Annotated in this window: 25 protein-coding genes, 2 tRNA genes and 1 pseudogene (1 of these 28 only partly in view); 24 read left to right on the forward strand and 4 right to left on the reverse strand. The window is 65.6% G+C overall.

The features are described from left to right. Positions 1 to 29, reverse strand: the 5' portion of a protein-coding gene (locus AC1AYX_RS08390) for a nicotinate phosphoribosyltransferase (RefSeq protein WP_476503049.1). 1,291 nt of this gene lie to the left of the window's left edge; the window shows 29 of its 1,320 coding nt (coding positions 1-29); it begins with the start codon at positions 27 to 29; its stop codon lies beyond the left edge, outside the window. Between the two features lie 303 nt (positions 30 to 332). On the opposite strand from AC1AYX_RS08390, the gene AC1AYX_RS08395 reads away from it, so the two are divergent. The 21 genes from AC1AYX_RS08395 (at position 333) to AC1AYX_RS08495 (ending at position 26,248) form a co-directional block, all read left to right on the forward strand. Further along, positions 333 to 959, forward strand: coding sequence for a Pr6Pr family membrane protein (locus tag AC1AYX_RS08395; protein WP_476503050.1), 627 nt, complete (start codon positions 333 to 335; stop codon positions 957 to 959). A 58-nt stretch (positions 960 to 1,017) separates the two neighbouring features. Continuing rightward, positions 1,018 to 1,782, forward strand: a complete 765-nt coding sequence (gene rph, locus AC1AYX_RS08400) for a ribonuclease PH (protein ID WP_476503051.1) — start codon at positions 1,018 to 1,020, stop codon at positions 1,780 to 1,782. Positions 1,783 to 1,827: 45 nt separating this feature from the next. After that, positions 1,828 to 2,550 carry a non-canonical purine NTP pyrophosphatase gene (locus AC1AYX_RS08405; protein ID WP_476503052.1) on the forward strand — a complete coding sequence of 241 codons (723 nt, stop codon included), beginning with the start codon at positions 1,828 to 1,830 and terminating at the stop codon, positions 2,548 to 2,550. A gap of 99 nt (positions 2,551 to 2,649) precedes the next feature. Continuing rightward, positions 2,650 to 2,725, forward strand: a tRNA-Thr gene (locus AC1AYX_RS08410). Positions 2,726 to 2,825: 100 nt separating this feature from the next. Beyond that, positions 2,826 to 2,906: transfer RNA gene (locus tag AC1AYX_RS08415), tRNA-Leu, on the forward strand. Positions 2,907 to 2,966: 60 nt separating this feature from the next. Beyond that, complete coding sequence (locus AC1AYX_RS08420; RefSeq protein ID WP_476503053.1) at positions 2,967 to 3,968, forward strand: AEC family transporter; 1,002 nt, start codon at positions 2,967 to 2,969, stop codon at positions 3,966 to 3,968. Positions 3,969 to 4,168: 200 nt separating this feature from the next. Further along, positions 4,169 to 5,869 carry a glucose-6-phosphate isomerase gene (gene pgi / locus AC1AYX_RS08425; protein WP_476503054.1) on the forward strand — a complete coding sequence of 567 codons (1,701 nt, stop codon included), beginning with the start codon at positions 4,169 to 4,171 and terminating at the stop codon, positions 5,867 to 5,869. Positions 5,870 to 6,027: 158 nt separating this feature from the next. Continuing rightward, positions 6,028 to 6,870 (forward strand): hypothetical protein, encoded by an 843-nt coding sequence (locus AC1AYX_RS08430; RefSeq protein WP_476503055.1) that lies wholly within the window; start codon positions 6,028 to 6,030, stop codon positions 6,868 to 6,870. A gap of 164 nt (positions 6,871 to 7,034) precedes the next feature. Further along, positions 7,035 to 9,221 (forward strand): S8 family serine peptidase, encoded by a 2,187-nt coding sequence (locus AC1AYX_RS08435; RefSeq protein WP_476503056.1) that lies wholly within the window; start codon positions 7,035 to 7,037, stop codon positions 9,219 to 9,221. Positions 9,222 to 9,396: 175 nt separating this feature from the next. Next, entirely contained in the window at positions 9,397 to 10,320 is a 924-nt protein-coding gene (locus AC1AYX_RS08440) for a DUF362 domain-containing protein (protein ID WP_476503057.1), read from the forward strand. An 18-nt stretch (positions 10,321 to 10,338) separates the two neighbouring features. Beyond that, a complete protein-coding gene (locus AC1AYX_RS08445; protein ID WP_476503058.1) occupies positions 10,339 to 10,926 on the forward strand; it encodes an ECF transporter S component in 588 nt (195 codons plus the stop codon). Continuing rightward, entirely contained in the window at positions 10,919 to 11,362 is a 444-nt protein-coding gene (locus AC1AYX_RS08450; protein ID WP_476503059.1) for a DUF1893 domain-containing protein, read from the forward strand. Before AC1AYX_RS08445 ends, AC1AYX_RS08450 begins: the two co-directional genes overlap by 8 nt. 879 nt (positions 11,363 to 12,241) lie before the next feature. Beyond that, entirely contained in the window at positions 12,242 to 12,598 is a 357-nt protein-coding gene (rplS, locus tag AC1AYX_RS08455; protein ID WP_476503060.1) for a 50S ribosomal protein L19, read from the forward strand. Positions 12,599 to 12,781: 183 nt separating this feature from the next. Continuing rightward, positions 12,782 to 13,660: a signal peptidase I gene (lepB, locus tag AC1AYX_RS08460; RefSeq protein WP_476503061.1), complete on the forward strand. Its 879-nt coding sequence runs from the start codon at positions 12,782 to 12,784 to the stop codon at positions 13,658 to 13,660. Then, positions 13,660 to 14,430: a ribonuclease HII gene (locus AC1AYX_RS08465; RefSeq protein ID WP_476503062.1), complete on the forward strand. Its 771-nt coding sequence runs from the start codon at positions 13,660 to 13,662 to the stop codon at positions 14,428 to 14,430. Before lepB ends, AC1AYX_RS08465 begins: the two co-directional genes overlap by 1 nt. A 125-nt stretch (positions 14,431 to 14,555) precedes the next feature. Continuing rightward, positions 14,556 to 15,668 carry a LacI family DNA-binding transcriptional regulator gene (locus AC1AYX_RS08470; RefSeq protein ID WP_476503063.1) on the forward strand — a complete coding sequence of 371 codons (1,113 nt, stop codon included), beginning with the start codon at positions 14,556 to 14,558 and terminating at the stop codon, positions 15,666 to 15,668. Between the two features lie 198 nt (positions 15,669 to 15,866). Next, positions 15,867 to 17,510 carry a xylulokinase gene (locus AC1AYX_RS08475; RefSeq protein WP_476503064.1) on the forward strand — a complete coding sequence of 548 codons (1,644 nt, stop codon included), beginning with the start codon at positions 15,867 to 15,869 and terminating at the stop codon, positions 17,508 to 17,510. A gap of 87 nt (positions 17,511 to 17,597) precedes the next feature. Continuing rightward, on the forward strand, positions 17,598 to 18,290 hold the full coding sequence (locus AC1AYX_RS08480; RefSeq protein ID WP_163196825.1) for an L-ribulose-5-phosphate 4-epimerase: 693 nt from the start codon (positions 17,598 to 17,600) through the stop codon (positions 18,288 to 18,290). A 168-nt stretch (positions 18,291 to 18,458) separates the two neighbouring features. Continuing rightward, positions 18,459 to 19,976, forward strand: coding sequence for an L-arabinose isomerase (gene araA, locus AC1AYX_RS08485; RefSeq protein WP_476503065.1), 1,518 nt, complete (start codon positions 18,459 to 18,461; stop codon positions 19,974 to 19,976). A gap of 636 nt (positions 19,977 to 20,612) precedes the next feature. Continuing rightward, complete coding sequence (locus AC1AYX_RS08490; RefSeq protein ID WP_476503066.1) at positions 20,613 to 21,167, forward strand: hypothetical protein; 555 nt, start codon at positions 20,613 to 20,615, stop codon at positions 21,165 to 21,167. Positions 21,168 to 21,544: 377 nt separating this feature from the next. Beyond that, positions 21,545 to 26,248 carry a beta-L-arabinofuranosidase domain-containing protein gene (locus AC1AYX_RS08495; protein WP_476503067.1) on the forward strand — a complete coding sequence of 1,568 codons (4,704 nt, stop codon included), beginning with the start codon at positions 21,545 to 21,547 and terminating at the stop codon, positions 26,246 to 26,248. Positions 26,249 to 26,326: 78 nt separating this feature from the next. Here AC1AYX_RS08495 and AC1AYX_RS08500 read toward each other — a convergent pair whose 3' ends face one another. Together AC1AYX_RS08500 and AC1AYX_RS08505 are read right to left on the reverse strand one after the other, a co-directional pair. Further along, positions 26,327 to 29,761: a DEAD/DEAH box helicase gene (locus AC1AYX_RS08500; protein WP_476503068.1), complete on the reverse strand. Its 3,435-nt coding sequence runs from the start codon at positions 29,759 to 29,761 to the stop codon at positions 26,327 to 26,329. A gap of 619 nt (positions 29,762 to 30,380) precedes the next feature. Next, positions 30,381 to 32,204 carry an AMP-dependent synthetase/ligase gene (locus AC1AYX_RS08505; RefSeq protein ID WP_476503069.1) on the reverse strand — a complete coding sequence of 608 codons (1,824 nt, stop codon included), beginning with the start codon at positions 32,202 to 32,204 and terminating at the stop codon, positions 30,381 to 30,383. Between the two features lie 239 nt (positions 32,205 to 32,443). Between AC1AYX_RS08505 and AC1AYX_RS08510 the strand changes: the two genes are divergently transcribed. Next, positions 32,444 to 36,343, forward strand: a complete 3,900-nt coding sequence (locus AC1AYX_RS08510) for an ATP-binding cassette domain-containing protein (protein WP_476503070.1) — start codon at positions 32,444 to 32,446, stop codon at positions 36,341 to 36,343. Between the two features lie 91 nt (positions 36,344 to 36,434). Here the strand turns inward: AC1AYX_RS08510 and AC1AYX_RS08515 are convergent, their stop codons facing one another. After that, positions 36,435 to 38,729 (reverse strand): sugar porter family MFS transporter, encoded by a 2,295-nt coding sequence (locus AC1AYX_RS08515; RefSeq protein ID WP_476503071.1) that lies wholly within the window; start codon positions 38,727 to 38,729, stop codon positions 36,435 to 36,437. A 362-nt stretch (positions 38,730 to 39,091) separates the two neighbouring features. Here AC1AYX_RS08515 and AC1AYX_RS08520 point away from each other — a divergent pair, with 362 nt between their 5' ends. Further along, positions 39,092 to 40,426, forward strand: coding sequence for an ABC transporter substrate-binding protein (locus AC1AYX_RS08520; protein ID WP_476503072.1), 1,335 nt, complete (start codon positions 39,092 to 39,094; stop codon positions 40,424 to 40,426). Positions 40,427 to 40,700: 274 nt separating this feature from the next. After that, positions 40,701 to 40,855, forward strand: a pseudogene (locus AC1AYX_RS08525) (carbohydrate ABC transporter permease); the annotation flags it as partial.

A 40,855-nucleotide genomic window follows, 5' to 3' on the forward strand; every position in this document is an offset into this window, starting at 1 on the left:
TCGGTCATCAACGCCGGTGAATAATCCATGTTCTCTCCTTTGCCCGTTGGGGTACCGCTGTTCTCGTTGTTTTCGTTGCCAACCAGCCTACTCGCCGTCGCCCACGGTGCGCCAGTCCCCGCCCAGGTCCCGCCCAGGTCCCCGCCTAGGGCCGCCAACCTCCCATGGTGCGGTAAACGCTCATGGTGCGGTAGGCGATTTTCGTTGGAAAATGGCGGATTCGTGAAACCGCACCATGGGAGATTTACCGCACCATGGGAGTGGGCGGGGTAGGGGTGAAGGAGGCGGGGTGAGGGATGGGCGGGAAAGGACGGCCGCGTACACTGGGGGATATGAGATTCTTCGCGGGATTGTGGCGGCTGGCGATCGCCGGCATGTGCTTCGTCGGCACCTACGAGGCGTGGCATAGGCCCGAATACTGGACATACTTCACGTTCCAGACCGGATTCGCGCTCGGATTCGTGATGCTGTGGGCCGGCGCGGCCACGATCCTGAAGGGCATCCAGCCGCCCGCCTGGCTGAAGGGGTGCCTCACCCTGTACGCGATCGTCACCGCCGTGGTCGCGTTCCTGCTCATGCCGCCCGACGACCCCGCCTACGTGCCGCAGGTGCTCGGATTGATGACGAACACGTGGCTGCACCGCGTCGCGCCGATCATGGCGGTCGTCGACTTCGTGCTCTTCGACCCGCATCGCCGGTTCCAGTGGCACTACATGTTCTCGTGGCTCATCTACTTTCCCGCGTACCTCGCGTTCGTGCTCGTGCGCGCCGCCATGTTCCCCACATCGGGCCCGGCGGCCGGCGGCAGCCCGTACCCGTACGCGTTCATCGACCCGACCGCGCTCGGATGGCCGCAGTTCGGCGTCAACTGCGGCAAACTCGCCCTAGGGTTCCTTGCGTTGAGCCTCATCGTGTTCGTCGTCGACCGCATCCTGCCTGAGCGGCAGCTGCTCGGCTGAAAGCGGACGGTCCTCGGGAGACGAGCCCGTTCCGGCCAAGTGGGGTAGGCTGGGCATCATGGTTGAAATCACAGACATGCTGGGCAATCGCTCCATCACCCGTCAGGACGGACGCAAGGTCGACGAACTGCGTCCCGTGCGCATCACCCGCCACTTCACCGACGCGCCGGAGGGCTCCGTGCTCATCGAATGCGGCAACACGCGCGTCATGTGCACCGCCACGTTCACCCCGGGCGTGCCCCGCTGGCGCAAGGACTCCGGACTCGGCTGGGTGACCGCCGAATACGCGATGCTGCCGCGCGCCACCAAGGAGCGCACCGACCGCGAGTCCGTCAAAGGCAAGATCGGCGGCCGCACGCACGAGATCAGCCGCCTCATCGGCCGTTGCCTGAGGGGCGTCATCGACATGAAGGCGCTCGGCGAGAACCAGATCCAGCTCGACTGCGACGTGCTCCAGGCCGACGGCGGCACGCGCACCGCATCCGTGACCGGCGCGTACGTCGCGCTCGTCGACGCCCTGAACTGGGCGGAACGCAACCACCACATCAAGTCCGCCGACAAGGCGATCAGGGACGTCGTCTCCGCCGTCTCCGTCGGCGTCATCAACGGCACGCCGATGCTCGACCTGCCGTACGTGGAGGACAGCCAGGCCATGACCGACATGAACGTCGCCATGACCGGCCACGGCGAGTTCATCGAGCTGCAGGGCACCGCCGAACACCGCCCGTTCACGCGCGCCGAACTCGGCACGCTGCTCGATCTCGCCGAAAAGGGCAATAAGGAGCTGCAGGCCGCCCAGCGCGCCGCGCTCGCCCTCGACTGAGACGATCCGACGAACCGACCAGACCCACCGAACGAAGGAACCAGCATGAAACTCGTGGTAGCCACGCACAACGAAGGCAAACTCGTGGAGATCCGCCGCATCCTCGCCGAGGATCTGGGCGACGACGCGGCGCAGGTGGAGCTCGTCTCCGCTGGCTCGCTGCACCTGCCCGACCCGGTCGAGACCGGCGTCACCTTCCAGGAGAACGCGCTGCTCAAGGCCCGCGACGTGGCCCGCCGCACCGGACTGCCCGCCATCGCCGACGACTCCGGCCTCATCGTCGACGTGATGGGCGCCGCCCCCGGCATCCTCTCCGCGCGCTGGGCCGGCGCGCACGGCCACGACAAGGCCAACAACGCGCTCCTGCTCGCCCAGATCGAGGACGTCCCGGACGACAAGCGCACCGCGCGCTTCCGTTGCGCCGCCGCGCTCGTCGTGCCCGGCGACGCGGTGGACGCGACCGGCGGCGACGCCGTGGCCGCCGGGGACGCGGCCGCGCTCGCCGCCCATCACGAGATCGTCTCCGAGACGGTCGAGGTGGGGGAGATGCCCGGACGCATCATCCGCAAGGCCCGCGGCGAGCATGGCTTCGGCTACGACCCGATCTTCGTGCCCGACGACCAGCCGGGACGCACCAGCGACGACCCCGACCATGAGGGCGAGCCGCTGACCAGTGCCGAGATGACGCCGGCCGAGAAGAACGCGATTTCCCACCGCGGCAAGGCGTTGAAGGCGCTCGTGCCGGCCATCGAGGCGCTGCTGCGGTAGCGCGGGGATGCGGCGCGCGACACGCCGGGTTGCGTTTTGCGCGACGGCCCCTATACTTTTTCTCTTGTGCATGGGTAGCGAATGCTTCCCAAGCGCAAAGCCACTTTAGCTCAGTCGGTAGAGCGGCTCACTCGTAATGAGCAGGTCGTCAGTTCGATTCTGACAAGTGGCTCCACCACCCGGATTCGGTTCGCCGAATCCGGGTTTTTCGTTTCCCCGTCGTCTTCCGGCACCGTGCTCCGTTTTCCCAGCCGACTGATAGATTGTCTTCTTGCGCGCGAGTGGCGTAATGGTAGCCGCGCAGGATTTAGGTTCCTGTGTCTTCGGACGTGTGGGTTCGAGTCCCATCTCGCGCACGAAATCCCCGGGCCCCGTCCAATCCGTCGCTCGCACGGCCTCGGGGTGGGGAGGGAACCATGACGGCGATACTCGGCCCGGCCTCGCTGCTGCTCATCATCTTGGCCGGATACCTGTTCAAGCGCTTCGGGCTGTTCGGCGCGAAGGACTACCGCGTCATCCAGACGGCCGAGTTCAACGTCGTGCTGCCGGGCGCCATCGTCTACTCGTTCGCCACGAACCCGCACGACGTGAGCTACCTGTGGATCAGCGTGTTCGCGTTCTTCTGCGCGCTCATCCCGCCCGTCCTCATCTACCTGACCACGCGCCGGCGCAACGTGACCGACCGCGCGTTCCTCATGCTCAACGGCGCCGGCTTCAACCTCGGCTGCTTCTGCTTCCCGGTCGTCACCTCGTTCTGGGGTGCGGGCGCGGTGGTGCCGGCCGCCATGTTCGACATCGGCAACTGCATCATGGTCGCGGCCGGCACGAACGTGATGACCCAGCAGCTGCTGCACATCCAGCCGGGCAAGACGCTCGCCGAACAGCATGCGGGCAGCGCGCCCACCCTGCCGTACGAGAAGCCGAAGGACCGGGACGCGAGGCGACTCGCCCGGCGTGCCTTCGCCAAGAACGTGTTCAAGAGCTTCTTCGGCTCCGTGCCGTTCGACACCTACATGCTGATGATCGTGCTCATGGTCGCGCACGTCCAGATCCCCGGCTGGATCGCGACCGTCATGCAGCCGTTGAGCGGCGCGAACGCGTTCTGCTCGATGTTCATGGTCGGCATGCTCATGGACCTGCCGCGTGACCGGCATGACGTCAAGGAGGTGCTGGCCGTGGTCGCCTGGCGCCTGCCGTTCGCCGTCGCGTTCGCGGCGGTCGCCTGGTTCCTGCTGCCGTTCACCGCGGAGATCCGCGCGGTGCTGGTGATCTGCGTGCTCGCGCCGATCGCGATCTTCTCCACGCTGTTCACTGACAAGGTGCTCGGCAACGCGAAGCTCGCCGGCTTCTCGCTCGCGTTCACCGCGATCATCGCCCTCGTGATGATGGCCGTCGCCCACGCGCTGATGGGCGTGTGACGTCCCGCCGCGCGTTCCGCCGCGTCCCGTCTCCACCGTTCCGTTCACCGCTACGTCGCCGGCGCGTAGCCGCGTGTTCTTTTTGTGTTCTTGTGTCCGCTTTTGTGAGTATTCTGTTGCGTGATACGGAACGGTAGGCGGACCGAGATGCAAGCGGCCCGCACGCCGTCTCCAATCAATGATGAAAGGAATGGAATCCTATGGCCATCAATCCGCCCGTTGACGCCACCACCACCCCGGCGTGGGTCGCCCTGCAGAAGCACTACGACGAGCTTCAGGCCGAGGGCATCAGCCTCAAGAAGTGGTTCGCCGAAGACTCCGACCGTGTCAAGGAGCTGAGCTTCGACGCCGGCGACCTGCACTTCGACCTGTCCAAGAACCTCATCAAGCCGGAGACCCTCCAGCTGTTCGTCCACCTCGCCAAGGAAGTCAAGCTCGGCGAGCGCATCAAGGCCATGTACAGCGGCGTCCACATCAACAACACCGAGGACCGCGCCGTCCTGCACACCGCGCTGCGCCGCCCGGTCGAGGACGAGGGCAAGTACATCGTCGACGGCCAGGACACCGTCAAGGACGTGCGCGAGACCCTCGACAAGATCTACGCCTTCGCCGACGACGTGCGTTCCGGCAAGTGGACCGGCGTGACCGGCCGCAAGATCGAGACCGTCGTCAACATCGGCATCGGCGGCTCCGACCTGGGCCCCGTCATGGCGTACGAGGCGCTCAAGCCGTACGCGGACGCCGGCATCTCCGCCCGCTACATCTCCAACATCGACCCGAACGACCTGGCCGAGAAGACCAAGGGCCTCGATCCGGAGACCACCCTGTTCATCATCGTCTCCAAGACCTTCACCACGCTGGAGACCCTGACCAACGCCCGCGAGGCCCGCACCTGGCTGCTCGAGGAGCTGGTCGCCAACGGCGCCATCTCCGACAACGACGAGGCCCAGAAGGCCGAGGCCATCAAGAAGCACTTCGTCGCCGTCTCCACCAACCTGGAGAAGGTCGAGGAGTTCGGCATCGACCCGGCCAACGCGTTCGGCTTCTGGAACTGGGTCGGCGGCCGCTACTCCGTCGACTCCGCCGTCGGCACCTCCCTGGCCGTCGTCTTCGGCCCGGCCCGCTTCGAGGAGTTCCTGCACGGCTTCCACGAGATCGACGAGTACTTCGCCAACACGCCGTTCGAGAAGAACGTCGTCGTGCTGCTCGGCATGCTCAACGTCTGGTACCGCAACTTCTTCAAGGCCGCCTCCCACGCCGTGCTGCCGTACGACCAGTACCTGCACCGCTTCCCGGCCTACCTGCAGCAGCTCACCATGGAGTCCAACGGCAAGTCCGTGCGCTGGGACGGCACCCCCGTCACCACCGAGACCGGCGAGATCTTCTGGGGTGAGCCGGGCACCAACGGCCAGCACGCCTTCTACCAGCTGATCCACCAGGGCACCCAGCTCATCCCGGCCGACTTCATCGCGTTCGTCAACACGCCGAACCCGACCAAGGACGGCGACCAGGACGTGCACGAGCTGTTCCTCGGCAACTACTTCGCGCAGACCAAGGCGCTCGCGTTCGGCAAGACCGCCGACGAGGTGCGCGCCGAGGGCACGCCGGAGGAGATCGTCCCGGCCCGCGTGTTCACCGGCAACCGTCCGACCACCTCCATCTTCGGCGTGGCCCTGACCCCGTTCGCGCTCGGCGAGCTCATCGCCCTGTACGAGCACATCACCTTCGTCGAGGGCACCGTGTGGGGCCTCGACTCCTACGACCAGTGGGGCGTCGAGCTCGGCAAGCAGCTCGCCAAGCAGATCACCCCGGCGATCTCCAAGGACGACGAGGCCCTCGCCGCCCAGGACGCCTCCACGAAGTCCCTGATCGAGTTCTACCGCAAGAACCGCGAGTTCTGATTCCGTGAACCCGATTCCGGCGAAGCCGGGCGGGGACGGGGCCGATGAGACATCGGTCCCGAATCGGAACGCATGATGATGCCCGGCGTCGAAGAGGCGCCGGGCATCATCCGTATACGACGAAAGCGCCATCGGCGCCAAGGAGAGACAGGAGATACATGGTGGCAAGCAATTCGCAGAGGAAACGCAAGGCCGCACGCCGCAATGCGCGGGGCGGCCGCGCCGACGCATCGCAGACGCGCGAACGCCGCGAACGGCCGCGCTCCGGCGCGCCGGAACCGGCACGGCGCGCCGGTGGCGGCCGGGACGGGCGTAACGGTCGGCCCGGCTTCGGCATGACCGTGCACGGCGAGTTCACCGTCGTCATCACCCAGCTCGTCGCCTATGCGCTGTTCTTCGGCATCGTCTATACGCTCGGCGTGCTGACTCCCGGCGGCATCATGGGTTCCGGCATGCTCGCCATGTCCGCCACGATGCTGCTCATCGTCGGCTGGCCGTTCGGCGGCGACGATTCGCAGGCCGTGTTCGGGCGCGCCGTGGCCGCCGCCACGTTCGTGGTCTCCGCGATCGTCGTGCTTCCCAGCGAGTTCTACACGGACGTGACCTACATCCGTTGGGCCGCGTATCTGGCGATCGCAGCCGCGCTCGTCGTCGCCGCGTCGTTCCTGTGGAACAACCTCCAGCGGGGCAAGGGCAGGGACGACGGCTACACGCGCGTCGGCATCACCGCCGGGTTCACCACGCTGTGCGGTGCCTCGTGGATTTTCCTGCCCGCCATGTACTCGGACATGTCGAAGCCCGAGGCCGCGTCCTCCGTCGGATGGACGGTGTTCATCGTGCTCGTCGTGGCGGCCGTCGTGCTGCTGCGCGTCTCCACGAAACGCTGGAACGCGCTGGAGAAGCCGGGTGCGTACTCGTGGCTCGGCATGGGCATGGTGCCGGTCATGTGGTTCGGACTGGCCGTGTTCCTCGCCTCCTGCGCCACCAACTGGCTGCTGTGAGCGCCGGGCGTCCGGCCGGTCGGAGCCTTCCGATTCCACGATGCGGTCGTTCCGCCGCATCGTAACACGACTTTCATAGAGTGCCTCTTGTCATCGCGGATCGCGTCCACATACGTGGGGCGGTCCGCTTGTGCGTTATGCACGGATTGGAAGAGAGGAAAGTCATGCAGCACTTTGCGCTGACCAGGAAGTTCGCGACCGCATGCGCCGCGTTCGCCATGGCGCTGTCGTGCGGCGCCATGGGCGTCGCCTCCACGGCGCACGCCGCCGACGCGACCCCGGTGTACTCGCCGGTCGAGCAGTCCGATGCGGCCCGCAACTACGCGGTGAACCTGCCCGAAGGCTCCGGCGAGGCCCAGATCAAGGCCGCCGTCGCCGAGGCGGAGGGTATGGGCGACGTCGTGGCGCTGGCCCAGTACCCGCAGTTCGGCACGTTCTTCGTGCAGGCCAAGTCGAAGAGCTTCGCCAAGGATTATGCCGAGAAGGCCACCGCCGACGGCATCGCCATCGACTCGGTCGGCACCACCCGCCAGGCGCGGGTGACCGGCAACGAGGACGTGGTCGACAAGGGCGCCGCCAAGGATGGCGCGAGCACGTTCTCGCTGAACCGCATGGACGCGAACAGCCAGTTCGCCAAGGAGGAGTCGCTGCAGAACGACCCGTACACCACCGCCGACAAGGCATGGGGCGTGCTTGCGCTCGGCGCGGACAAGGCCAACGAGACGCTGAAGGCCAAGGGCGTCTCGCTCGCGCCCGTGACCGTCGGCGTCATCGACTCCGGCGTCGACTACCGCCATGCCGACTTCAAGAACACCGACGGCACCAGCCAGATCGATGATTCGCTCTCCGTGGACTGCTCCACGAACGGCATCGCCACGCAGGCGACCAAGGCGAACGGCGACAAGCCGTGGATGCCGACCGCCAGCTCGCACGGCACGCACGTGGCCGGCACCATCGCGGCCGCCTCCAACGGCATCGGCGTCGACGGCGTCGTCCCGACCGTCAAGATCGCGGCCATCAAGGCCATGAACGACGGCGGCTTCCTGTACCCGGAGTACGTGACCTGCGGCTTCGCCTGGTCCGCGGACAAGGGCATCGACGTGACGAACAACAGCTACTACTCCGATCCGTGGGAGTACTGGGTGCCGTCCGATCCGACGCAGACCGCCGGCTACGAGGCCGTGCGCCGCGCCGTCGCCTACGCCACGTCCAAGGGTGTGACCAACGTCGCCGCCGCCGGCAACTCCGACCAGAACCTCGACGACCCGTCCCCCGACAACGGCAGCCCGAACGACGTCGAAGGCGATCCGGACGGCAAGACCATCATCAAGAACCGTGACGTGAAGAACGGCGTCGACATCCCGGCGTCCCTGCCCGGCGTCGTGACCGTCTCCGCGGTCGGCGAGACCGATTGGGGCAAGCTCGGCAGCTACTCGCGCGCCTCCTTCTCCAACTACGGCAAGAACAGCATCGACGTGGCCGCTCCGGGCGTGAATATTGCCTCGACCGTCGACCCCGATCTCGACAAGGCCAACTACGCCTACTACAGCGGCACCTCGATGGCGTCCCCGCACGCGGCCGGCGTCGCCGCCCTCATCAAGGGCGTCCACCCCGACTACACGCCCGCCCAGGTGCTCGACCTCATGAAGAAGCAGGCCAAGGAGAACTACGGCCAGCTCGCCGACCCGTCCGCGGACGCCGGCAAGGAGTACCGCGGCGCCGGACTGGTGAACGCGCTCTCCGTCGTCACCGAGGACCAGCCGGAGCCGAACGTCTCCGACTCCTCCGTGGAATACTCCACCGACGGCGGCACGACGTGGAACCCGCTCGAGAACGCGACCGTCAAGGGCAAGGCCACCATCCGCGCCACCGCCACCGGCGCCGTGCAGGCCTTGAAGATCGAGACCGCCGGACAGTCCAAGACTGTGACCGCCGAGAAGAAGACCTACGGCAACACGCTGACCGCCAGCGTGGACGTCGACTTCGGCACCGTGGCCGCGAAGGCCAGGTCCGCTTCGACGGACGGACAGGCCGTCACCGTCACGGTGACCGATCTCGACGGCAAGACCACATCGCCGCTGTCCGTGTCCTACTCCTCCGCCCCGGCGGATGCCGAACCGGAACCCGAGCCGACCCCGAACCCCGGCACCGGCAGTGGTTCCGACATCACCGGACAGTCCGGAGCGACGTCCGGGAACGGCGCGGCCGACTCCGGCAAGGGCGAGACGAACGCCTCCGCCGCCAAGCCGACGCTGTCGAGCACCGGCAGCACGGTCGCCGGCATCGCCGGCGTCGCGCTCCTGCTCGCGGCCGTCGCGACCGCGCTCGCCGTGCGCCGCAAGCGCGCGTGAGATGCGTATGACCGCGGACCGGTCATACGCGACAAGGCGTAGGCCATGAACCCGATGCCCGACATCCCCACGGATGCCGGGCATCGTTCTTTTGCCGGGGTGAGGGAACGAGTTCACGCGGACGAAGTATCCTTGGAAACGGGAAACCGACCGTCCGGCAGCAAGGAGGCACCACATGACGGAGACGACGCCCAGAACACCCGGAACCTACGAGACCGACTATCCGATGGCGGCCAAAGTCTACTTCACGCGCGACATCAGCCCGGCCGGGCTGATGCGCGTCTACGAGGCGCTCGGCGCGAAACCGCAGGGCAAGGTGGCCGTCAAACTCAGCTCCGGCGAAGGAGGCAACACGCACTACCTGCAGCCGGCGCTCATCAAGGACCTCGTGCAGCGGCTCGACGGCACCATCGTCGAATGCAACACCGCGTACGCGGGCACCCGCGACACCACCGAACACCATTGGAAGACCATCAAAGAGCACGGATTCCTCGACATCGCCCCCTGCGACATCCAGGACGAGGACGGCGAGATCGAAATCCCCGTGGAAGGCGGCAGGCGCATCACCGCCGACATCGTCGGCTCCCACTTCCCGAACTACGACTACTACGCCGTGCTCTCGCACTTCAAAGGCCACATGATGGGCGGCTTCGGCGGCGCGCTCAAGAACATCTCCATCGGCATGGCCTCCTCGCGAGGCAAGAAACGCCTCCACTCCGGGCAGGACGAGATTCTCGCCAACCCGTTCAGCGGCGACCAGGACGCGTTCCTCGAGGCGATGGCCGAAGCCGCCACCGCCGTGTTCAACACGCTCAAAGGCGAGATGTGCTTCATCAACGTGATGAACAACCTGTCCGTCGACTGCGACTGCGACGGCAATCCGCACGCGCCCGTCATGGCGGACATCGGCATCTGCGCCTCGCTCGACCCGGTCGCCGTCGACCAGGCGTGCGTCGACATGGTGTACGTCTCGCACGACAACAAGGAGCCGCTGATCGAGCGCATCGAATCGCGCCACGGCATCCACACCATCGAACACGCCGTCGAAATGGGCCTCGGCAGCCGCGAATACCAGCTCATCGACCTCGATTTGCGCTGAATCGAAAGGAAATCCATCATGCGACCACAATCCACCGCTTCGGCCCGCGCCGCCGCGCTGCCATCCATCAAGTTTCAATCCGTCGCCACATTGCTCGCCGTCGTGGCCGCCGTCGCCCTGCCGCAGGTCTTCCACCTCGCTGGTGCGGCGATGGGGCTCGGCGCGATGATCGGCCAGACCCTGCTGCCGATGCACCTGCCTGTGCTGCTCGTGGGGCTGCTCGCCGGTCCGTTCGCCGGCCTCGTCACCGGAGCGCTCGCCCCGATCGTGAGCTTCCTCCTTACCGGCATGCCGATGGCTCCGATGGTGCCGTTCATGGTCATCGAACTCGCCTCCTACGGCCTGATCGCCGGTCTTCTGCGCGGCGTGCGCGTCCCCGAAGCCGTCCCCTTGCCGCTCGGCTGGCTGGCGAAGCTCGTCGCCGCCCAGATCGGCGGACGACTGGTCGACGCGCTCGCAATCGCCGTGGCCGTCTTCCTGCTCGGCAACGCGCAGATGTCGGTCGCGAGCATATGGGCCGCCGTCGGCACGGGCCTGCCCGGCCTCGTGCTCCAATGGGTGCTCATCCCGCTGGTCATGTTCGCCGTGGATCGTCATCGTGACTGACGATCGTCTTCGCGCCCGCGCCGATCTGCTCGCCGATGGCGCGCTCGGCTGTGTGGCCTGCCGCACGGACGCCGCCGGCCGCACCGAAACGCTGACCGGCACGGGCCGTGGCGTGCGCCCGTTGCTCATATGGCTCGACGAAGGCCGCAGCCTCGCAGGCTTCTGCGCCGCCGACCGTGTGGTGGGCAAGGGCGCCGCCCTGCTCTACGCTCGCCTTGGAGTCAAAGCCGTATGGGCGTGCACGATGAGCGAAGCCGGACTCGCCGCCCTGCGCGCCCACGGCATCGAAGCCGCCTACGGCGCGCTGGTCCCCGTCATCCTCAACCGCGGGCGAGACGGCATGTGCCCCATCGAGCAATCGGTCGAGCACATCGACGACCCGACCGCCGCCGAACCCGCCATCCGAGCCGCCGTTGCCCGCCTCATGCGCAAGTGATGTATGCCAGTTGGTATACACTGATCATTGAAGTTGTGAAAGTCGTCGCATCACGATAGAGTATTTGCTGCTGGCAGTCGGCTCGACCAAAGTAAACCGCCAGCAGCAAACAATAAATATCCAATTATAGATTTTGGAGAAAGGAGTGGAATAATGGAACAACAGTTCATTATCTCACTCATTCTGCTCCTCATCTTGTTTTGCCTTAGCGGCGTGAAAACAAGGTGCGAAGCAACAATATCATACAGGGGTGCGCGTAAGGCGAAATGCTATCACGTTCATATGAAGCTCGCTGTTGATGTGGAATGTGCCGGAATCTCCGACCGTCGTATCTCTGCAGTTGCTCGCTGCATCTCTGCATTGTCGCTCCTCATGGGGCGTGGATTGAAATAATGATCAGATCTATGGGGTCTGTAATATAAAATAAAAGGGCATGTGTCTCCTTATCCGGAGATGCATGCCCTCTCGTTCTGCCTTTCTCCTTATCGGTATGTGCCGTGCTTTGTGTTATGGCTTGACTGGGACCCTGTTCTGGCAGCGCTGCGTCGTGTGCTGATCATGCGATGTTCGTATGCGTCGTGTCGGGTTCTCGGGTCTCGCGATGTGCAGCAGTGTCCGTAGTCTGCAGTAGATTTAAAGATTGCTGTGTCGTGGCGGGGGTCGCCGCATAAACCCCTGTCGCATGAGGTCCAGCCGGGCCGCCCTCGGGCGCGATTTCCGGCGGATCGGCACCCCTCGCAGGCAGACCTGCGGGGAAGGAACATCGGTGCGTGCACCGAAGCCGGGAGACGGATACGTCCCCGGAGCCCGCGAGAGAACCGCGGGTCGTGCGCGCGCCCCGTCCGGTGGCCGATATGCGGCGGCACCTAAGGAACAATCATGGTCAACGCCATCGAGGCTTTCGACGCCAAGCACATGAAGCCGGCCGAGGAGATCCCGACCTTCCGTCCCGGCGACACCGTCGACGTGAACGTGAAGATCAAGGAAGGCAACAACTCCCGTATCCAGACCTTCACCGGCGTGGTGATCGCCCGCCAGGGCGCCGGCGTGCGCGAGACCTTCGTGGTCCGCAAGATCAGCTTCGGCACCGGTGTGGAGCGTCGCTTCCCGCTGCACTCCCCGTCCATCGACTCCATCAAGGTCGTGCGTCTGGGCCGCGTCCGTCGCGCCAAGCTGTACTACCTGCGCGCGCTGCGCGGCAAGGCCGCTCGTATCGTCGAGCGTCGCGCCAAGTGAGCAGCCTGAGTCGCTGACTCGCTCGAAGCGTAGAACGGTCCGGAACCTCCGCGGTTCCGGACCGTTTCGTATTTCCGGCTCCCGCATCCCCGTGCGTGTTCGGTGCACGTCACGCCCGCGGCGTGCGTGTGGGCATGCGCCCGATTACGATGAGTGGAGTTTTCGCGGGGAACAGGAGGGCACATGCCATACGACAACGATGAGCGCGACCGTCACACCGTCCTGGTGGCCGACCACGGCGTCGATCCGGCCGTCATGCCGGAGACGCCGGAATCGTCGGCATCGCCCGCACGGGCCACGGCCGCGACGCCGGCGGACCCGAAGCGGACCCGTCGCGACGACCGCTTCTCCTGGCGCGACACACTCATCTGGTGCGGCATCCCGATCCTCGTCGTGATCCTCATCCGCGTGTTCCTCGTCGGCTTCTACGAGATCCCCACCCGGTCGATGGAAAGCACCATCGAACCCGGCGACCGCGTCATCACCTTCAAGCCCGCACCGAAGACGGTCGGCCTGAAGCGCGGCGACGTGGTCGTCTTCCACGATCCGGCCGGCTGGCTCGCCAACGAGCAGACCACGAGCCCGCTCGCCGGCGACTATCTCATCAAGCGCGTCATCGGTCTTCCCGGCGACACCGTCACCTGCGAGGGCGCCGGCCAGCCGATCAAGGTGAACGGCGTCGCCATCACCGAGACCGCGTATCTCAAGGACGGCGTGCAGCCGAGCGCCTTCCCGTTCAGCGTGACCGTCACCGCCGGACATGTCTTCGTCATGGGCGACAACCGCGCCAACTCCGCCGACTCCCGCTACCATCAGGACGACGGCGACCACGGTCTCGTCCCCATCGCCGACGTGGTCGGCGTGGGCCTGTGCCGCTATTGGCCGCTGAGCCGTCTCGGCTCGCTCGACGCGCACCACGAGGTGTTCGCCGACGTGCCGGACGCGAGCGTCTCGGCCACGTCGGATACGTCCGGCACGACCGCCGGTACGTCCGGCGTCACGTCCGAGTCGAGCGTGACGACCATCGACCCGAAGCACGCGAATGACGGTCTGGGCAACTGATGATCACGCCGACGCTCGACCTCGAACGTGAGCTCGCCTCCCGCGGATTCGACCTCATCGCCGGCTTCGACGAGGTGGGACGCGGTGCGCTCGCCGGCCCGGCGATGGTCGGCTGCGCCATCATCCGCGCGCGCGATCTGATGGGGAAGACGGCGGACGGCGGCGATGTCGCCGGAACCGGCGATGTCTCCGGCGACGGCTCCAGCGACGGCTCCGGCCTCGCCGTGCCCGCCGGCGTCGCCGACTCCAAGCTGCTCACCGAACGCCGCCGCGAGGCCATCTACGACGAGCTCACCGGCTGGGCCGCCGCGTGGGCGGTCGGCGCGGCGAGCAACGCGGAGATCGACGAGTGGGGCATCGGCCACGCACTCGGCATAGCCGCGTTGCGCGCGCTCGCCGAGGCGGAATCGAAGCTGGGACTCGGCGCGCCGGGCGCCGCGGGGGAGCGGCGCGTGCGCGTCGGCGCGATCCTCGACGGTCCGTACGACTACATCACCAAGGCGCTCGACACGTTCGACGCGCCCGACGTGCCCGTGCCCGCCGACGTGACGACCAAGGTGAAGGGCGATCGTTCCTGCGCGACCGTTGCGACGGCCGCCGTCATCGCGAAGGTGACGCGAGACCGGCTCATGGAGCGTCTCGCCGAACGCCCGGAATACGCGGCGTACCAGTGGGGGAGCAATAAGGGCTACGGCACGGCGGCGCACAAGGCCGCCATCGCCGCGCAGGGCCCGTGCGACCTGCACCGCGTCTCCTGGAAGCTCGTGTGACCGGCGTGCGACACATGCGACACGCGCGACACGGGAAAACCGGCGTGTGAACGTTCACGTGTCGCGGTGGTTTTCGCGCTACACTGCGTAAGTCAGTGCAGTGCCGCGCGAAAGGAGAAGAGGTTATGTCTGCTCGCCGCGCCAACAAAAGGCCATCGATGTTCGAGGTGGCGAAACTCGCGGGAGTGAGTCACCAGACCGTCTCCCGCGTCATCAACAACTCCCCGGACGTCTCCGACGCCACGCGTGCGCGCGTCAAGGCGGCGATCCGCGAGCTCGGGTACCGTCCCTCCAACTCGGCGCGCGCCCTGGCCTCCAGCCGGTCGCGCACCATCGGCCTCATCGCCGGCGGCCTTAAGTTCTTCGGTCCGATCTCCGCGATCTCGTCCATTGAGTCGATCGCGCGCGGGCACGGCCTGTTCATGAGCGTGATGATGGTGCACGAGGCGCTGTGCACGCAGGCCGAGTTCGACGACCTCATCGACACGTTCAACGAGCAGAACGTCGACGCGTTCATCTTCCTGACCCCCACCGACGTGATGCTTGACGTCGCCTGCCGCGCGCGCGTCAGCCAGCCGCGCGTCATCGTCACCTCGACGCACGGCGGCATGAGCATGCGCGAGGCGCGTTCGCTGATCCCCGCCGAGGATCTGGAGCGCACGTCGTTCGTCGGCATCGACCAGTGGGGCGCGATGGCCGACGTGATGCGCCTGGTCAAGTCCGCGGGGCATCGTCGCGTCCTCTATCTCGCGGGTCCCCACGACTGGCGTGACGCGGCGACGCGACTGGCCGCGTGGGAGACGCTGTCCGGCGCGGAGTCGATCCAGACTCAGGTGATGCGTTGCGAGACGTGGGATTCCGGCGAGGCGTACGCGAAGATGAACCGTCTCATCGACACGGCCGGCGTGACCGGCGCGAAGCTGCCGACCGTGGTCGTCGCCGCGAACGACGCGCAGGCGGTGGGCGTGGCGCGCGCGATCCAGGAGCATGGCCTGCGCATCCCGCAGGACGTGAGCCTCGTCGGCTTCGACGATATGACCGGCATGGACAACCTCTTCCCGCCGCTGACGACCGTGCGCCCCGACTTCGAGGGACTCGGCACGGCCGCCATGCGCGAGGTGCTGCGTCTGCTCGGCGAAGGCCAGGAGCCCTCGCTGCCGAACTCGCAGCATGGCGTGGGCCTGGTGCCGGCCGCGGTGCGCGACCGCATCTCGCTCGGACCGGTGCCTCGCGTGTAGGGGGTATCAGACGTGTCGATGACCTGTTATCAAACCGTTATCTTTCATGGCACGTCGGGGTTGTGATACGGCCTGAAGGCCGTTACAATGAATACGGAAATTGTGAGCGTTAACGGCCACCCAAGGAAGGGGTGCGGTAAGCGCCCAAGGAACGACGATCGGGCGGTGCTGGCCGGCCGGTCAGAAGGAGTCCACAGAATGGCAGCAACGAACGCCTCCGAGCAGGTCGCCACGATCGCGGAGAAGATTCGCGCCGGCAAGACCTCGCTGGGCATCGAATTCGGTTCCACGCGCATCAAGGCGGTCCTGATCGACGACGAATACAAGACCATCGCCTCCGGTGACTACGGCTGGGCCTCCCATCTGGAGGACGGCCTGTGGAGCTACTCCAAGGAGGAGATCTGGAAGGGCCTGCAGACCGCCTACGCCTCGATGGCCAACGACGTGAAGACCGCCTACGGCGAGACCCTCACCCACATCGGCCACATCGGCTTCTCCGCCATGATGCACGGCTACCTCGCCTTCGACAAGGACGGCGAACTGCTCGTGCCGTTCCGCACCTGGCAGAACACCAACACCTCCGAGGCCCACAAGAAGCTCTCCGAGCTGTTCCAGTACAACATCCCCGAGCGCTGGTCCATCGCCCACCTCTACCAGGCCGTGCTCAACAAGGAGGAGCACGTCTCCAAGGTCGCGTACTTCACCACGCTCGCCGGCTACGTCCACTGGAAGCTCACCGGCAAGAAGGTCCTCGGTGTCGGCGACGCCTCCGGCATGTTCCCGATCGACCCGACCACCCACGACTACGAGACCGAGTTCATCGAGAAGTTCAACGCGCTGCCCGAAGTCGCCGCCCAGCCGTGGAAGCTCACCGACCTCCTGCCGAAGCCGCTCGTCGCCGGTACCCCGGCCGGCGAGCTCACCGCCGAAGGCGCCAAGCTGCTCGACCCGTCCGGCGCCCTCGAGCCCGGCGTCGTGCTCGCCCCGCCGGAAGGCGACGCCGGCACCGGCATGGTCGCCACCAACTCCGTGCGCGTGCGCACCGGCAACGTCTCCGCCGGCACCTCCATCTTCGCGATGGTCGTGCTCGAACACAAGCTCAAGGCCCTCCACCCGGAAGTCGACCTCGTCACCACCCCGGCCGGCGACCTCGCGGGCATGAGCCACGCCAACAACTTCACCTCCGACCTCAACGCGTGGGTCGGCCTGTTCGGCCAGTTCGCCAAGGCCATCGGCAACCCGGTCGACGCCGGCACCCTGTACGGCACGCTGTTCCGCGCCGCCATCGCCGACGACGTCGACGCCAACTGTGGAGGCCTGCTCAACTACCCGTTCCGCTCCGGCGAATTCCTCGCCGGCCTGCCGGAAGGCCGCCCGCTGTTCGCCCGCAGCCCCGAGGCCAACATGACCCTCGGCAACTTCATGCGCGCCCAGCTGTTCTCCGCGTTCTCCCCGGTCAAGATCGGCATGGACGTCATGACCAAGCAGGAGCACGTCCAGATCGACTCCCTCGTCGGCCACGGCGGCATCTTCACCACCCCGAAGGTGGCCCAGAAGATCCTCGCCGCCGCGTTCAACACGCCGATCAAGGTCATGTCCACCGCGGCCGAAGGCGGCGCTTGGGGTATGGCCGTGCTCGCCGACTACCTGTGGCACACCGACGAGGCGCACGACAACCTCGCCGACTACCTCGACGGCTGCGTCTTCAAGGACGCCCAGTCCACCACCGAGGCGCCCTATGCGGGCGACGTCGTCGGCTTCGAGGACTTCTTCGAGCGCTTCAGCAAGGGCCTGCCCATCGAGCACACCGCCATCGAGAGCATCGACCTCGAGGACAAGTAACCCCATAACCCCCATATATCCATGAGACTTCGGCTCCCTCTCCGGAGGGAGCCCATAGACGTCAGAACAAACGAAAGGAAACCAACAATGGCAACTCTGGCTGATTACGGTCCCGAGGTCCGCGCCGAAGTCAAGCAGGTGCGCGAGGTCGTGTCCAACCTGCACCAGCAGCTGATCAAGTGGAACCTGGTCGTGTGGACCGCCGGCAACGTGTCCCAGCGCCTGCACACCGCCGACCTCATGGTCATCAAGCCGTCCGGCGTGCGCTACGAGAACCTGACCCCGAACTCGATGGTCGTGTGCGACCTCGAAGGCAACGTGGTCGACGGCTCCGAAGCCCCGTCCTCCGACACCGCCTCCCACGCCTACATCTACCGCAACATGCCCGACGTCTACGGCGTCGTGCACACGCACTCCACCTACGCCACCGCCTGGGCGGCCACCGGCCAGAACATCCCGTGCGGCCTGACCATGATGGGCGACGAGTTCGGCGGCCCCGTGCCGGTCGGCCCGTTCCGCCTCATCGGCTCCGAGGCCATCGGCAAGGGCGTCGTCGAGACCCTCAAGAAGTACCCGAAGTCCCCGGCCGTCCTCATGCAGAACCACGGCCCGTTCACGATCGGCAAGGATGCTGAGGGCGCCGTCAAGGCCGCCGCCATGACCGAGGAGGTCGCGCACACCATGTGGGCCGCCCGTCAGCTCGGCGACATCATCGAGATCGACCAGGCCGACATCGACAAGCTGAACGATCGCTACCAGAACGTCTACGGTCAGCACTGAGGCTTTCCCTTGGCCCCCTCTGACGAGGGGGCTCCCGGCGAAGCCGGGTGGGGGAGAGACCCCACAAGAGACCCCGACAACACAACAGCAAAAGACTTTGGGCCCCGTCCTGGAGGCGGGACCCGAGATGTGATTCCATCCATCACAACGAAGTAAAGGAAGTAACCCATGGTTATGGAGAACCCCTTCGAGGGCAAGGAAATCTGGTTCGGCGTCGGCTCGCAGGACCTGTACGGCGAGGAGGCGCTGCGCCAGGTCGCCGCGCACTCCGCCGAAATGGTCGACTACCTGAACAAGACCGGCAAGATTCCGGCCAAGATCGTCCTCAAGCCGACCCTGAAGTCCTCCGACGGCGTCAAGCAGTTCATGGTCGAAGCCTCCGCCAACCCGAACGTCATCGGCGTCATCACCTGGTGCCACACCTTCTCCCCGGCCAAGATGTGGATCCGCGGCCTCGAAGTGCTGACCAAGCCGCTGCTGCAGCTGGCCACCCAGCACCACAAGGAGATTCCGTGGGAGACCATCGACATGGACTTCATGAACCTGAACCAGGCCGCCCACGGCGACCGTGAGTTCGGTTACATCGTCTCCCGCCTCGGCATCCCGCGCAAGATCGTCGTCGGCCACTACACCGACCCGGAGGTCGCCGAGAAGGTCGGCACCTGGGCCCGCGCCTGCGCCGGCTGGGACGCCTCCAACAACATGAAGGTCATGCGCTGGGGCGACAATATGCGTAACGTCGCCGTCACCGAAGGCGACAAGACCGAGGCCGAGCGCGTCTTCGGCGCCTCCATCAACACTTGGGCCGTCAACGAGCTCGTCGCCGCGTACGACGCCGTCAAGGACGACCAGGTCAAGGAGATCATCGAGGACTACAAGGCCAAGTACGACGTCGATCCGGCCCTGCTGGACGCCAAGTACGACTCCCTGTTCATCGCCGCCAAGGAAGAGGCCGCGATGGTCAACATGATGCGCGCCAACGGCTGCACCGCCGGCGTCGACAACTTCGAGGACCTCGGTGCCCTGCCGCAGCTGCCGGGTGTCGGCCCGCAGCGCTTCCCGTCCGAGTACGGCTGGGGCTTCTCCGCCGAAGGCGACTGGAAGACCGCCGTCCTCGTGCGCATCGGCGCCGTCATGGGCTACGGCCTCGAGGGTGGCGCCTCCCTCATGGAGGACTACTCCTACAACTTCACCGAGGGCAACGAGCTCGACATGGGCTCCCACATGCTCGAGGTCTCCCCGGCCATCGGCACCATCGCCAAGCCGAAGCTGGAGATCCACCCGCTCGGCATCGGCGGCAAGGCCGACCCGGTCCGCCTGGTCTTCTCCGGCAAGCCGAAGAAGGACGCCGTCGTCGTCTCCATGGCCGACGAGCGCGAGCGCTTCCGCCTGCTCATGGACGTCGTCGACGTCGTCGAGCCGCAGGGCTCCCTCAAGGAGCTTCCGTGCGCCCGCGCCGTCTGGAAGCCGCAGCCGGATCTGAAGACCGCCGTCCAGTGCTGGATCACCGCCGGCGGCTCCCACCACACCTGCATGACCACCTCCGTCGGTCGTGAGGCCTGGGAGGACTTCGCCCGCATCGCCGGCGTCGAGCTCGCCGTCATCGACGACAAGACGACCGCCCGCCAGTTCGAGAAGGAACTGCAGCTGTCCGAGATGTACCACCGTCTCGACAACCGTCACTGATTAGAGGTGGGACGTTCGTTCCCGCTGACTGATCGGTAGATCAGGGCCCATCCCACCCGGGATGGGCCCTTGTCGTTCCCCCTCCTTCTTCCCTCCCTGTACCAAACCCCCGTTATCCCCGATTCACAGCGTCAAATGCCCGGAACAACCCCATCAAAACGGGTGTTTGGTGCTGTAAATCTCGGATAACGGGGGTTTCGTCCCTGAGATTCGCGATGCCAGGCCCTTCTACAATGGGGACATGGTAAGGCATCATGCGGTTGATGCGCTGTTCGCCGAAGCGCGTCGGGAGAAGCGTTGCGTCGTGGCTCCCACGGACACCGAATTCAAGGCGATTCAGCGTCGCATGCGTTCCGGCACCATCGTGAAGCCTTTCCGCGGACTATATGCGCAGGTCGATTATTGGAATTCCCTCGACCGTTACGAACGAATCCGGCACATCGTCCGGGCATTGGCCAAACGGCATCCTGATTGGGTGTTCGGCGGACCCACCGCAGCCGTCATGCATCGGGCTCCTATCGTCTGGCGTGGCCGTTGTATGTCGTGGGCGCTCCTGGCACGCACTACCGCAATACCAATCGGTTGGAACGGCACGTCATCTCCGATCCCGAGGTCGTGGAGGTGGAAGGAGTGAAGGTGACGGGCTTGCTGCGTACCCTGTTCGACTGCGCCGCCACCTTGAGCCTGAGATATTCGTTGGCCCCCATCGACTCGTCGGTGCGTTCCGGCTCCGTCGACAAGGATGTCCTGCTCGCCTATCCGTCGTCGGTGAAGTATTCCCGCCATCGCCAAACCGTCATGCGGGCGTTCGATCTGGCGGACGCGCGCAGCGAGAACGGCGGTGAATCGTCGGCGCGGGGCATGCTGCATGACATGGGCTGTCCTCCGGACGATATCCAGGTCGAATTTCCCTGTCTGGACCGCCCGAATCGCTGCCATCGCGTCGATTTTCTCTGGAGGACGTCGGGCGATGGGCAGGTGGCATTGGAATTCGATGGAACGCGGAAGTACGTCGATCCGGACATGACCTCCGGCAGGGCGATTCGCGAGGTCGTCGACGATGAGCGTCGTCGGCAGTATTGCCTGGAGCGGCAGGGACTATCGGTCATCCGCATGCATGCCAACGAATTGGATGCCCCATGGCGCGTCATCCACGAACTGGAGGAACAGGGCATACGGAGGACGAGGTGATGGTGACGGTTGCCGATGCAATGGCGACGGACGATGACGACCTCTACCTGCTGCCGCAGGAGCGGGCGTGAAACGTGTGCGTCATCCGCACAAAAACGCGCGTGGGAGATGTGCGAATCAACGTGGGCGAACACTTGTGAACATGAGCCGTGCCGTTGTCAATGGCGACACGCGGTGAAAGCCTTTTCCTCAAGTGGTATCGCTCTTATCGTTATAAACTTGAGACCAATCGGTTCGAGAGCGTTCACAGTCAATGTTCACAGTCAATGGAGACAAGCCCTGTAAACGCTCACGAGGAAGAAGCCGACGGCACGGCGGACAGCAGACCCACACGGCGTTCGGGCCCGTACCGTGCAGTCACCATGTAAGGAGAGAATGTGCTCGATCACATCCGAAACCATACGCTGAAGAGCCGTGCGTTCCGCGCGGCGATCGGCGTATTGGCGGCCCTCGCCATGCTCGTCACCGCGCTGCCCGCGCAGGCGGCGGTCGGCTGGGCCGGCAAGAGGCTCGTCAATCTCGCCCTCTACGCCAAGGCAGGCGCGGACAAGGAGAACACGCCCGTATCCAACGTGAACAACGGCTACCTGGCCGGCTCGGCCTCGACCTCGTGGAACACGTGGTCGCAGGGCGGCGTCGAATACCCGACCAAGGTGTGGCTCAAATGGGACACTCCGCAGCAGCTGTCCGGATCACGCGTCATCTGGTGGGCCGACAACAACGACATCACGGCCACCGACAACGTCACCTTCCCGAAATCCGCGACCATCGAATACCTCGACGACACCACCGGCGAATGGAAGCAGCTCACCGGCATGACCGACGAGGACGGCAAGGCCACCGACCAGATGGGCGTCAAATACGACACTTCCGACGGCAACGGCCTCAACGGCGCCAACAAGTACTGGAACGAGGTGCTGTTCGCCGCCGACGTGACCACCACGCAGATCCGCATGAAGGTCGAACGCAACGGCAGCGGCAAGAACGGCGTGGGCATCAGCGAATGGGAGGTGTACGGCGCGCAGGGCGAGGACTTCCAGCCCGGTATCGCCCAAGGCAAGAACATCGCGCCCGAGGGCGTCGTCTCCGCCGACTACACGAACTCCGGCACCAATACGGCCAACGTCAACGACATGAACCTCGCCGGCAAGAGCGACACCTCGTGGAACACGTGGAAGAGCGAGGGCGACCTCGAATACCCGCAGCCCATCGAACTCACGTGGAGCGAACCGAGGAACATCCGCAGCATGCAGGTCATGTGGTGGGCCGACGGCGGCGGCGTCAAGTATCCGAAGAGCGCCAGGCTCCAGTACTGGAACCACGCCACCGGCAAGTGGGCGGACGTCACCGGCATGCTCGACAAGGACGGCAAGACCGTCGACACGGTCGGAGTCGACCACGCCGACGGCAAGTACAACGGCGACAACCGCACGTGGAACGGCGTCGCCATCGACGCGAAGCACCCGATCAAGACCACGAGGATCCGCATGCTCGTCGACCGTGACGGCAGCGGCCAGACCGGCGTCGGCATCGGCGAATGGCAGGTGTACGGCGAGACCGTCACCGACGAGTTCGTCACCGCGAAGGTGACCGGCAAGGCGAAGATCGTCAACGGCGAGAACGCCACCTACACCGCCTCCCCGCTGCCCACCGGCTACGCGGGCGACTTCACCTACCAGTGGAGCACGGAAGGCGACGCCCTCTCGATCGTCGGCGACAGGACCGGGGCCACCGTGACCGTCGCCGGCGCGAAGAAGGGCGAGGGGACCGTCAAGGTCGCCATGACCGACAAGACCAGCGGCGAGACGCGCACGGCGACCGCCTCCGTCGCCGTCGAGGAGGTCACCGGCGTCGACACGTACAAGACGTCCACCGTGGCCGGCACTGCGCCGATCCTGCCGAACAGCGTCGTCGTCAACGGCATCCAGTTCGACGATCCGACACCCTCCACGCACAACACCGGACAGAAGACCGTCTCCTACGACTTCGGCGAGACCTTCGACTCGAAGCTCATGCCCGTCACCTGGGACAAGGTCGATCCGGCCAAGTACGCGGCCGACCAGGTCGGCAAGACGTTCACCGTGACCGGCACCGTGTCCGTCAACGGCGTCGCATTCCCCGCCGAGGCGGAGATCGCCGTGAACAGCAAGGTCGCCGCCTCCACGGCGAACAAGTCCGTCACCTTCGAGAACGTGACCCTCACCGACGACTTCTGGTCACCGAAGCAGAAGGTCAACATGATGAAGTCCCTCGAGGTGTCCATCGGGCACATCGAGGAGGCGTCCGGCGGCGAGCCGAACTTCGAGAACGCCGTCAAGAAGCTCAACGGCGAGGAGTACTCGGCGTTCCAGGGCTTCGTGTTCCAGGACTCCGACATCTACAAGTCCCTCGAGGCGATCAGCTACACGCTCGCCGCGATGAAGGACGAGACCGACCCGACCGTGCTCGAGCACAAGGCGCGCCTCGAGAAGAAGCTCGCCGAATGGGTGGACCTCATCCAGAAGGTGCAGTACGCGGACGGCTACATCAACACGCACTTCACGCTGCGCTCCTCCAGCTACTCCGGCGGCCGCGCCCCCGGCACCCACCGCTGGCGCAACTTCAACAACCACGAGATGTACAACGCCGGCCACTTCATCGAGTCGGCCGTCGCATACACCCGCTACCGCGAGGGCATCGGCGACCCCGACTACAGCCTGTACGTGGCCGCCAAGCGATACGCGGACGAGATCGTGAACCTGTTCGGGCCGAACGGCACCCGCCACGAGGTCCCCGGACACGAGGAGATCGAGCTCGCGCTCGCCAAGTTCTCCGAACTCGTCGAACAGCATGAGGGCGAGGTCTCCGGCGACAAGTACGTCCAGACCGCCAAGACGCTCATCGACCGCCGCGGCGAGGATCCGAAGCTGCGCGACAGCCAGTACGACGGCTACGAATACTCGCAGGATGCGCTGCCGTTCACCGAGGAGACCAACGCCGTCGGACACGCCGTGCGCGCCAACTACCTGTACGCGGGCGCGACCGACGTGGCCAGGCTCGTCGGCGGCGAGACCGAGACCTCGTACCTCCACGCGCTCGACGAGGTGTGGGATTCGGTCGTCAACCGCAAGATGTACGTCACCGGATCGATCGGCGTGGCCAGTCACGGCGAGGACTTCGGCACCGACTACGAGCTGCCCAGCAACGACTCCTACGCGGAGATCTGCGCCTCCATCGCCCTGGCGAACTGGAACCTGCGCATGAACCTCGTGCACGAGGACGCCAAGTACGCGGACGTCATCGAACGCGCCATGTACAACGCGATCCTCGACGGCGTGAACCTCGAAGGCGACCGCTTCTACTACGCGAACAGGCTCGAACTGCCCACCAAGAACGGCGGCACGCTCGGCCGCTCCAGCTGGTTCGCCTGCGCCTGCTGCCCGCCGAACCTGATGCGCACGCTCGCACGCCTCTCCGAATACATGTACACGACGCACGGCGACAACGTGTTCGTCAACATGTACATCGGCAGCGAGGCCACCATCAGCGTGTCCGGCGTGAAGGTCGGCGTCACCCAGAAGACCGCCTATCCGAACGACGGCAACGTCGAGATGACCGTCAACCCCGAGCAGTCCAAGGAGTTCACCCTCAAGGTACGCATCCCCAGCTGGCTCAAGGGCCAGAGCGACGAGACGCCGGTCATCAAGGTCAACGGCAAGAAGGTCAAGGCCGACGCCGTCAAGGGCTACGTGTCCATCGACCGCACGTGGGTCAAGGGCGACGTGGTCTCCCTCGACTTCCCGATGGAGATCAAGCTCACCGAAGGCAACGAGAAGGTCTCCGACCAGCAGGGCAAGGTCGCCGTCGAACGCGGCCCGCTCGTCTTCTCCATGGAGAAGGCCGGCAACAAGCAGCTCAACAGCGGCATCGCCAACTTCGACCCGCGCAAGATCCAGATCCGGCGCGACGAGAAGAACACGCTCAAGGCCGCCGAGGGCACGCTCATCGACGGTATGGACGCCAGCCGCATGATGATCATCACCGGCAAGGCCAAGTACGTGGACGGCGACACGACGCAGGACATCGACATCCAGGCGATCCCGTTCTACGCGACCAACAACCGCTCCGACGGCACCACCTACGTGCAGAACAGCAACTCCACCGGCATGGTGACCTGGACGAAGGCCGCCGGCACGGCCAAGGTCGACACGGCCGCCCTCGAATCGGCGCTCGCCGAAGCCAAGGGCTATGCCGCCGCCGACTATGAGGCCGACGAGGCGTGGGACGCGCTGCAGAATGCGATCGACGCCGCCGGGAAGCTGCTGAAGAAGACCGACGCCACGCAGGCCGAGGTCACCAAGGTCACCGCCGACCTCAAGAACGCGATGGCCGCGGTCACGGCGAAGAGCGTCCAACCCGAGGCGACCATCGAGAAGATCGAAGTCACCAAAGCCCCGGACAGGACGACCTACACCGTGGGCGACGCCGGTCCGGACCTCAACGGCCTCGAAGTGACCGCCACGCTCTCCGACGGCACCGTCAAGGTGCTGACCTACGGCGACGACTACGAGCTGGCCGATCCGTCCGGTTTCGACACCACGGCCGCCGGCGAGAAGACCGTCACCATCGTGCTCAAGTCAGATACGACGAAGACCGCCACGTTCACGGTCACCGTCAATCCAACCGAAGGCAACACGGTCAACAAGGAGGCGCTGGCCGCCGCGATCCAGAGCGCGTCCGCGCTCAAGGAGTCCGACTACACGCCCGCCACGTGGAAGGCGTTCCGCGCCGCGCTCGAGAACGCGATCAGCGTCCACGACGACAAGACCGTCTCGCAGATCGACGTGAACGACGCGCTCGCCAAACTCGAGGAGGCGAGGAAGGCGCTCAAGCCCGCCCCGTCCGCGGGCGAGCCGGGTGCGGGCACGCAGGACGCCGGCACGCTCACCGGCGGCAAGGGTTCCGGCAAGACCGACGGTTCCGGCACGGTCGCTGGCCTGTCGCGCACCGGCACGGCCGTCGCCAGCCTCGCCATGGCGACGCTCACGCTCGCCATGGCCGGCCTCGCCGTCCTGACCGTCCGGCGCCGCCGTCGCGAGTGACGGACGGCTGAGCCGGTTCCGATAGTGGTCCGAGTATGGTGTGGGATGATTCTCACGAGGGTCGTCCCACACCATCGTCTAGTCGATGATTTCACCGGTCTCCGGATCGACCTTCGGATTGTCTTGTCCCAAATTGTCTTGTCCCAAGTCTGTGCCTTGAGGCAAACCATCGACGAGCTGATGCGAGTATCTTCCCTCGGACCAGTCGTCACGGTCGCCTATGACGTACAGGCGGGTTTTCGCTCGGGACACGGCGACGTTCAGCAGGTTCGGTTTGCCGTTGACCCATCGGCGTGAGCCCGATCCCGCGTTCCCGGCTTGGCTGCCAAGTACGAGAATGACGACGTCGGCCTCGCGCCCCTGACTGATGTGCACGGTTCCGGAACGATTCTGCGCCAGATTCGTGGCGGTCTGATCGTCGATATGCGGATGTCCGTCGTCTCCGTTGAAGTATTGCCGTACTTCCTCCTCATAGATCGGCTTGACCTTCCTGGCCACCGCCTTGAACGGGGAGATGACCAGAATGTCCTGCGGCATCATTCCGCGGACGAACAGCCTGTGCAGCAGTTTATGCAGTCGTTCGCCTTCGTCGGGTCGCCATTGGTCGGTCGGTCTGGAGGGGACGGCCGATGAAGAAGCCGCTGCGGCGCTGTCGTACCAGCAGGATTCCTCGAGGGAATCAGCCGACGGCTGCGGTCCATCCGTGCCTGGTGTCTTTCGGGAAGAGGAGGCGCCTTGGACCATGCGGTTTTCGTACGCCATGGCGTTGCAGATGGTGAACATGGGATCAAGACACCTCCGGTGGACGATGAGCGGCATGCCGATCCACTGGTCGGTGTCTCCCAGTCGCGTGTACTGGCCCAAAGGGGTCTGCCGGTCGGCGCACTCCTGCACGTTGGAGGATTCAGGGCCGATCGTCACATGGAAGGTGCGGGCCAACAATCGTCTGACTTGCGGCGGTACGGTGTCCACCGGTTCCAGCTGGACCGGATCGCCGACGGCCACGCAGTGACGCACGCGTTGCAACAGGCCGGCGGCATACTGCGGCTGTGCCTGACCGGCTTCGTCGATCAGAGCCAATCCCAGCCGTTGCTGGTCTGCGACTCCTATGCCGCCGGCAAGCGGACCGAACATGCGCGAGACTGATGCGAATGTCGTGGAGATGACCGGAGTCACCAGGAACAGCGTCCGCCAAAGGGATGCGGACATATCGGCGGGGAGGCTTTCGCCCGACAATGAGATGCCGGACTCGAGACCGCGAAGGTTCGTCCAGAATCTCGAATGATTCGCGAGGATCGCCGTCTGATGCAGTGCCAACGCCTCCAGGAACACCCGGGTGCGTGCCTCATTCCACTCCCGGTCAAGATAGGGGGTCTTGAGGGGATCCAGATGATTCCCGAGCTCATCGTCGAGCGTCTTCTCCAAATCGTGCCGCCGATTCTTTGACTCGTCCATCTTGAACTTCAATCGCTCGATACCCTGGGTGACGTTGCGCCACTCGTTTTGCCAGCTCTCCCATTCGCGCCTTGCCTCGTCGATATGCTGGGCGTTGTCTCGTAGCTTTCTGTCCCACGCGAGACGTTTCCACACGAGAAGCCAGGATGGTTTGGACGCAAGAAGCTCGTTTCCCGCGAGTACCTGATTGCGGATGAACCCGTTGATGGAGTCCATCCGTCGCTCGATGGTAGACTTCCGGTCTTCTTGGTCGCTAATCGACTTCTGCAGCGACTGGATTTCGGCGTCCACCCGCTCTATGCCTATATGTTGGCGTATTCCGGCGATCCACCGCTCGTAGTCCTTCTGGCGTTGGTGGCGTATGTTCTCTTCGCGTCTCAGTGCGTCGTCGAAGGACTGCTTGGCCTGGAACCAGACGCGGTTCCAGTCAATGCGGTTGTCATCGACCTGATTGAGCACGCTTTTGGCGACCAGCTCGTTCCGGATGTATCTCCCCGTGACGAATTCCTTATCGAATCCGTCGAAGAAGCGATTCATGTTCTTGGTGTTGCCCAATTTCGCGCAGAACAACGCCCATGATTCGACGGCGGAGTCGTTTGTCTCGTCATCGTTGTCCTTCGCCGTCATCGCCGTTGCGGTCTTACCGAACGCGAATCCTCCATACGAGGAGGAGAAGCGTGATGCAAAATGCTTGTTGATCTCATCCTGCCAGTATGAATCGATTCCTTTCACCGAAGGCAATTCGAGGCTGATGTTTTCCACTGCCTTGTTGTTGGCGGAAGCCACGATGATTTCGAATCCAGTGATTTCCTCGTTCGGTCTCCAATACTTGGATTTTGTATCGGCGGACACCATGCCGGCGAACAGATCATCAGCCTTGTCGAGTTTCGCGAGTTTCTTCGCGCGTTCCGTGACGACAGCTGCTATCACGTCGCGCAGCAATGTCGTCTTGCCGGTTCCGGGAGGACCGTTTACTCCCAGCAGCGGCTGGATGCTTCCCGCCAGAAAAGCCTTGAGTATTTCGTTCACGGCAAGCTGCTGGTGCAGCGAGAGCGTGTACTTCGGATTGGCGGGCCAGCATGCCTGCGGAATATCACGTGGCTGTACACGGTCGAAAATGACCTGGTCGCTGCGTGATCGCCCATTCTCCGACTTCGGATTCAGATCCATGCGGTCGGGATGGTTCTCGGACAGGTACCGTGCGAGCGGCTGTGACGACGACCACGGGTTGTTCTCCGTCTCACTGACCAACCGGTTCAGATCCTGCAGATAGAAGGAGTCCATGAAGTCCGCCGCGGTGTACAGGGGGGATATGCCGTTCTTGAGATTGATGCTGACGATCCGGCACTCCATAAGCGGCGGAGAGTCCGGCTGCCTGTCCTCGTTCGCATCGATGCCGTTGCCGGTGTCGAAACGCAGTCGGGCTCGGAGAAAACCTATGAGATTCGCGATGCCTCGGAACGTGATGAACTCGTTGGGGGTATGGAAACGGACACCCGCGTCGGATTTTTCCCATTCGGAGAGAAGAGCGGCGGCTTGGTCGGGACTTCCTGCCCTGGGCCATGATTCAGGAGGAATCGGCATACCTTGGTAATCGGCGGTGATGAGATCGCTTAATGCGCGGGCGTATTGCGACAGGTGGAGTGAGTCATCGAGCAGCATCCCGTCATCGCGGACGCTGACGGTGAGACATGCGGCCTGGCCGTCCGGCGTCTGCTCATGCAGCGCCACTTCCTCCGGCGAATGACCGTCGCATCGCTGCGGATTCCCCGCTGCGGTGGAGAGTATGCGGACAAGGGTCCTGAACGCGGTCCGCTGGTTGATGGCCACGGTGATCTGATAGCTGTGGTGGGGAAGCCACGTTATGGGGTTCCTGTTCCGGAGCAGTTCCCATCGATCCCTGTACTGTCTGCGGCGTGCCGCCACGTCGCGGGTGTGCAGCACATAGTCGCATTCGCCGGAGTCCGTGATGACATGTGCGGGGCGTACCCCCCGACGAAGGCCTGGGACGATGCACGCGATAGACGATCGCGTGTTGCCGGCCGCGATCGTCGCCATGATCGAGGATACGGTCCATATATCCGTCATCGATGATGGAGCCAGGTCCCGTGAGCGTATCCGTCATCAGATGCAACCGTCGTTGGGCCGATGGGCTTACCGCGTAACGGCGTTCGCTTGACGGCTCATCGGTGAGATGCGCGCTGCGCAGCACGGCATGCGAGTCGACCTTCATGATGAGATGAGGCTTCTCGCCGTACAGGTGTCGCGCTCGGCTCTTGCGTTCCTTGGCGTTGCACGGCACTGTGGCTTCGCTCTGGTCCGCGAACGCAACGATATGCACTTCGACCTCGAATGGCTGCCAAGGCTCATGATCGCCGTACTCGTTTCCCGGCTCCGGGATCGGACCGTACATAACGTAGGGAGCGGTGCGCCGAGAATTCTCCAGGAGTTTGAAGTTCTGAGGCGTCAGTAGTTCGATGGCCCTCCAGTATTTCAGTATGTCTGCCGGAGCATTGGAAGATGCGTGCACGTCGTTGTTCATGGACACCAGTATGGCATCGTCTCCGATGATCCGCCGTTGATGACCCGTTTCATCGGCGTCGGTTCCGTGCCATGGACTGGCGGGAACCGACGCGTATGGCACGGAACCGACCGACACGAATGCTCGGGCTCCGCCTCAGCGCTTGCCGTTGTAGATCTCGTGGTCGATCACGTCGGCGAACACGCGGTTCACGGCCGGGCGCACGACCTTGAGCGACGGCGTCAGGCACTTGTTCTCCTGCGTGAGACGCTCGTCGAGCACGACGAACTTGCGCACCGATTCGGCTCGGGAGACCGTCGCGTTCGCCTTGTCCACGTACTCCTGGATCTCGTCGCGCACCGCCGCGTTCGTGGCGAGGCGGTCGACCGGCGTGTCCAGCGACAGCCCGTGCGCGGGCAGCCACACGGCCAGCGCCTCCGGGTCGAGCGTGACGAGCGCGCCGATGAACGGCCGCTGGTCGCCGACCACGACCGCGTGCTCGACGATCGGGCACTTGGCGATCTCCTCCTCCAGCGGGATGGGGGAGACGTTCTTGCCGCCGGCCGTGATGATGATGTCCTTGATGCGGCCGGTGATCGTGATGCGGCCCTCGTCGTCGATCGTCGCGAGGTCGCCGGTGCGCAGCCAGCCGTCCGCGGTGAACGCCTCGGCGGTCTTCTCCGGCAGATTGTGGTAGCCGCGGAACACGTTCGGGCCCTTCACCTGCAGCTCCCCGTCCTCGGCGATACGCACCGAGGAGCCGGGCGCGGGCTGGCCGACCGTGCCGATCACGTTGTCGTGCACGCGCGTCGCCGCGAACGGGGCGGCCGTCTCGGTCATGCCGTAGCCCTGGATCATCGGCAGGCCAATGCCGTTGTAGAAGTGCGCCAGGTCGAGCGACAGGGGGGCGCCGCCGCACGCCACGTACTTGATCTTCGGCCCCAGGGCGCCGCGCACGGTGCGGTAGACGAGCGTCTCGTACTTCGCATGCTCGGCGATCTCCTTCAGCGTGTGCTTCTCGCCGGCCTGCTCCTCACGGCTCCACACGCGCGCCGCCTCGGCCGCGCGAAGGAACAGGCGTCCCTTCCAGCCGGCGCCCGCCTTGTGCGAGGCCGCGTTGTACACCTTCTCGAACACGCGCGGCACGCCCAGCAGGTACGTGGGTTCGAACGAGCGCAGGTCCGGCAGCAGGGACTTCGTGTCCGGCAGGTAGCCGACCACGCCGTCGTCGGAGGCGATCGACGCGTACTGGATGAAGCGCGCGAAGCAGTGGGCGAGCGGCAGGAACAGCAGCAGGCGCGGATGGTCGTCGGTGATCATCTCGTGCAGCGCCTCCGAGGCGGCGATGGTGACGGACACGAAGTTGCGGTGCGTGAGCTCCACGCCCTTCGGCGTGCCGGTGGATCCGGACGTGTACACGATGGTCGCGAGGTCGTCGATGCGCACGGAGGCGATGCGCTCGTCCAGCTCCTCGTCCGACACGGTCACGCCGAGGCCTTCCAATGCGCCCAGCGCGTTGCCTTCGATCATGAGGATCTGCTTCAATGCCGGGCAGTGGTCCTTCACTGAGTCGAGACGGTCGAAGCGCGTGCGGTCGTCGGCGACGGCGAGCTTCACGTCCGCGTCGTTCATGATGCGTTCGGCCTGCGAGGCGGAGTCCGTGTCGTAGATCGGCACGCTGACCGCGCCGATCGCGGCGAGCGCGAAGTCGAGCACGCCCCATTCGAGGCGCGTGGAGGAGAAGATCGTCACCGCGTCGCCTTTGCCGATGCCGAGCGCGATGAGGCCGCGCGCGGCGGACAGGACCATGCGGTGGAATTCGCCGGTGGTCACGTTGGCCCAGCGGCCCGGTCCGAGCTTTTTCTCGGCGATGACCGTGTCCGCGCCGGTGCGGTCGAGACGGTCGGAGAGCAGCGAGTAGATGGTCTGGTCGTCGCGCAGTTCGACGGACGATCCGGGGGTGGTGTAGTGGTCAAGCATGGTGCGCGTTCCTTACCGTTCCTTGCGTTCTTCCGTGGCCGGGCCCCTTCCCGCGATCCGCATGTCGCGGTGTCGCGGGCGTGGTTCCGGCCGATCATCGCCTAAGTTACGCGTGCGTAGCCTCGTGCGTGTTGTGCGCCATGCCACAACCGCGCCGTCGTCTTTTGTGGATTGCCGCAAACCCTTCCATTCTGCTTCGTTTTCCGTTACGGTGGCTTGAGATTCACGAAAGGGGATTCATGTTCGACAAACGATTGTTCCGGCTGGCGCCCGGCGTAGGCCGTCTGGTCGCCGGCAAGGTCGCCTGCATGTGGGTGGGCCTGCTCGCCAACATCGCGTTCGTGACAGCCGTCGTCGGCCTGTTCGCCCACCTGCTCCATGCCGCCACGCCGGGACTGATCGTCTGCAGCACCACGCCCTCCGGCACCGCCTGTCCCGTGGACGAGCTGTCGATCTCCGGCGCCACCGTCACGCCGCTGCCGGGCGACATCGTGTTCTGCACCGGCGTCATCGTCGCCGCCGACCTCGTGCGCTATCTGACGACCGCCGCCGCCGCGCGTCTGGGCACCGAGGCCTCCGAGCGCGTCAAACTCGCGTTACGCGTCAAGCTCTACCGCAAGATGCTCGCGTTCGGCCCCTCCTACGCGCAGCGTGTGAAGACCGCCGACGTCGTCCAGTCCGCCGGCGAGGGCATCGAGCAGATCCAATCGTTCTTCGACCTGTTCCTACCGCAGTTGTTCTACGCGGTCCTCGCGCCGCTCACCCTGTTCGCCGTGGTCGCGCCGATGGACCTGCCCGCCGCCCTCACGTTCCTCGTGTGCGCGCCGCTCATCATCGTTGTGGTCGGCATGGTCGCGATGAGCGCCGCCCGCACGTTCAAGAGATACTGGGGCCGCTATACGGACATGGGCGCCGCGTTCCTCGACGACCTGCAGGGCCTCGAGACGTTGAAGGCGTTCGATGCCGACGCGCGCGCCGCCCGCGACCTCGACGGGAAGGCCGAGAACTTCCGCGTGATGACGATGCGCGTCCTCCAGATTCAGCTGCGTTCCCTCACCGCGATGGACGCGGTCGCCTACGGCGGCACCGCGGCCGGCATCTGCGTCGCCCTGTGGCGTTTCTCCACCGGCGCGCCGATGACGCTCGCCTCGCTGCTGCTCATCGTCCTGCTGTCCGCCGACTTCTTCATCCCGTTGCGCCAACTCGGTTCGTTCTTCCACGTCGCGATGAACGGCATGACCTCCACGAAACGCATCTTCGCGCTCCTCGACGCCCCCGAACCCGCGCGTGGCGACGCCGATCTGCCCGAAACGCACGACGCCGGCCTCGACGTCACGTTCGACCACGTCGCCTACACGTACGGCGACGGTTCCGGCGACGCGGCGGAAGCATCCGGCGCGGGCACGCCCGTCGCGCCGGCGCTCGCCGACGTCGCCTTCGACGCGCGCCCCGGCGAGCTCACCGCCATCGTCGGCGTCTCCGGTTCCGGCAAGTCGACGGCGGCCTCGCTGCTCGCCGGCACGCTCGCCGGATACTCCGGCTCGCTGCGTCTCGCCGGCGTGGAGGTCGCGACGCTCGGCGGTGAGGCGCTGTCGCGCGCCGTCACGGTGATCGGCGCGCGCAGCCACCTGTTCGCCGGCACGTTGCGCGAGAACCTCGCGATGGCGTTGCCGAAACGATATGACGATGATGACGCCGCCGACGTCGCGATGATGATGTGGGACGCGCTGAGACGCGCCCGCATCGACGATTTCGTGCGCGCACAGGCCGACGGACTCGACATGACGATCGAACAGGACGCCGCCAACCTGTCCGGCGGGCAGCGCCAGCGCATCGCCATCGCGCGCGCCCTGCTGCACGACGCGCAGGTCTACGTGTTCGACGAGGCGACCAGCAGCGTCGACGTGGAAAGCGAGACGCTCATTCTCGACGCGATCCGTGACCTCGCGCACAAGGACGGCAGGACGGTCATCATGATCACGCACCGCATGGCCAACGCCGAACACGCGGACCGCATCGTCGTCCTCGACCACGGCAACAGCGTCGAAACCGGCACGCACGCCGAACTCATGGCCCTCGAAGACGGCCGCTACGCGAAACTCTTCCGCACCCAGGCCGACATCGAACGCCTCGGCGGTGACTCGGCGGTCTCTCCCTCCGCCGCTTCGCGGCACCTCCCTCATCAGAGGGAGGCAAGTGGGGAGAACAGGCCCCCTTTGACGAGGGGGCTGTCCCGCAACGCGGGACTGGGGGAGAGAACCGCCACAGCCCAGCCTGCCGACACACCGGACCAACCCCTTTCTACCTTCCGGACCATCACCCGCCTGCTGGGGGAGGCGCGGCCGCTCGCACGGCTCATGGCCGCCGCGTCGCTCGCCGGCACCGTCGGCCACCTCGCCGCCACGATGCTGCCCGTGTTCGCGATGATCGGCGCGTTCGCGCTCGCCGGCCACCCCGTATGGTCGATGGGCGTCGCGCCGGCCGTCGCCGCGATGATCGTGTGCGCGCTGCTGCGCGGCCTCATGCGCTACGTCGAACAGTATCTCAACCACAACGTCGCCTTCCGCCTGCTCGCCCTGTTCCGCTCCAAGGCGTTCGCCGCGCTGCGCCGTCTCGCGCCCGCCAAGCTCGCCGGCCACGGCAAGGGCGGCCTCATCGCCCTCGTCACCACCGACGTCGAACTGCTGGAGATCTTCTTCGCGCACACCATCAGCCCCGTCGTCATCGCCGCGACCACGACCGTCGTCTACGCGATCCTGCTGCTCACGCTCGACCCGTGGATGGCGCTCGCGCTCATCGTCGCGCATCTCGTCATCGGCGTGCTCGTGCCCCGCTTCTTCGCGACCGGCGTCAGGAACCTCGGCCCCACGATCCGCAAACAGGCGTCGTCGCTCGACGACGTCATGCTCGACGACATGCGCGGCCTGGGCGAGATCATCCGCTTCGGCCGCGGCGAGGACCGCGTCGCCGTGATCACGCGGCTCACGAAACGCCTATGGGCGGAGCACGTGCGATTGAGCCGCGTCAACGGCCGGTTCGCCGGCATCGCGGGCGTGCTCGTGCTCGCGCTCACCACGGCCGCCGCGGCGCTCGCCATCGCGCTCGCCGCCGGGGCTCCCGCACACGGTCCGGCATTGGTCGTCGCGTTCACGCTGATCGCCAGCTCGTTCGGCCCGACGATGGCGTTGAGCGCCCTGCCCGCGAACCTCACGCAGACGTTCGCCTCCGCCCGCCGCCTGTTCGCCCTGATGGACGAGGCCCCAGCCGTCGCGGAGACCGGCACCGCCACCCCCGCCTACAAGGGCATGCGCCTCGACCACGTCACCTTCGCCTACCACGCCTCCGCTTCGTGTCCCCTGCCCGAGCCTGCGAACACCCCTTCTTCGCGTCCCCTGCCTGAGCCGAAGGGCACCCCTTCTTCGCGTCCCCTGCCTGAGCCGAAGGGCACCCCTTCTTCGCGCCCCCTTGAGGGGGAGCTGTCCGCAACGCGGACTGAGGGGGTGTCCGCCGCCCTCACCGCTTCCGCCACCGTCCTCGACGACTTCTCCCTTGACGTGCCGGCCACCGGCATCCTCGGCGTGCAGGGCCCGTCCGGCCGCGGCAAGTCCACGACCATCAAACTGCTCATGCGCTATTGGGACCCGCAGTCCGGCGGCGTGACCCTGTCCGGCACGCCGCTGCCCGACGTGGACGCGCATCACCGCCGCCGCGTGCAGGCGCTCATGGGACAGGAGACGCACCTGTTCGACGGCACAATCCGCGACAACCTGCTGCTCGCCCTGCCGGAATACGATGGTGGCGATGCCGGTGACGCCGTGGCGGACGACCGTCTACGCGACGCCCTGCGCAAGGCCTCCGCGCTGGAGCTCGTCGACTCGCTGCCCAAGGGAATCGACACCCCGGTGGGCGAGCTCGGCGACCGGCTGTCGGAGGGCGAACGCCAGCGCATCGGATTGGCTCGCGTGTTCCTGCGCGACGCCGACCTCGTGCTGTACGACGAGCCGACGAGCCGTCTCGACGCGTTGAACGAGGCGGTCATCCTCCGGTCCATCCGCGACACGTCCGAGGGGCGGGCCGCCGTGCTCGTCTCGCACCGCGAATCGGCGATGCGCATCGCCGACCACGTCGTGACGTTCTGACCGTATCGCCCGTACCGTCCGCACGGTTTCCGGGCATGCGAAAGCCCCCGCCGAATCGTCGACGGGGGCTTTCGCATATCCGAATCGGGGATTATCCCTTGATGAACGAATCCAACGTGTCGAGGGCGTCGTCGATGGCCTTCGCCTCACGCGCGTCCTCGGCGCGCTGGCGGGCCATCGCCTCCGCACGCTCATGCGCGGTCGCCAGCGAATCGGGGGCGCCGGAGACCGGGGGAAGCCGCTGAAGGTCGAAATGCCGGGTCGCGTCCATGTCCGTCATGTCGGAGCCGGGGAGGGAATCCAGATCGATGTCGGTGCGCCTCGTCCCGGACGTCTCGGCGTTCCGTCCCCTGCCTTCGCAGCCGAGCATGTCGATGGCGTTCACGGCGGCCTGCGCGTCCGCGTCGAGGTCGCGCGCCGGACTATCCGGCGCGATCGCGGCCGCGGTCTTCGCCGCGTCCGCATCGGAGCCGGCCGCCCGGCGTTCCGGCAGGTCGACGGTGATGTCCTTGGCGATGTCCGCGCCGTTCATCGGATTCGATTCGACGGTGATGCGCCGTACTTCGCCGTCGCCCACTTCGGTGGCCGTGGCGGTGCCGGCCATGAGGTCGGCGGCGATGCGGTGCGCGCGCGCCGTCGCGGCGACCGCATCGTGATGCGTGCCCGACGACGGCAGCGGCACGGTGGTGGACATCAGCGTGCCGTCGGCGCGGTTCTCGGCCGTGTCGAAATCATGCGTGACGCGCGCGGTGAGGTCGTCGGCCGTGGGATGGTGCGCCGCCGTCGCCCCCGAAACCGCACCGGATGCCGGCGACGGCACGGACACGAGCGTATGCGCGGCCTTGCGTGCCTCCTCGACGGCGCGTTCGGCGGACAGGCGTTCCGCCTTCGCGCGCTCCTTCGCCTGGATCTCGAAGATCTGCTTCTGGGCGGCGACGCGTGCGCGTTCCGCCGCCTCCAGGATGCCCATCGCCTGCAGACGCTCGTTCTCGGCGCCCACGATCGTCGCCTCGGCATGGCGGATGTTCGCGTCCGCCGAGCTGAGCGCGTACTTCGCGACGGCGAGCGGCGTCTTCGGCTGCCACAGGTGCTCGATCTCCTCGAGCGTGCGTCCCATCGTCTCCGGGACGAGCGCGACGATGCCGGCCACGCAGACGATGTCGAGCAGGCCGAAGATGAGGAACGTGATGCCGCCGCCGAGACTGTCCACCAGCATCGGGGTGAACTGCGCGATTGCCCAGTTCACGGTGAGCAGGCACATGACGCACAGACCGGTCGCGCGGCCACGCAGGAATGTGGGGAACAGCTCGGGGATGACCACCCACGGGATCGGGCCCATCGAGAAGGCGAACGACGCGGCGAACAGCATGATGAACACGAGCGTGAGCAGCGGCATGCCGACGAGGTAGGAGCCGGCGATGCACAGGGCGAACACGGCCATGAGACCGGCGCCCACGGTCATGAGGCGCTTGCGGCCGACCGTGTCGATCAGATACATGCCGATCACGGTGCACACGAGCTCGCAGCCGCCCACGCATGCGGCGGTCATGAATTCGGTGTCGCCGCCGAACCCGAGGCGCGAGAACATGACGGGGCCGTAGTAGGAGATCGCGTTGATGCCGACGGCCTGGTTGAACACGGCGAGGAAGATGCCGATGAACAACGCCTTCTTGAGACCCGGGCGGAACAGGTCGGTGAACTCGTTCGACATCTCCTGCTCCAATTGGATGGACGCCTGGATGTCGTCGGTGCGCACGCGGGCGTCCTCGGTGCCGAGGATGTGCTCGAGCACGTGGAAGCCCTCCTCGGGGCGCCCGTTCTGGATGAGGAACCGAGGGCTCTCCGGCGACCGCCACATGGCGATCAGGAACGCGAGGGCCGGAATCGCGCCCAGACCGAGCATCCAGCGCCAGCCGATTGCGAGGTCCCATGCGGGCGTGCCGTAGGAGGCGATGATGTAGTTGATGACGTTCGTCAGGAAGATGCCGCACACGGCGAGCATCTGATAGGAGAACGTGAGCGTGCCGCGGATGTTCGTCGGCGCGGATTCGGTGATGTACGTGACGGCCAGCGCGGCGGTCAGGCCGATGCCGAATCCTCCGACGATGCGTGCGGCGATGAGGTCATAGGGGCCGAACGTGAACGCGCTCCATACGGCGGAGACGCAGAAGAACCATCCGCCGGCGATGAGGACGCGGCGGCGGCCGAACCGGTCGGAGAGGAAGCCCGCCCATGCGGCGCCGACGATCGCGCCGAGCATGATCGAGGAGATGACGAGGCCCTCCATCACGGTGTCGAGCCGGTAGCGGGTGCGCAGGAACTCGATGGCACCGGAGATCGACACGGTGTCGTATCCGTACAGCAGGCCGGCCAGGCCCGCGCTCAACGCCAGTCCGAAAGTGTACCGTCCCGACCCGTGCAATCGTACCGCCGTTCCCAAGGGGTTCCGCTGTTTCGAGACAGCATGAAACAGACCCGCCATGCGCCTTCCTCTCAAATGCATCGATGGGGGATTACATACCGATACTATCCGGAGGGGCCGTTTTCGTCACCGGGTATTCCACAAGCGGATGCCGAATTCAGATGCGGCCCGTGGGGTGGAGAGTGGCGTCGGCTGCGACACGCCGGCGGCGTGGTGTGGTACACGGGTGTATCATATGAACTGTTGGTACACGGGTGTACCGCTGGAAGTCACTCGTGAGGAGCGCTGTGGAGGAAGGTCTTCGCGGCGGGAACAAGGAGAATGATATGCGTAACGTCAAGAAGGTCATCGCGGCCGCCGCGGCCGTGGCCACGCTCGTCGGCCTCGCCGCATGCGGCGGCGGTGACGATACCGCGTCCGTCGACACCGATACCGCGAACGCCAAGGGCGAAGTCGTGTTCTGGGGCTGGGGCAACGGCATCAAGGAGACCATCGCCGCCTTCGAGAAGGAGAACCCCGGCATCACGGTCAAGTATTCCAGCACCGGCACCGCGGCCGACACCGCCACGGCCCTGCAGAACGCCGTGGCCGCCGGCAAGGGTGCGCCGGACGTGGTGATGATGGAGGACGCCACCATCTCCCAGTTCGCCGTGGACGGCAGCATCGTGGACCTGAGCCCGTTCGGTGCCGAGAAACTCGAATCCGATTTCGCCGCTGGCCCGTGGGCCAAGATGCTGCAGGGCGAGGGCAAGCCGTACGCCCTGCCCATCGATTCCAGCCCCGAGGTGTTCTTCTACAACAAGGCCGTGTTCGACAAGGCCGGCGTCGACGGCGAATCCATCAAGACCTGGGACGACTACTACGAGGCCGCCAAGAAGATCCGCGCCCTCGGCGACGACTACTACATCGCCAACAACGCAGGCGATTCCAACGGCTACCAGCCGTTCACCGCGCAGGCGTGGCAGGCGGGCTCCAACCCGTGGAAGGTCGACGGCGAGAACATCACCATCAATATGAACGACAAGGGCATGCAGCGCTACGTCGCGTTCCAGCAGAAGCTCATCGACGAGGGCCTGATCAACACCAAGATCTCCAACTGGTCCGACGACTGGTACCGTTCGCTCGGCGACGGCACCACCGCATCCCTGACCATCGGCGCGTGGATGCCGACGAACCTCGAGTCCAGCGCCGCCGCAGGCAAGGGCAACTGGCGCGTCGCGCAGCTGCCGCAGTGGCAGGATGGCGACCAGGCGTCCTCCGAGGACGGCGGTTCCGCGCTCGCCGTCACCGAGCAGTCCAAGAACAAGGCCGCCGCCTACAAGTTCATCGAATATCTCACCCATGGCAACGGCGCCCAGGTGATGGCCGACCACGGCACCTTCCCGGCGAAGACGGCCATCCTCGACGACGAGGACTTCCAGTCCCAGAAGAACGAGTACTTCGGCGGCCAGGAGGTCAACAGGGTGCTTGTCGAGGCTGCCAAGCGCAAGGTGAGCAAGTTCCAGTACCTGCCGTACAACCCGTACGCGCAGTCCAAGTACGGTGACGACATCGCTCCGGCCTATCAGGGCAAGAAGACCCTTAAGGCGGCCATGCAGGCGTACGCCAAGACGCTGGCCGACTACGGCGAGCAGCAGGGCTATACCGTCACCGTCAAGTAAGTGGCATGGGGCCGGTCCGGCCCGTGGCGACTGCGTCCGGGGGCGTCTCCTCCTTCCGCTCCCGGTCCTCCTTCCCTGGTCGCCGCATACCACTTGCATGATGCCGAGGGCGGGGATGCGTCCGGTATCCCCGCCCTCGCCATGTCCGACGGCGACCGAAGGCCGCTGCGGATCGTTGCATCGTCGGTTTGGCGATTGTCGATTGTTGATTGTCGTAGATCGATCATTTCGATCATTATGGAAAGCGCAAGGTGAGTAAATGTCTGGGCAGACGATGGAGTCGTCGGTCGCCATGACCGCTCGTCACACGCAACAGGCGCGTGTGAACCGGCATAAGGCGGATTGGCGTGGTTGGAAGTTCATGGGTCCGTTTGCGGTGGTGTTCGTGTTCGTGTTCATCATCCCGATCGTGTATGCGGTGTATATCAG

The sequence above is a fragment of the Bifidobacterium sp. LH_419 genome (genome assembly GCF_056356955.1).

Excerpts from the sequence above, each read along its gene's own strand:
- AC1AYX_RS08520 (WP_476503072.1), top strand. The coding sequence starts at position 39,092 with ATGCGTAACGTCAAGAAGGTCATCGCGGCCGCCGCGGCCGTGGCCACG.
- rplS (WP_476503060.1), top strand. The coding sequence starts at position 12,242 with ATGGTCAACGCCATCGAGGCTTTCGACGCCAAGCACATGAAGCCGGCC.
- AC1AYX_RS08405 (WP_476503052.1), top strand. The coding sequence starts at position 1,828 with ATGAAACTCGTGGTAGCCACGCACAACGAAGGCAAACTCGTGGAGATC.
- AC1AYX_RS08500 (WP_476503068.1), bottom strand. The coding sequence starts at position 29,761 with ATGGCGACGATCGCGGCCGGCAACACGCGATCGTCTATCGCGTGCATC.
- AC1AYX_RS08395 (WP_476503050.1), top strand. The coding sequence starts at position 333 with ATGAGATTCTTCGCGGGATTGTGGCGGCTGGCGATCGCCGGCATGTGC.
- AC1AYX_RS08430 (WP_476503055.1), top strand. The coding sequence starts at position 6,028 with ATGGTGGCAAGCAATTCGCAGAGGAAACGCAAGGCCGCACGCCGCAAT.
- AC1AYX_RS08435 (WP_476503056.1), top strand. The coding sequence starts at position 7,035 with ATGCAGCACTTTGCGCTGACCAGGAAGTTCGCGACCGCATGCGCCGCG.
- AC1AYX_RS08475 (WP_476503064.1), top strand. The coding sequence starts at position 15,867 with ATGGCAGCAACGAACGCCTCCGAGCAGGTCGCCACGATCGCGGAGAAG.
- pgi (WP_476503054.1), top strand. The coding sequence starts at position 4,169 with ATGGCCATCAATCCGCCCGTTGACGCCACCACCACCCCGGCGTGGGTC.
- AC1AYX_RS08505 (WP_476503069.1), bottom strand. The coding sequence starts at position 32,204 with ATGCTTGACCACTACACCACCCCCGGATCGTCCGTCGAACTGCGCGAC.
- AC1AYX_RS08480 (WP_163196825.1), top strand. The coding sequence starts at position 17,598 with ATGGCAACTCTGGCTGATTACGGTCCCGAGGTCCGCGCCGAAGTCAAG.
- AC1AYX_RS08465 (WP_476503062.1), top strand. The coding sequence starts at position 13,660 with ATGATCACGCCGACGCTCGACCTCGAACGTGAGCTCGCCTCCCGCGGA.
- AC1AYX_RS08420 (WP_476503053.1), top strand. The coding sequence starts at position 2,967 with ATGACGGCGATACTCGGCCCGGCCTCGCTGCTGCTCATCATCTTGGCC.
- AC1AYX_RS08510 (WP_476503070.1), top strand. The coding sequence starts at position 32,444 with ATGTTCGACAAACGATTGTTCCGGCTGGCGCCCGGCGTAGGCCGTCTG.
- rph (WP_476503051.1), top strand. The coding sequence starts at position 1,018 with ATGGTTGAAATCACAGACATGCTGGGCAATCGCTCCATCACCCGTCAG.
- AC1AYX_RS08470 (WP_476503063.1), top strand. The coding sequence starts at position 14,556 with ATGTCTGCTCGCCGCGCCAACAAAAGGCCATCGATGTTCGAGGTGGCG.
- lepB (WP_476503061.1), top strand. The coding sequence starts at position 12,782 with ATGCCATACGACAACGATGAGCGCGACCGTCACACCGTCCTGGTGGCC.
- AC1AYX_RS08440 (WP_476503057.1), top strand. The coding sequence starts at position 9,397 with ATGACGGAGACGACGCCCAGAACACCCGGAACCTACGAGACCGACTAT.
- araA (WP_476503065.1), top strand. The coding sequence starts at position 18,459 with ATGGTTATGGAGAACCCCTTCGAGGGCAAGGAAATCTGGTTCGGCGTC.
- AC1AYX_RS08445 (WP_476503058.1), top strand. The coding sequence starts at position 10,339 with ATGCGACCACAATCCACCGCTTCGGCCCGCGCCGCCGCGCTGCCATCC.